This window comes from Paenibacillus sp. FSL k6-2145 (assembly GCF_037976585.1).
Lineage (GTDB): Bacteria > Bacillota > Bacilli > Paenibacillales > Paenibacillaceae > Paenibacillus.
In genome coordinates this window covers 3,171,705-3,229,375 of record NZ_CP150267.1, presented here as the reverse complement: position 1 = coordinate 3,229,375, position 57,671 = coordinate 3,171,705, and the positions used below count along the sequence as shown (strand labels likewise).

Genomic DNA, 57,671 nt, shown 5'->3' with positions numbered 1-57,671 from the left:
TATCCACAAGCTCTGCTCGGAATGCCTCACAAGACAACACACGCTGCACACCCTCTTCGATGCTGCTCAGTCCTAGTTTCTCAGGCGCAGCCCGATGGAAGGTGTAATAGAACATAATCAACATGCGCTGTTCATCGGCGGTAGTCGGTTCTTGGCCTTTTTCAATAAAGTCGATCAGGAACATCAGCCAGCTTCGGGAGTTAATCGTCAGCACAGACGGTAGTCGGCGGATATACTCCTCGTGTTCATCTTCGATGGGTGCTGTTAATCCGGCTTCGGCCAACATACCGCGGAAATACCTTTTGCCCGTACGTCCACCATACAATTCATATAGTGTCATCCCGTGATGCTCTACAAAATGAGCCAGTGTCAGCGGCAGTCCGGTGTCTTGCTGGAACGTTTGCAGCTTCTGGATCAACGCTCTGCGATTACGACTCATCTGCTTGAGGTTGCGCATAATGTATTCCTTCGCTTGCTTTTCCAATTGAATGAACGTGCCGCGTGGCAGGTTCGAAAAGCCGTTCTCCACGTAGTATGAGATGGAATGTTTGGTGGCGCCGATCAGGGCGCGGAATTTATCTTGGAACCTGTACTCCTGATGCGCTTGTCCGATGAAATCCAGCACGGTCAGGCACTCTTTGCCCTCCGCAATCCGTAGTCCACGGCCAAGCTGTTGCAGGAATACGGTCAGACTTTCAGTAGGACGTAGGAACAGGATGGTGTTCACCTCAGGGATATCCACGCCCTCATTGTACAGATCAACGACAAAGATCATGCGCAGTTCCCCGTTCACCAGCTGTCCTTTCGCAGAATGACGTTCCTGTTCGCTCGACCCGCCATGTAGGGCCATGGATGGAATGCCAGCTTCGTTAAATATTTTTGCCATATACATCGCATGATCCACCCCTACGCAGAAACCAAGCCCCTTCACATCATCCAGATCGGTTACGTATTTGTTCAGACTTTGAATGATCTGGTTGGCACGGATTTTGTTATGGGTATAGAGCTTCTCCAGTTCGTTCAAATCGTAGCCTTTACGCGACCACTTCACCTGAGATAGATCGACAGTATCGGTGACGCCAAAATATTGAAACGGACTCAGTAGTTTCCGGTCAATGGCATCGGTTAGACGGATCTCGGCGGCAATCGTATGATCGAAGTAGGCGGTAATGTCTTTGCCATCCATCCGTTCCGGTGTTGCAGTAAGTCCTAGCAAAATCTTAGGTTCGTAGTGGGACAACAGCTTCTGGTACGAAGGGGCAGCGGCATGGTGGAATTCATCCACAATGATGTAATCGTAATAATCAGGGCTAGTGATCTCCGTCAGCTTAATGGAGTTAAGACTCTGAATACTAACAAACAGGTGATCCAGCGCCTCCGCTCGGTGATTCCCGACATGCAGCTCACCAAAGTTCATATCCTTCAGGATATACCGGAACGTGTCACGGCTTTGCTTCAAAATTTCTTCCCGATGTGCGACAAAAAGAAGCTTGGCTCCCGCATGGCTTGCCCGAAATCGCTTGTAGTCGAAGGCAGAAATGACCGTTTTGCCAACGCCAGTGGCGGCAACGATCAGATTGCGGGTTCGTCCATACAGCGTACGCTCGGCGTGAAGCTGTTCCAGCACTTCCTTTTGATAATCATAAGGCTGGATGTCGAGGTAAAAGTGGTTAGTCTGATCTTTTTTGCGATTCAGAGCCGCCTTCAACTGTGCCTCATGCCCTTCATCCTCAGCTACATATCGCGTAAATTCACGGTCATTCCAGTAGCTCTCAAAGGTCGCTTCAATCTTGCGCAACACATCGAGTGAATCTTTCTCTGTCACCTTGAGGTTCCACTCCATACCACTGGTCAGCGCCGGGTTGGACAGGTTAGAGGAGCCGACATAGGCTGTAGTGAAGCCAGTATCACGGTGGAAAATGTACGTTTTGGCGTGCAGCCGAGTCACTTTGGTATCATAGGAAATCTGGATTTCCGTGTTGGGCAGTTTGCTAAGTTCAGTGATGGCCTTAAAGTCGGTTGCTTCCATGTATGTAGTTGTGATGATCCGCAGCTTCCCTCCACTAGCCGTGAACTGTTGAAGCTGTTCCAGCAGCAGGCGAAGCCCGCTAAATTTGATAAATGACACCAACCAGTCGATCCGGTCGGCGGTCACGATCTCCTTTTGCAACTCCAATAACATACTCGGCTCGGACTTTGCACCTGTGAATAAAGAGCTTTGGGAGATGGGCGTATCTGGACGAACGATTTTGGTATCCCGGACCGCACGAATGCTGTTCAGTTTGGAATACACATGAGTCAACACTTCCCCCTGCTCGTCCAGTTGCAATTCGTTGTATTCTTCTTCCCCCAGCGTGCCTTTCAGCGTAGCAATAATCTCATTACACGTTCGGATCTGCGCCAACACTGCTGTCTTATCTTCCGTCTGTTCCCTTACAATCTTGAGCGCTCGCCGGGTCACCGCCGCCAAATACGTGGACAGCAGCTTGCGCGCTTCCTCTGCATCCAACTTCTCGGTCCCAATGTTATACACATCCGGGTCCAGTGCCGAAATCTCCTGTCTGGTGATTGTGTTAATAAGCTGTTCATATATGCCTTGTTTCATGAATGTACCTCGTGTGGGTGTAGGATGGTTGTGGATCGTTCTCTATGTATATGCTTAGCTGAAAATTGCTTCTTCTATATTATCGACCAACCTGTGGAAGATTTCATTAGTTGTTTTGATTTCATAGAAAAAGCACCTCTACTTATGGTCTGGTAGAAGTGCTTAATGATATGACTTTAAATCATGCATAGATATGTGCAACTCATACCATCTTTTCACTGTATCAATTAGAATTATAAGTTAGTATGACAGTCTTCTCTCTTAAATTGAAAATAAGGTTATCATCTTATCTTTAATAGAGATTGATAAGTAATTGCTTGTTTTTTGAGTTTGAATATCAACACACAGGTTAGTTATCTCCTTTTGAAGTACCAAAAGCTCGGCTGGAATAACAAAAATATTCATTTTCTTTATATTCAGACCCTCATCAATTTCAATCTCAATTCTCTTTATATCGTCGTCAGCACGCAAAATATCACCTAGACAATAGACAATCTTGTCTTCTCTAGCCTCCTTAACCACTTTTTCTCCTAATAACCCTAAGAGAACTTGATAATTCGGATCTCCGTCTTTAAATATATTAATTAACTCAATGATTAGGTCATTCAGAGAAATATTTCTTAATTTCTCTTCCATCCTCTCTCTTGAATCATCTAGAAACCACGATTCGAGGTCCACTGGTGTATCGTCTATTATCCCCGGAACATAGGGCTTAGTGTAAAGAAAATCTTTATTCATTGTTTAACCTACCTTTTAGTTCAAGCAACTCTACTTTTCGTCTGGTAGAAATGACTATATAACTTTAATCTTAACTTTGTTTGTTACGTTTCATTTGAATCAAGCTTTGGGTTCTTATAGCACCAATCTGGGTGATACGGTAACGATTTTAATTTCTTCATATCTTCCCAACTGTAGACCCAATCATAATCTGTGACCCAAAAATAATCTTCGGGGTTTAGCTTGAGATATTCGTAAATAAAATTAAAAATAAGTTCTTGAACGCCGTATATTTCCTCAATGCAACCAACTTTGCAAATTTTTCTATTTTGTTCTAATCCAACATCCTCATTATAGTAAAATTCTATACTCGGATTATCTGTTGCATCTACGTAATATATAAATGAACATCCGTTTTCTTTAACCAATTTATGACTAATATTCATTGTAGTAGATAGAAATTGACCATCCATTGAATAATTTTTACTGTTGTAAAAGTTGAGCATTGCATCAGCATTAAATGCTGCAACTATTGAATCAGCCAATAGTTTTTCAGTTGTATATTTTCTGTGATCCATTAAGATATATGCTGAAGTTCCCATTAATTTATTATCCCCTTTAGCTCTTCTAATGAGTTAACAATTGTTACTCCTTGCTTTCTAATGTCTTCTAGCATTTTGGCATTCTCTGGTCTCAAATTTGTCAATGGCTTATCAATGTAAAGGATTACCTTCTTTTGTTCTGGATTAAAAAAGAAATCGTGGTTTTCATTTGTCAATTTATTAAACTGATCTTCTTTTACTGCCTTAATTGATGCTTTGACCTCAATTATTGCATTTTTTGTCACTACATCTAAATCTCCAGCAGCTTCGCCATTTTCCTTTAGAACTTTTTGCCCAAAACCCGTGACCTCCTGCTCTTTTCTTACGAAGTCAGCAACTTTTGCTTCAGTAGCCTTGCCAACATCCAAGCTATCTAAAAAGCTATCAATATCACGATTAATATTCTTGGGATGCTGATCAACCCAAGTTAATTCATTATTTGCCGTATTCGTATATTTTGTTTTATTTCCATCCTTAACTATACTACCGACATTCGAAGCTTGTCCTGCCCCCTCATTTCCTTTCCCAACCTCCGGCTTACCTCCACCAGATCCACCCAGATCACTATGTTTATCATCCATCGAACGAAATGCTTTGCCAAACAAAACATACGCCAAGGCCTGTCCCGTCATCGCTCCACCGTAATACCCTGCTCCACTCTCATCGATCTGCTTCTTCTGCTCTTCTACAAATTGCTCTATATCAGACCTCGCCGTTCCCGTACCCCAAGCGGTATCCCATGCAAACTGAATACCACGCCCAACGTCTACAACTTTGCCCACTGTCATGGCATATGCCACACTGCTTAATGTACTGAATGGGTTCTCGAAGAAAGCTTCTGCCGTCTGCCCCATTCCCGTTATTGTTTCTCCTACTGATTTATCAAGCAGCCCTACAGCGAAATTTCGCTTTAGTTCCTCTGGAATGTACAGCGCAACCTCGCCTGAGCCGTCCGTTGTTTTGAAGTTCCTCGCGATAAACGTAAACTCTTTCTGGATTTCGTCCAACAGCCCGAGTGTAGTCGGGAACACTTCTTTCACCTGCATAAAATCCCAGAAGAAACGCTCTCCTGTCACACCCGACCAATCGGATTGCAACATATAGATCGATTTCTCCAGTTCCCAGACCATTCGCTCCAGTTCCTGTTTCTTCTGCTGGACCAACTGGGCCTTTTCCTCCAATAGATCGGGATGTACCTCGATTCGCTGCATTTCCTTATCACCCGCCAACCTGACCGTAGTTTATGTACCTAAATTTTAACAAGTGAGAAGGAGGATTGGAATCAAACGGAAGGATCATTTCCTCAGAGGTTATCCGGTCGTTGGGCAACATCCCTTAGGCAGCTATTTTGCGCATTAGTGCATGTTCAGCATCGCTTGAATACCACGTCTATGAAGCCGAATTCAACTTCCTCCTTGCAATCCATTTCCCTCATAACGTCAATAACACAAGCACTAATACACCCATAATAAGAGACTGAACTTCATCATATGAACCAATGTATACAAGGTAGAAAAGACAAACGGGAGGATGGGTATGCAACGATTAGCTGTTCCAGCACTCTGCCCGTTAGTTATATGACATTCACTACTCGTGTAGCGAGGAGATGAAGATACAGCAGAAGGCCATTTCTTTTTGTTCTCCTATGAACCCAATCAAAATGAATTTAATAACATAACATAAACTATCACTTATAGGAGGTTGATATTTATGACACTAGTAAAATATTCTACTGGTCCAGTTGAAAATGCTATTAATTTGACGACAGTTCCCGGTGAGTCCAGAACTTTTTTCGCGAAGGCAGTTAATAATGGAAGCAGCAATGCTACGGTACGTGTTCGATTATTCCGTTTGAATGGAGCAAAAGCTCTGGTTAGCACATTTACTTTCACTCTTGCACCAGGCTCTTCTAGCTTCCGGGTTCTGAATGTTGCTAATTTGGTTCAATTTGAAGTTGAGTATACTACAAACAGCAAACATGTCCTTGTGTCAGGATGGGGTAAAAATGCAACTGGCCGACTGGTTGCAGCTCATCGCTTTTCACCTACAGAATTGGCTAAGAAAAGTTTCGGCAAGCACTCTAAGCACTCTAAGCATTATAAACATTATAAACATTATAAAAAGCATTAATCATAATCAGTAGATTGGAGATCCACCTGCTTCTACAGAGGTGGGTCTTTTGGGTTTATGTTTCAGATTTTGTCGACCTTCTATTATTTGTATTAAAGCTCTCTTGTTTTATCGATACATAAATCAAAAAAAGCCGCCATATAGGCGACTTTCTAAGCGATTATGTTCTTGTCATCGGACACTTGAGAGTTTCTTTAGTCACCATAACTTCTTCACATTTCAAGAAGCAGTCAGTTGCCATCTAAACTCCTCCTACTATTTCATACAAACGGACCTCTACTGTAATTTGGTAAGAGTGCTGTTTGTATGAATACAATTACATTAAATATGATCTACAGATTATTGATATCAATCGGATCTTTCTCAACAAATTTTTCATACCAATTGTTTAGTGGGAAATGTGAGACTTTTATAATTTCTAGAGAGAGTGGTTTGATGCTAAAAGAGCCGCCCCGTTCAAAAAGTTTAATTAACGGTTCATATATGTTTAGATATTGACTAATGCCCGAGGTATTCTCCACGTACTTCGCCAACTGTAGATAGTATTTAATTATTCTTTTCACATATGAGTTTTGATTCAAATAAGCAACAGCCTCTGAACTACAATAAGCTGAAATATCTAATTCCTCTTCTTGATCTCCTAGCAGTTTCGCTACATTTGTAAATGCAGGCGGCATAGGCTTCAGCTGCTCCGCTTTATAAAACTGAGCCATTCTTCTGAGAAATTCATAGCCGAGGTTAGTATCCTCCTCAGAGATAACAGAACCTACTGAGCCCCAATTTATACTATTTAATTTGGATACTGCATTTTCCAATAACATTCTGTTTCACCTCAACATTTTATAACATGAACGAATCATGCCCACGATCTTCCAAAACATTAGCTTTTACTTTCGAGAGAGCGGGGCACGGCATAACTCGGCAGAACGTTATAATATACTTTGTTCATATGTATCATCTCGTCCTAAAAAGAGTTAACTCAATTATCAACAATGAATTAACTCCTTTTTATAATATTACTACGCAAACTCTTATTTACAGGGCAAGTTGAAACCTGGAGAAGCAAGAAACATAGTCATTATTACTTAGGGTTGTTGATTTGGTAATTCTCTTTCAATATAAGAGCAATCAAGAAAACGAAGTAAACTTGTAGTTAAATACTTTGTTTGATATTCATCTAAAGAATTATTAACCATCAACTGACCACTTTCCATTCTAAGTAACTGAGCTGAACCATCTTCTAAGAATAATAGATTTCCGTTAATATGTCTTATGAGCTTCCCTATGACTTTAAATAGGTTCTCAATACCTTTATAAAAAGTGCTCCCATACAATCGGACCCTAATACATACATTAACATCTAAGTTATAATGCTTTTTAACAAAAGCGATATCGGAAATATCCTCAATCTCAAGAGTCAATGAGAAAAAATCAGAACCAATTACTATTTCTTCATCGTTATTATTAAATGGAACCGATCCATTAACAAATTCAGTGGTATATCTTTCTAACAGTTCCCCTAAAGAATTAATATCCAAATTAGTTCGTAGAAATAATTCGTAATCCATTTATTTATCTTCCCCAAACCCGACTTTGTAGTCCACGCGAACTTCTGAGTATCACCTAGATTATATCTCCAACCTGATAATTTAATCCTAATCCATGAAAAGGAAATTCAACTGATCCATTTAGCTTTTTATCATCCACAGTTATTACACTATTTTTGCGCAGTAATATTGGTTTATCATTCAACTCTGGTAGACAGTCCCCATCCGGGTCTTATATAGTAAGAAGCACCTCTACGTTTGTATGGTAGAAGTGCCTTTAAGTAGTATCATTATTTCATTTACATGCTGCTTTTTTTAGCTGAATAGCTCCTTTTCAATATAAGGACGGTCAAGTAGAAGAAGAAGGCTTGAAGTTAGATAGGTAGTTTGATATTCATTCAACTGATAATTGACCGTCAACAGACCATTCTCCATTCTAAGTAGTTGAGTAGAACCACCTTGAATTCTAATGCACTAGAATAATCCTCCACCCTCATAACTTATACAATCTTTTCGCTACACCACTTTGGGTTGTACGGCCTTTGACTTAATCTCAAGATATCGTCAGCTGTGTAATACCACTCAGCATCATCAAACCATAAGTAATCTTCCGTGTTATCTTGAAAATACTCTACTACAAACCTATAAATAAATTCATATTCATGATTAATATTTACAACATCCACTGCCCAAAAGTAATCTGTTGATTGGGTGAGCCACGTAAAACTATCATATGAATTTTCGACAACTTTATTCACGTTATAAGTGAAGTACCTAATAGTTTCTTCATCATCAGTATTTGATAGGGTCTCTTCATCCACTTCAGATAGTGTGCCTTCTGCAGATTGAAATTTGTTATCTGTATCATAATCAACTGTTAAATGAAAACAATACATATTCGCTCTCTGTGCTGCATGCTTAAAGTTCTCAAGAGTCTGCTCCGGAGAATAATTTGAGATTTTTTTTAGAATGATTACTGAACTCATTTACTTATAACCTCCTTCAATTCGTCTAATGAGCTAATTAATTTTATATTCTGATCTTTTAACTTTTCAACTAAATCAGACTGAGTTTTATTTTTCACAGTTACATCTTCAATGTAATAAATAACTTCTCGATTGTCATAGTTAAAATAATTTTTATTTGATGGATTGATCAACTTATCCAGTTGCTTTTCATCTAAGGCACTTAAAGACTTCTTGACCTCAATAATATGCGAGTCTGTTAGAATATCGATATCGCCTGCTTTCAACTTATTTTGCAATTTCAATTCTATACCTGTACCTTGTAATCTACCTGTCTCTTTTATTATCTCTGCCACTCGCCCCTCTAAAATATCGCCAGTTTTTAAGCTTCTTAAATTCTTCTCAATAATTGCATCTATATCCTTAGGACCTTGATTTGTCCAAGATATTTCATTCCCGAATAAATTTGTGTATGTGGTTTTAGTGCCTTCCGTTCTTAGCCTTCCATCATGATTCAGACTATTTCCCTCACTCTTCTCCTTCTTACCTTCCACTGCTCCACCCGATTCATGGTGATCCTTCGAGTGCAAGGCTCTGCCAAAGAGAAAATAAGAGAAAGCCTGGCCTACCATGGCACCTTTATAATAACCCGACTTATCCTCATCGAGCTGCTTCTTCTGCTCATCCATAAACTGCTCGATGTCAGACCTTGCCGTTCCCGTGCCCCAGGCCGCATCCCATGCGAATCCAATGCCACGTCCAACGTCAACTACCTTACCCATAGTCATGGCATAGGCCAGACTGGTTAATGTACTAAACGGATTATAAATGAACGCTTCTGCCATCTCACCAAGTCCCGTAACGGTGTCACCAATTGCTTTATCGACCAGTCCGGTGCCGAAGCTTGGCTTCAGTTCTTCTGGAATGTACAGCGCAACCTCGCCTGAGCCGTCCGTTGTTTTGAAGTTCCTCGCGATAAACGTAAACTCTTTCTGGATTTCGTCCAACAGCCCGAGTGTAGTCGGGAACACTTCTTTCACCTGCATAAAATCCCAGAAGAAACGCTCTCCTGTCACACCCGACCAATCGGATTGCAACATATAGATCGATTTCTCCAGTTCCCAGACCATTCGCTCCAGTTCCTGTTTCTTCTGCTGGACCAACCGGGCCTTTTCCTCCAATAGATCGGGATGTACCTCGATTCGCTGCATTTCCTTATCACCCGCCAACCTGACCATAGTTTATGTACCTAAATTTTAACAAGTGAGAAGGAGGATTGGAATCAAACGGAAGGATCATTTCCTCAGAGGTTATACGGTAGTAGAGCAACATCCTTGGGTAACCATTTTTGCATATTAATGCACGAATGAATACCGTTGAGTCGACTGGGTATCTTGTACAAAAAGAACGACTTCTATCACAGATAGAAGTCGCACAAGATAACGATGCAACATGATTAAATCTTCTTTAAGACACTACAAATTGTACGACAATTGGAGTCCCATCATTTAATGCATCTCCACCGGGAATTGTAATTGTAGTAGTCGTAGCCGAGGACGTATCTGCTGTTTGCATAAGGCCATTAATATAAAGATTGTAGTAGTTGTAGGTGCCTGGGAATGCGGTTGCAGCTACACCAGCGTCGTTTGTAAAAGCTGTCGCGGCAATCGCAAACGTTGCTCCAGTGCCAGTTCCATCACCAATGGTTGCAGCAAATCTCAAACTATTCTGAAAGGGTGTCACAAGTGGCATGTTTCTCACCTCCTACCTAACATAGTATATGTGGTAGGTTTGGGAGTAGTGAAGGCAAAGGAACCAGCAACTAAAACCAATTTCAACCATTTATTATATTGGCTGTTATTATAATTATCTCTATAGTAATAGGTGTCCCTGCAAAGATCACACCGTTTTGTGACGAAAAAAACAACCTCTCAGCACTTACATCGTATGAGTTTCCTTGTTGGACGATCCCGTTGATATATAGATTGTTAAAACTGTTAAGTCCAATTCCGGCAAATTCGGTTATACTGCCGCCATCGTCATTTGTGAAAGCTGTGGCAGGAATTGTAACTGAGGCCGACAAATCCAGATCGGTGTCCGGAAAATAGAAGTAGCGGTTTGCCGTAGGAATGATTTCAATTCCGGGTACGGTGCCCGGCGGACCTTGCTCACCTGGGGGACCCGTTGGTCCTTGGACTCCGGGAGTTCCCGGTTGACCTGGCTCACCCTGAGGGCCAGCTGGACCTTGTGCTCCGGGAACTCCCGGTTGACCCGGCTCACCCTGAGAACCAGCGGGGCCTTGCGCTCCGGGAAGCCCCGCCTGACCCGGCTCACCTTGAGGGCCTGCGGGGCCCTGGGCTCCGGGAATTCCCGGTTGTCCCGGCTCACCCTGAGGGCCTGCGGGGCCTTGCGCTCCGGGAAGCCCCGGTTGACCCGGCTCACCTTGAGGGCCAACGGGGCCTTGCACTCCCGGAACTCCCGGTTGACCCTGCTCGCCGTGAGATCCGGCGGGGCCTTGGGCACCTGCAACACCTTGCGTGCCAGGGAGACTCACAGTCTTCAATTCATGTTGTCTCAACGGAGCGAGCATGGGGCCGGGCTCACAACATACCGGGTTGCTGCCCATCCCTCTCGGTAACGCAATGACTTTTTTGTCACGGGCCATTTTCTGTGATCTTAATGGACGCTTCAGGGAGCGGTACTTTCTTCGGCAAACTTTACGAATCTTATAGCATTTCCGTTTTCGAGGAAATTTGTTTTTGTATTTCAATCTAGCACGTCTGGGCCTTAACTTGTTGAGGGTAGCTGTCCTCTTGTTCAGATTCTTCAAAATAGTCACTCTCCTTAGGCCGATGCACACAGTGTGTATGCCCTATGTATATGTCCGTGGCACGTGAGGAGAGTGTGCGAATAACTATGAGGGAAGCCCATTAGCTCAAAAGACATCAGCCCCTGCCATTAGTCCTTTGCCTTGCCCATATACCTTCATTGTCTAATTATGAAGGGAAGCTGAATACCCTTATGAAGCGGAGCTTAACTTCCTTTTTGCCGTCCAATAGCTCCAACCTTGGAATATTACAAATAACGCTACTGCCATGGTCAAACTCATCCCCATCTCCACCACTCGCTGCATATTCCCATTCAGGAAAACACTGTCCCCCTGAGTCACCGCGGAACTGAACTGCTCTGAGGCGAAAAATACATAATAGAGACTAAACATCAGCATATGAACAAAGGTATACATGATGGAAAAGGCAAAAGGAAGAATGGATATATACTTATTTTTACTTATCACGAACATAATGAGTGCCTGTGCACCCAAGAACATAGAGGCGATCAAGGTTAACTCCAATCCACCAGACGTATGGAGCACGCCACTAAAAAATAACTTTTCAAACATATTAAACGTAAGTCCTTCACCCCAATTATGATACATCACCTGAAAATACGCTTGCAGATACCCTAAAGTGAATAACAGGGGCACAGATAACAGGCAAAGGCGATCCACACGTTTGCGCGTAAACACAAGACAGGTACCTAGTGCACATACCGTAATCCAAAAAATAGGCATTAATTCGATATACCGATTATGCACACCATATCGATTCGCGATTAGTCCACCCGCCAGTGTCACAATGAACAGAATCAAACCAGCCAAGGCACTGCCAAAAATCGTTCTCCTATTGAATCCATACGTTTCTTTGGTTACCGTTCTGCGCAGTTCTGAGATAGAGCCAAATTGTTGAATGGAACGTTCGATGGCCTTTGCCTCTCCCAGCCCCTGGCGCTTTAGATGATCCACCGAGGAATAGAGATGCGCAGCCATTTCTTCTCTCCACTCAGACTTTTCCCTCTTCGTTAAAAACGTAAATCGAAGTACTTGATCCAAATAATGTTCAATGACTTCCATGCAGATCCCCTCCCAAGAATATATCGATAATCTTAATGTTCTCCGTCCATGATGTCTTCAATGTGTTGAGCTGAGTTTGGCCATCCGGGGTGATTCGGTAATATCGCCGCCGTGGTCCATTAATTTGCTCTCCCCAATAACCCTCAATGTACCCGTTAGCCTCCATACGTTTCAGTGCAGGATACAGCGTTCCTTCTTTTAGATCAAACTGACCATTGGTCTCGTCATTCACCGTTCTGGATATTTCGTATCCGTATGCATCCTGCTTATTCAGTACAGACAGTACAATTCCATCGATGTATCCTTTAATCATTTCGTTTCTCAGCTTCACACACCACCTACTATGCATTTCTATGTAGTCAAGCATAACAAACAAATATTGTAAAAAGCAATGTCATGGAGCCGATGGTCTCACAATAAATCTCATTCAGCGTTGCAAGCAACGACACGTACCCGGAACCGGTAACTCCGGCAGCACCTTTTAAGGTCAGCATCATTACACCGAGCAGCACCACTTGGGTAATGGTCAACTCCACCCCATATGCCTGAGCCATGAACATCGCGGCTCAGGTAGACCGAACCCATCATTTTACCGATAGAGAACAGTGAGCCTAAGCCGATTGCCAATCGTATATACCATGGCCCGGAAGGCTCATTTACAACTTAGGCATCGAAAAAGGGTTCTCTTCCTGCTCACAACCAGTTAACACGTAAAAAATACTTCCTTGCTCACTCTTCATTGTACCGATCCCTTTGCAGATGTCGGTCTTCACTTCCTGTTTGGAGCCATAGGCATCCCTTGAGTTATCGTAAGTCGATTGAATAGCTGTACCATTATAGATCAATTCCTGGATAATGGGCCCACCTTCAATGGTATACATCGTTACACGAACCTGATCCTGCTGTTTTTTCTCCACATTCTTCATAAATGTGTTCCACTTATCTTCGTTCCGTATGCCTCCATGAAGCACAACCACATCCCCGCTTTTCTCCGCTTGCTCTGGATTATGCGGCTCGATAATTTCTGGAAAAGCTTGCGTAATTCCGGAAGCATCCGTTGTTGGATCATTTGCCTGACAGGCAGTTAACAGCATTAACAGCATTAAAGCTAACGATAGGATAAGCATATTTTTTCTCATTCCATCACCTCATCTATGAAACATTTCAATCTTATCCTTTTTTGCATGATTATGCTTATTTTGTCATTTATCTGTAACTCCCTCGTTGTCCCGAACGTTTAGAATCATAGAAATATAGGTAACAGGAACGGAAATGTATTTTATCATTCAGCAGGAGGTTTATTTAATGACGTTAAAAACAATGCTCGGTGTAGCACTGGCTCTATCTGTACTAATATCCACCCTTTCAGCAAGTACAGCGGCTCTAGCTTCAACAAACGAGAGGCAGTCAACCGGATTAGCCCATGAAATGGAGCGCTCATCCCTAACATCTACACCTGTTCTGCTCATTGCTCCAACTCAACATGAAGGTCGTTCCGCATACAACGGTAGCTTCACAATGGCTGCTTCCAATGGAACAAATGCCAACATATCGATTGAGAACAACAGCAACCACACAGTATATGTGAAGATGTATGTAAATGAAGTAAGTGAACCTATGGAAACATCTATCAGCAGAAATAGTGATAAAACGATCAATCTGCTTGCATTACAAGACACCGATATTAAGTTGTACATCTATAGCAGAATAGGTCATCACTTAGATCTCTCAGTTGAAGCAGAGCAGTTTCATTGATGCTTACTCTCACACCTACATACAAGAAAAACCCTTCACGCAAGCGATTCAGATTCACGTTGCCATGAACCGATGCCTGCTTGAAGGGGTTTTATATTTCCATCACACTTATTTCTCGAATCGGAACCAGCCAAAGTCAAACTGACTGCCTGGCAGGAAGATAAAGCTTACTTTCTGCACACCTGTCACTTGCTCAAGCTCAAACACCCGCTCTTCATACCCACCCGACTGCGTGAACTCAACCAACTGGTTGCTCTGTCCGTCCGCACCTGCGAAGCGAATATGAATGGTATTTTTATCAATCGGTGAATGACCATAAATGACGAGCTTCGATGTGCCTTCTGTCGTAAAATCCATGTTTTCAAACTCCAGCGATACATTGTTTCCGATACCTTCTACTCGATCAGCTTCAATTTCGAACGTATCTCCGTAGAGATGATCACAGGATGCAGCCGCATTCTTTTCAAAGGCCCGACTCTGACGTTCGAAGGAGAACCCTTTAATATGAATCTTCTGCTTCAGTACAAAACAGATCGATGTAATTCCGCTAAGACGTTTGGATAATTGGTATATCTCTTCTTGGTACACATTCCAAATGGACTCTTTGTCATACACCACATCTGCGATCATCGTACTTCCCTCTTCATCCGGCATACCTTCCCAGATCTGAATGAAGTAATCCTCAGTGGACAACGTAAAGATCGGAATGGTAATCGTATCGGAGCCGTACGGTCCGAAGTCAATATTACGGAAGCCTACGTGCGTTTCCCCGTCGCGACTTGTCGCTACCCCACGCTCATTACCGTTACCAACCTCACCTTTGGTGTAATCGTACAGTCCGCCCGTGATGAAGCCGTATGGATCTTTGTAAGCTGTGCCGAGACCGTCCGCCTTGAACTCCAGCTGGGAGATAAGTTTGGTTTTATCCGTACCATTAGTACTGGTTGCGCGAAGTCGGAACTCCCCGTCACCTATAGCCGATACCTTTACCGCATGTTGGTGCTCAACATTATCGCCCGCTTCCGCTTGAACAGCTTCCACTTTGGCAATGTTGGACTCAATCCCCGCATCATTTACAACAGCCCACTCGATGTCGCGATAGGAAGTGTTCTCTGGATACAGCTTGGCGGTTACAATAAACTCCGGGTTGGACGGATCGAGCAACTGTCCTGCTTTACTGATGATCTCGATTTTGCGCAAAGGAATCTCCTGAGCGTTCCCCGTCAGCACCGGACGTTGTTCATTGTTCATGAAGACAGTTTGCACTTGCTTCTCATCAACCAGTTCCGCATCCACAATACGCGATTCAAACTCAGCTAGAGCCCCTTCCAACCCTTCGGAAGAAACTTCAATTCGGACCGTTCCAGGTTCATTTGTTGCTCCGATAATCGCCATCAGTTTGCCGCTGAACAGTCTTCTACTCAATCCTTTGTATGGATCATAGTCGGTGCTGTCCCCGTTATCCAGACCCAGCAATCTTCCTGCACCCGTCACCTGAACTTGTACGCGGTTGTTTGCATTGTGAACTGGATTACCCGTTTCATCTTCAACATCAATTTCTACAAAAATCAGGTCTGTGCCATTCGCTTGTAACTGCTCCCGATCCGCTTGCAGACGAATTTTCTTCGCATCCGTATAGGATCTTTGCACATCGGTTGCAATGATCTCACCGTTCTCATCATAAGCGATCGCTTTCAGCTCGCCCTCTTCGTAAGGCACTTTCCACCAGCCAGACAGCTGTGTTCCATTGGCATGATCGATATCGTACGTGCCAATGGTTTTGTCGTTGAGTTGCAGTTCAATCTTCGGCGCGTTGCTGCACACACGTACATCAATGATCTGACCCGGACTGAAATCCCAATAAGGGAACAGGTGAACCATCGGACTTTTCTTATAATCCGTCCAAGCCGCTTGGTAGATGTAATAAGAGTCTTTCGGGAACGTTGCTGTATCCAGCTGTCCAAAATACGAATTCTTCGTATGATACGGTGTCGGCTCTCCGATATAATCGAATCCGGTCCACAGGAACTGACCCAGCGAATACGGTGTATCCCGCTCTGCCAGAATGCAGTATTCTGCCGACTTCGCGCCCCAACTGGTCGTACTGTTACCCAAAGCCGAGCACTGCTCATCATCATCTGCCAGAATCGGCTGTTCGAATGGGAAATGATATATCCCACGACTCTGCACCACCGAAGACGTCTCACTACCATAGATAATCCAGTCAGGATGCTCTTCATGATGTTTGTCGTAATATTTTTCCGCGTAGTTGTACCCTGCCAGCTTCACGATATCTGCACATTTTTGTGCATTTTCCCAAGGCATGTAGTTCGAACCAATTGTCACGCCAGCATTACCTTTTGGATCAAATTCCAGCACATAATCCATCAGCATCCGAGTTACTTCCTGTCCACGCTCATCCGCATGGGTATCATAGATTTCGTTCCCAATACTCCACATGATCAGACTGGCATGGTTACGGTCGCGTTTCACCCAGCTCTTCACATCCGTATGCACCCACTCTGGGAAAAATCTCGCATAATCGTATGGCGTTTTGGCACGTTCCCACATATCAAAAGCTTCAGACACAATCAGCATACCCATCTCATCCGCAAGTTCCATGAACTCTTTGGCAGGCATATTATGCGCGGTGCGGATGGCGTTAACACCCATTTCTTTGAGCAAAACGAATCTTCTACGCAATGCCGTCAGGTTAAACGCAGCTCCCAGTGCCCCGAGATCATGGTGTTCACACACGCCGTTCAGCTTCATCTTAACTCCGTTCAGGTGGAACCCTTCATTGGCATCCAGCTTGATATCCCGGAATCCAATACGCTGTGATACCGATTCAACTGTCCGTTCTTCCTGATCATCCGAGGTCAATCGCAGCTCCGTCACCAGTTCATACAGATGCGGTGCATCCGGGCTCCACAAGTTTGGACTCTCCACAATGATCTGTTGGCTATCTGCCGATACCACCACATTCTCACCCACCGAAGCCGTAACATTCGCTTGGCTGGATGCCACCATCTGACCTTCATACCGGATCGTATGCACCAGCTCTGCTTGCTGATTCTGTTCCAGGTTCAGCTCCGTATCCACTTCCACCTGCCAGCCATTCGGCTGCTGATTAATGGATACATAGATTCCATCCGTAACAATATGGTTGCGGTCTCTCGCCTTCAGCCAAACATGGCGATAGATTCCGGCCCCGGAATACCATCTGCTGTTCGGGCTCTGATGCACCACTTTGACAACAATCTCATTGTCGCCTTCCACCAGTGCATTCGTGATCTCATGTTCAAAAGCAGAATAGCCATACTTCCACTCCCCAACCAGCTGCCCATTTACATACACGGAAGAATCCATGTATACGCCATCAAAACAAAGTAAAAGCTGCTGCTCATCCTTCGTGTAATGGAACGTCTTACGGTACCATCCAATGCTGTCCTCATACAGTTCAAGCGTATTATATATCAGCCAATCATGGGGAAGCTCCACAGGTTCGAACACCAGACCCGCAGGTTCCGTAACATCCAGCTTACTTTTCGCAAATTGCCATCCATCATTAAAAAGTCTCTTCTGATTCATGGTAGATTCTCACTTTCTTGAAGTAAATTATGATTGCGGTTACAACAGCAGATATCGCTTTTTCCGAAAACCTTTTCGGTAATACTTAAGTATGACTATAACACATAACCCGATTATACCATCAGTCTCTTCCCTGTAACTCCTTTTCACAAGATTTTTTAGCCATAATGATGAACGTTTTATTCCCTCCAAGCATTGTAACTTTCGATGACAACAAACCAAAAAGGCAACCCGTCAAACGGGTCACCTTCTATATCGATCCTTTAGCACGCCACTTCTTCTCTATACACTCCTACACCAACACTACTCCATCTCTATCCCTTGTAAAAAGGGTTCCACCCTAGGCCTTTGCCCGATGGCATCGCGCCAGGCACCCCGTCTGCTTCAAGCAGCGGACGGACAACTAACTTCACGGGCCACTCCTCGCTCTCGAATATCGCATGAGCGAGCGCGTCCCGGTCGGATTCAGGAAGCTGCACATGTTGCAGCGCTTCCTTCCATGCCTGCTCCGTGATCTCCCATAACTTCGTTTCCGGGATGTGATACACCTCGCTAAGTGCCTCCATGATCGCAGCCAGGTTCACCTGCGTCCCCAAAGACTGCACATAGAAGATCAGCTTCTGAATCGTCTCGTTATACAGGCTGTTCGAGTAGCCTGGGCGAATATGATAGGCAGGGTCTGCAATGCCATGCTTGTCCAGATAAGGCTGATGCAAACGCACGGAATCATGATCGCGGAACAAGAGACCTTTTACCTGATTATCCCGTAAAACCAGACAGCAGTTCTGACCATGAATCTCAGGTACAACGCCCACCTTGAACAGACGCATTACGATATCATAAAACGTAGTAGCTATACTCGTATAAAAGTCGAGGACATCTGCGCTACTCAGGTTATCCCCCAGAATCTCGGTTAATAGATGATGCCCTTCCAGATTCACACCCAGTGCGGCCATTGGGATTACTTTGTAGGCTTCATTAAGCAATTCAGCGGGATACACACGAATCTGTGCAGCCAGATGCCGGGGATGATCATCGAACAGTCCCATGGATTCTGGCATAAAGCCCCACCAGTTCTGCTCTTCACACATGTACACCTTGTCCTTCAACGTCTCGTCACAAGCAACGGCCTGTCTTAACATCCGTTCTCCAGCAAGACCATTCAGCAACTTGACTACGGGAAGATAGCGAGCAGCCCCCAGTGACAGCACACTAACCGGTAGCTTGAGCATCCGGGTGGACTCGGTTGATGGAGCCATCGAGCGCAGAGATGATGTGGCCTGTACGTCGCCCACTTCCACATCCAATACCACAATGCTACCTTCTTCGACCTCTCCAGTGAAGCGGGGCAGAATTACATGCTCCAATTGCCACGGGTGGACAGGCATCGGCAAGTATTCGTGCAACGTAATTCCTTTCCGGGCAAACTCGGCTTCCACCTCTCTGCGCTGAACATCGTCTAACACATCCAAAATGGACAATCCATCTTTACACCCTTGCTGCACGGCATCCAGCCGTATAGCCACCCAGCGCAGCGAAATCGCCTTCCCGAATTCTGCTGCATACCGTGTGACATCTTCTGCGTTGAATCCCACTTTGGCTTTGGATGATGGGTGAAATGGACGATCCCGCAATGCAGCAACACGTTCGCCTTTGATAAACCATTCATAAGCAGATGCCGGAACGTTGGCGGACAGATACTGGACTTGTTCCCAGCCCAAAGCAAACTGCTCCACAGCAATATCCAGACTAGTCAGGAATTCCGCCACTCCGGGCTGCGCATAGGCCTCATCCGACAAAGCCCTCTGTAACACTGCACGTCCAACCTCTGCTGGAGAATCGAGGAGAACCCAGCTTCCATCTGTTTTCTCCTCGTAGATCGGTGAACCCTGAACCCACTGAGTCCCCTGTCTGACTCCTGTTTCAACCAGACACAGTACACCTTGAGTGTGCAATCTATAGCGAGAAGCATCAATCTGATTATGCTCTCCGCTGTCATATCCCTTGTACAATCGACGGAACGGTGCAGGTGCTTCGGCAAAATCAATGAATGGGTTATCCTCCAGTGGGAGTAATTGCTCCGACAAAAATGAATTCATCAGATCCGCCATAATCCGGCGTTCAGCGGCTTGCAGACTGGAACGCTTCATCAGTGTTGACATGATTATTGTCCTCCGTTAGATAATGGAATGCCGGGTGCGGATGCCCCAGGAAATCATGATGCGAGATGGTCCAGCAATAAGCCCCAGACTTTTCAAACAAAACAATATCTCCCACGCGCAGCAGTGCTACCTCCGCATCGGAATGCATGCGATCCTTGGGTGTGCATAGCTCACCTACAATATGGACTCGACGATCTCTTACCTCTGGACGGGCAAATGAATGCTTCCAACGGTCCGTCGCCATAATCTGAAACGGATGGTTATGTCCCCATGAAGCAGGCAGTCGATTATGGTGCGTACCTCCCCTTAACACGGCAAAATACTGATCATGAGAGGTTTTGATATCCGTAACCTCTGCTGCGTAGTACCCATGGTCTGCCACCAGTAGTCGACCCGATTCAAAATACAGCTGACCTCCGCGTGAAACAAGGCGCTCTCTGGCTTCACTTTGCTCCAGCAGGGAAGTGAACAAGGGCCAGTCGAATCCGGGGCTGCCATCATACGTAACACCGAACCCACCTCCTGCATTCACCACTTCCACAGGAAGATCATACTGCTGCTGCCACTGTTCCACCTTTTGCAAATACAACTCGATCATCTCGGCGTGCAGCCTTGCATCCATATTGTTGGACAAGGAGTGAAAATGGAACCCGCTTAACCGAACCACACCCGCGCCTTCCACACGAATGAGTTCAATGGCTTCTTCCACCGCCTCTTCATCGATTCCAAATGGACTCGGCCCACCGCCCATGACAATCTTCGTCCGGGGCAACGTACTGCTTCGCAGATTGATTCGGAGCAGAATGCGCACCTCCTGCGCTTGCTTCAGTTGTTGCTTCTGCTCTTGCATCAGTTCCTCGCCGTATGCTTGCGTATATCTCTGCTCCGGGTTCTGCTCCCATTCTTGCTTCTGCCTGCTCTCCTGCATCTGCTCCTGCTCCATCGCTCTCTCTTTCGCAAACGCAATGATGCGCCGAAGTTCCAACAGACTCTCCACATGGATGTAACTCACGCCATTATCGATGGCTAGCCGCAGCTCGTTCTCCTTTTTACCCGGACCTCCGAACAGAATCGGAACCTCTCGGCTTACCGCTCTAACCTTGAGCAACTCTCCAATTGAAGCCACTTCAAAGCCCTTTACCAATGGAAGCAACGCCTCAATGATTCGCGGATCAGGATTTGCCTTAATAGCGTAGAACAACTGTGTGTTGCCGGGCATGCTGCCCAGCATCTGACGTACCTGTTCCTGAATGCCAGCCAGATCGTAGACATACGCACATACTGGGTCTTCCATCCCCCGTTGCAGTTCATCCATCGCCTGCCATACATTAGGTTTCATATCTGCCCACCCGCATTCCTGTAGTCATTCCGTTTTTGGGCATACGCCCGAAATGCCGTATTCCGATCATCACCCAGCACGTAAATATGTACTCCCCGCTCAGCCCAGAGCGACATGTCTTCCACGCCTCTCGTGACCGTTGCATAAGGTACTTCACACTGCTGAGCGGTAGCATGCAATTCATCCAGTGCATGTCTCACATCCGGGTGCTCTGTCTGCCATGGCACGCCGAGGGATTGCGACAGATCCGCTGCCCCTTCCAATACAAAACTCACCTGAGGGTGAGACAGAATCTGTGCACTTTGCCGAACGCCCTCCACACTTTCGATCATGGGAACAACCATCACTTGTTCGTTCGCTTCCTCGATGTATCCCGTGAGCGGATATTTCCCAAATACACCGGGACGACCGCTATTCAGACTCCGCATGCCAACCGGATGATAGTAGGCGTGGCGAACCGCTTCCTCTACCTGCTCCAGTCGCTCGACATGCGGAATAACAATACCTTGTGCGCCGCAGTCCAGCACCTTAAGAATCTCCGCTCTCTCCACTTTCGAGATACGTACCAACGAGGTTAGGCCGACCAGTTCCGCCGCTCGGATCAATTCCTCTACCGACTCCATGGATGTTGCGGCATGTTCCAGATCAATAATGACAAAGTCATATTCCGCATATCCAATCAACTCAATGATGACCGGATGCGGTATGGATACAAAAAGGCCATAAACAGGCTGTTTGCGTGCAATCTTTTCCTTCAGCGTGTTAACTTTCATTCGACGATTCCATTAATTCGGGCGTTCCTTTGGATTCAAGTGCATCCTTCGATACCTTGAGCGGATTACTCGCCTTGCGGAAATATAACTCCCCATCCCCATACAGACGGCGCTTGGTCATCTCTTCGATCAGTGCATCTTCGGCAAAAAGGTCAAATGCTGCGAACCGCTCCGTATACTGCGGGTGCTGCTTCTGATAATCTACAATCACACCTGCGCACAGCTGCCAGAACGCTTCCTCCGACAACCCAAACTTCTCAAGCGCCAACGCAATATCCGTCATGCAGATAAAAAAGAACGCATCATACGTATAGTCACGGACTTCCGACACATCTCCTGCATAGATGAAGGAGTACCGATTGAACTTGCGATGGGTTTCCGGTTCCGGATTCAGCTTCGGTGCCCGTTCCGGGTGCAACAGTTGATCCGGTACATAGCGAACACCATCATGCAGATCCTTGATAAGGATTCGTTTCGGCAGATCGTCTTCCAATACCAAAATAATATTCTGAGCATGAGATTCCAGCGCAATCCCGTGTGCATAGAGCAGATGAATAATCGGAAGAGTTACCGTGCGAACAAGGGCCTCGCTCCACTTTTCCACACCATGTTGTTCTACAGCATCCTGGATAAATGGAACACCATCCGGTTGTACCAACATCAGTGCATTCAGCGGCCACGCCGTCTCACCTTGCTTCAGGTGAACCGATACATTCTCTCGCCAGATCGCACCGAGTGTGCCGTAGGCCCGTCCATATTGAGTTGCAGGTAACTGCTCATAACGGAACGACAGTCCCATGATTTCTTTTAAAATGCCAAACTGCGCCTGCTGCAACAGCTCATCTTCACGAACAAGTTCATTCAGCCAATCGCTGATCAATGGCGCGTTCTGGGTCGTATGCTGTGCCAGAATACGGGTGCTCGACGTATTGGTAATGCTGAGGGCCAGCTTGATGTAAGGGGCTTCCGGGTTCACTCTGTTCGACAGCGAACGGATCGACTGCTGCGCACGATAAGGCGAAGACGATGGACCGAGATATACGATGTCCCCATCCATCAGTTGACGGGCATATACCGATTCCAACTGGTTCTCCCACTGCCATGGATGAACCGGAATGAACACATATCGATCACCTGCGTCAGAACCTATTTCTCCAACCTTGCCTATTTCACTTCCAGGGCCGCAGACTGCTTCGCTGTCCTTTCCATGAGCTGTTTCATGATTGGTCTTCCCAACACTTCCACGAATGGTCCCACGAACTTCTGTATCGATTGGATACCCGTCTGCACCCGCCTGTGATTTCTCATTCATATCCCCTCGACCTTGTTGTTGCAGGATCTGATGAAATCGCTGTGCGTCCTCTACGGTCAGATGTTGCCCCACCAGTTCTTCAGAGCTATATCCCGCGGATACAGCGGTCTGAGCAAATTCTTTTTTCACAGCAACCCAGACTAAAGCAACTTCCGTGTTAAACTCAGGGCCATAAGCGAGATTGTCTTTCAAAGAAAATCCTAGTCTCGACTTGTAGCTCGGGTGGTACAGATGACCGTCGGTCATGTGACTTTCAAGCGCATCATAATGCCGATCTTCACTCGGAATGTTCAAGGGCAATATAGCCCGGCACTGGCTGTCCTTTGCCATCGTTTCGAGCAGTTCCTGGATAAAAGCCGTCACATTTGCACCCTTCAATGCGTTCAGCACGATTTCCTCCAAAAACAGATCCAGATCGGTGCATGAGACGCCCTCTCTTTGAATCGAACCCTTCTTCACCTTCACCCGGCCAAATGAAAACTTCCGCTCGGCTTCACACGTGTACGCCACAGAATCGTTGGAAGATGTAAGGCCGCTGGTTCGCCATGAGCTTCCACTCACATGACCGTCCAGAATGCCTTCGAACCACATTGCCTCCAACGTCTGCCGCATGATCCGTTCCTGTACACCCACGTAGACTGCTTCTGTCTTGCCGCCTGCTTCAGCCCTGTATCCCACGACTCCCACGAACTTCACTCCCTATTCGTTTCATTACATTGCTCACCGGCACGTAGGCCGGGGTCTGGCTGATCCCCCTTAGACAACTCACCAAATTTTGTTTGGCCAGAAATGCATCCGTTGTCAGCAGATGTTGCACATATGCATTGCCCGTTCGTTCCAGTTCCTCCACAAGTACCTCACTTACCTGCTTCCAGAAATGCTCCTCCGGGACGTTCACATCTCGCGCCAGGACATGAATCAGAGACCCCAGATGATTGACGATAAAATAGTACGATGTCCGCGCCCAGGCTTTCTCTCGCGAATAAAATAATAAATCGGACGCAGCACGATCCTGCTCACTTATAAGTTCCTCATCTACACTGACCCCTTCCAGATCGCGGACGATAAACTCCACAGGCATCCCATCCTTTAAGGTCACAAGGGTATTCTGCAAATGGGCTTCAAAGTGAATGCCTTTCTCTCCCGCCGCTCGTACAATCGGCAGCAGAGAACATTGCAGATATCGATCCAGCCAGCGCTCAGCTATGTCACGTCCACCACCCAGCATCGTCATCAGTCTCGACCGCATCCCGGGAAGTGGTGACTCAACCAGACTGGATATGACATACGTATTCTCAACATCAAACTCAATGGGCCGATAAGCTATCGTAAACAGACTGGTTAACTCTTCATCTTCAAAAGCACAAGTGGCTACACCTGTCTCAAACGCAATATGCGTGTTCGGTTCAGCACCGAAGCAGTCATGCTGCCTGACGTACTTGGAGGCATCCAGTGTTCTGCGCATCTGCTCAGCACTGTTGGTGCGAATCATGTTGGTAATCTGCATGTTCAGTGACAGCTTGATATTGCAGTTCCATGCCGGAACATAGACCGTACGTACCGAAGAAGTTGGATAGACGGTTGGCCCCGCACTGCCAAGCAGAATTAATTTTTCATCTCGAATATAGTGCTGTATCTCGGTCAACTGTGATATGTACGCGTATTGCCATGGATGGACAGGCAGAAGCCCATACATTCCTTTCTTTTCTTTTAAAATAGGCTCCATATGACTCCGCAGGAGGTCATGCAAATCCATTGCCGCCTCGTCATCCACCCATTCCTGCATATAGACATCCTGTCTCACAGCGATATAACAGAGTTGAAATGATGTCCGTAACTCCGGACTGTACTTCTGTACATCCTGCTTGCTGAAGCCTTTGGAGTTCTTCGGAAACGGATGGAAAGGGTGACCATACAACAGTGACTGTTCCGATGTGCGATAGTCGTGGATGTCGAGACCGGCCGCTTGTTCGATATACAATGTAAGGTTACCGACACTGTTATCTACCTTTTGTGCAAAATCTCTGGCATACGCCGCCTCTACGCGATTCGTATTCTCATCCCATGGATGTACATTCTCCAGCTCAAGTGAACTCTTCATCTCCATCACACTTTTCTTCATTCCATGTTGATCCGAACTCGCCCCCTGTTCCCCATTCCCGCTTAGCTCAGATGTGATCCAACGAACCAGGTCGCCATAATGAACTATTTCCCCGCCAGATTCCATGCTGAGGTATTCATGCTCCCCCATGGCAGAGTAATAAGACAAGCGTCCTGTCACCTTCACCCTACTAGCTTGAAAAGCAACAGTGTACGTCAGCGTATTTGGATTGATCCAAATATCGCTTTTCTTCTCTAGCGCAAGTTCACGGATGTAACAGTTCAGCAGCAGTTTGCACGAATGTTCATGGGCCTGCTGCTCAGCTTCAGACCGGAGCTTGTTTTCCATCTCGAACAATGATGCCAACCTTCTTTCGGGTTATAAGTAAGACCAGGGGAAGTGTAAGCAGTATCGCGCAGCCAAGTCCGATACAGATCTCTTTGAGTGCTCCCCATTTTGCCATCTCCATGGACGTTTCTGCCCCGGCAAGCCATTGCCAACGCATATCGTAATACAGGGTCAAGCCCATCACCGCAAACGAAGAAGCCAGCCGCTCAATCGTGGTTGATAACACCGACCCTTCGTGCATGTCTTCGTCCGGTAAAGCTTGCAGACCAATCGCAGAGATACTCATGCCTGACAGGCCAACGCCTATTCCCCGGCACGCCATGAGCATACCGATGATCCAGATCGATGCTCCCATCGGCAGAACCGCAAACGACAAGATCGATATCGATACCAGCAACGTGCCCCATGCGATAAAATGCATGGACCGACCACGATCCAGCAAGCTGCCGCCAATCCACATGAACAGACTTGTGCAGATCGACAAGGGAATGAACAGTGCACCGGACAGGGCCGGTGACAGGTGGAAGACGTCCTGGAACAATAACGGCAATGCAAAGATCACGCCAAACATGACACAATCCTGAATCGTCGAGATCAGTACAGTCAGCGGAAAGACGGCATTACGCCGCAGCAACTGGTACCGGATCAGTGGTTCCTTCCGACCGTTCTCTGTCTGGACAAAACAAATGAGCAACACCACACCGAGCGCAATCAGCATCCAAGGTACCCATACTGCCACGACAGGACTTGCGTACAACTGTACCCCCAGACTAAGGGCACCTACAGCGCAGATCAGCAGCATGACACTGGATGGATGCCATTTTTTCCTGCGGGCAGGGACATAAGTTTGAATGACTCGACCGCACCCGATCAACGAGAATATAGCCAGTGGCACATTAAGCCAGAACAGCATTTCAAGCCGTCCATACTGAATGATGAAACCACCCAGCGTTGGTCCGGCAGCCGGAGCCAGCATAAGCAGCAAGCCCCATGCTCCGGTAATTCGCCCTCTTACCTCCGGTCCGTACACATCAAACAGCAACACAAGCGATAACGGAATCATCAGCCCTGCGGCAACGCCATGCATGAAACGAACCAGTAACAGTACTTCGATGGAGTGATAAAACAACGCACCTGCCACCGAGAACACTCCATAGATACTGATGCCCAGCATATACGTCTGCTTACGCCCCAGTCGGTCCACGATCAGGGAAGCCAGCGGCATCGTTAACGTCATAGCCAGCATGTACAGCGCGATGATCCATCCGCCTGCTGTGGTAGAGATCTGATAATATTGCACAAAATAAGGCAACAGCAGGTTAAATGCACTGTTGGTCAGTACCAGCGAAAAGGCACCGATCAGAATCGCGAGTAATACTGCATGCCTTTTCATCAGGGATAGCTTCAACATGCAGCCGTTGCTAAGGCAATCGCTTCAGCTACCGATTTCTCAAAGATCGCAAGGATTGCATTCGTTTCTTGCTCCGTAATATTCAGAGGCGGCAGAAAACGAACAACCGCTGAATGACGCCCGCCCAGTTCCACAATTAATCCATTCTTGAAACATTCACGCTGAATAGACTCAGCCAGCGCACCATTAGGCAGATAATGTCCCAGACGATCCTTGCGTCCCACTGGATCAACCACCTCAACGCCAATCATCAGTCCTCTGCCTCGCACATCTCCAATCTCTGCATACTGCTCTTTCAATGCATTCAGTTGATTCATGAACTGCTCACTGCGCAGATGAACGTTGTGTAGAACATCCTGTTCCCGAATATAACGAAGTGTCGCAAGTCCCGCTGCCATGGCCAGCTGATTGCCACGGAACGTACCTGTGTGTGCACCAGGTTGCCATTGGTCCAGCTCTTCCCGGTAGATGACAACAGACATCGGCAGACTTCCGCCAACGGCTTTGGAGCAGATGATTACATCAGGTACAATTCCGGCATGTTCAAATGAAAACATCCGCCCTGTCCGTCCAATGCCTGTCTGCACTTCGTCGATGATGAGCGGAATGTTTCGCTCTGCTGTGATTCGGCGCAGCTCCCTCAGCCATTCAATGTCTGCCGGAATCGCCCCGCCTTCGCCCTGAACCGTTTCCACAATGACCCCACACGGTGCGGCAATACCGCTCTCGCAATCATCGAGCAGGTTCTCGATATACTGTGCGCTCAACCGGGCCGTCATGCCTTCACCAACACCAAATGGGCAGCGGTATTCATAAGGAAACGGCAGGAAATGAACATCCGGCAGCAGGCTTTGCAAGTGCTGTTTCTTGCTCAGGTTGCCACTCATCGACATCGTCGCTTGTGTTGAACCGTGATAACCTCCTTGAAAGGCAAGAATGGACTTGCCACCTGTTGCATGTTTGACCAGCTTAATGGCTGCTTCTACTGCATCCGCTCCGGTTGGACCACAGAACTGGATTTTGGCTTGGTCTCGCATCTCTGCCGGAAGAATGGAGAACAGTTCTTGCATATATGAAAGTTTCAGCGGTGTTGCTAAATCCAGTGTATGAAGCGGAATCTGCTGATCCAGGACATCGCGAATGGCGTTGATCACCGTGTCATGGTTGTGCCCCAGCGCCAATGTTCCTGCACCAGCCAGGCAGTCGTAGAATACACGGCCTTCCGTATCGGTAATCTTCACTCCATGGGCCTTGTTAATGACAAGCGGGAAATGTCTGGGGTACGATCTTGCATTGGATTCCTTCTCATTTTGCATCTTCAGATATTCCGTCTGCACCTCTACTGACATAGCCCTCTAACGCTCCTTATAATCGATTCAGGCTGAACCTGCTGCCTGTGTTTCTTGTTCTGCATTTTGCATATGACATGGTATTGGTTCAAAATCATGTAAGGTCCGAATTATACATGATGGTATCCGTCATCTGTTATCCGTTATCCGTTATACATTGTCATCTATACGTTGTTATAAGCTATACATTTTATATTCAAGTTGCTCCTGACACAGGTATTCCAGGTATAACCGAACCACATCACGAGTTGTTCCACCATGGGGAAAGACGTGGTGCGTCAGATCTGGCAAGGCGTTCACTTCCAGAATGCCCCCTTGTTCTCTGGAGATTGGAGTGCGGATATCACAACAACGAACATCGACTCCTGCTACATCAATCTGAAGAGTTTTGGCCGCTTGAATGATCATTCGGGCATTTTCAGGATGAATGATTTCGGTACAATCCTTGTAGAATTCACTGATTTTTCCGGCGGCAGAATTGCGGAGATCATATAACTCGATTTCTTTTCCAGCGGCAGGAACTTCATCCAGAGTTGTCCCTTGTGCATGTAATACCTCCAGCACTCGTTCCGTTTCTACATCAACCTGAGGAAAAGCTTCATACTCGCCAATGGGTGTCATCTCGATTCGTTCCTGATTCAACTGCTCAATTAACGCCCGAACGGTTGAAGTCCCGTCTCCCTCGACATAGACAGGTCGATACTCATTCACAGCCGCTACTTCACCGTTAATAACCAGCACTCTGTAATCGATTCCGGTCACATATTGCTGCAACATAATACTGCTGCCGTGGACACTCGCAAGATGAATGGCTGCCTCCAGTTCATCTGGAGTACGCACATCCAGCGTCACGCCCATGCTGCTGCTCGCATCCAGCGGTTTCACTACAATGGAGCCATGCCTTTTCAGAAAATCTGCTGCATCGCTTCCCATCTCTGGGATTACGATAAATGATGGCACAGGCATTCCCTGTTCATGCAACAACATATTACATGCCTGCTTGTTCTTCGCGAGCAGTCCAGCGATTAACGGCAAACGATGGGATCTGGTTTTGTTAATGATGATCTGTTTGTCCCCTACAGACAGCTTCAGAAAATCTTCGCATCCCTCAAGAAGTAGCTCACAGGTGATGCCCATTTCTCTCGCTTTGCTTATAATGAGTCGGTTTTGCAGATTATGAATCCCTCTCGGAAACACTGAAAATCCTCCTCGATCGAATGAAGGTACTCGCTCCTATATAAGTTGAATAGAGTTTTTACACGAAATCACTGCGCGGTCAGAACCATCTTCCGATCGCTGTTATCCCCAGATTTTTTTGAACCCCTTTACAAAGGGGAAATCCGGTGATAAAGGCGCACGCTACGCTTCTTCAGATCTGTTCTGCCCCCTCCGTTAACGTGTGAAATTTGAATTAAACTTATATAGCTTATACTTCATCAATTTTTTTGTAATCACATATTGATAATGATTATCAATATCATATAAAATCTATTTTATGGCAATTCAAGTTATATTGTCAATAATAAACTTTTAAGGAAAAATAAGAATGAATTTAGTGTGGGTTTGAGTCGGTACAGGTATGCTTTTATCGAATAATAGGCACAACAAACCAGGCAAGCCTGGGACATGGTTTTACCAACGGCTTGCCTAATTTGTCATCTGTATGATCATACAATGGAGTTGATGTGGAGTTTTGAATCATTATTGAAGTAATCAAAAGCGGACTTTTTGATCCTCAAGCCAGTTGTGTATAACCTGTTCTCCATTCAGCTTCCTTCCTCGTCCATGCGGGATACAGGTTGGTGTGCCGAACAGTGGATCGATTGCAATCTCACACTCCATCTGGAAGACTTTACGGACCATGTCCTGTGTAACAATATCTTCCGGTTTACCTTCTGCGTAGATGGACTTGTTGTGAACAGCCACAATGTGATGCGCATAACGACATGCCAGATTCAGATCATGAAGTACCATGACAATCGTGCGTCCTTCCCGTTCGTTCAACTCAAACAACAGATCGAGGATATCAATCTGATGTGTCATATCCAGATAGGTTGTAGGTTCATCCAATAACAGCGTTTCAGTCCCCTGCGCAAGTGTCATTGCAATCCAGGCACGCTGACGCTGTCCACCGGACAATGCATCCACAGGTCGATCCGCGAGTTCTGCCAGATGTGTGGATTCAAGTGCCAGCTTGACCATACGCTCATCCTCTCGTGACCATTGCTTCAGCCACGTTTGATGTGGATAACGTCCTTGCTTAACCAGTTGGTTCACCGTCAAGCCTTCCGGAGCAGTCGGACCCTGTGGCAGGATGGACATGCGTCTTGAAATTTCCTTAGTCGGCAGCTTCGCAATCTCTTCGCCATCCAGCAGCACGGAACCTGAGCTGGATTTCAGCAAACGGGCCATCGTACGCAGCAGCGTAGATTTGCCACAGCCGTTGCTGCCAATCAGGACAGTAATCTGTCCCTTGGGAATGATCAGGTTCAAATTTTCAATAATGGGATCTGCTCCATAGGAGATCGTAAGCTCCTTGGCTTCCAGAATACTCACAGCTCTCTCCTCCTCAAAACTGATTTCGATTCTTGAACAACAAATACAGGAAAAATGGTGCGCCTACGCCTGCGGTGAATACCCCTGCGGGAACATCAAGTGGTAGAAAGGCTGTGCGGGCAATCAGATCTGCCGCAAATACAAGCAGAGCACCAACCAGTCCAGATACAATCAGCATACTGCCAAACATCCGGCCGACCAGCTTCCGGGCAATATGTGGAGCGATCAGACCAACAAAACCAATGGTTCCGGCTACCGCAACGGCGATTCCCGCCAGCAGTACACTGCATAACAACAACGCTGAACGATGCCGCTGGACCGTTACCCCTAGGCCTGTGGCCAGATCATCCCCGAACTCCTGTGCATTCAGGCTACGGGCGAACCAGATCGCCAGAGGAACAACAATAATGATAACCGGGAGAATGGTTCGAACATCGGTCCATGATGCTCCGTACACACTTCCAGTCAGCCAGATATAGGCTTGACCTGCCGTGTAGAACGGACTCAGTATCAACATAAAGGTTGTTCCAGCTCCGGTAATGGCTGACACTCCAATTCCGATCAGCACCAGACGGATCGGACTGACTCCTTTTTTCCAAGCAAGCACGTAGATGATTAATGCCGTCACAATTGCGCCAGCGATGGCGAACAGTGGTAACAACTTGATGCTCACCGCTCCGCCCAGCAATGTAACAAAACCTACAGCCGCAACAGCTGCACCACCAGTAATTCCGATGACATCCGGTGAGGCCAGCGGATTACGGATAATACCTTGCAGAAGTGCGCCAGACATACCGAGGGCTGCTCCTACAAGCAGAGATAATAACACCCGTGGCAGTCTTAAGGTCAGCACGACGAAGTCATGCTCCCCTTCATTCAGACCAAATATCGTTCGAAGCACATCCAGCGGAGATATAAAGTCACTGCCCACACTGGTACCGACAACCCCTGCCACGAGAAACAGGAGAATACATATACCGATGACAGCCAGTGATTTTCGTTCCATTTGCACCGAGACGGTGTCTTTTTTGTTGCGGAAAGTCAACATTTTCCTCATATCTTCGTCACCCCCTTGCGGGCAATGTACACGAAGAAGGGTCCGCCAATCAGTGCAGTCATGACACCGAGTGGAACTTCCTGCGGCATGATCACCAACCTTGCAACCACATCCGCGGACAGCAGCAGAATCGCTCCCCCTACAATAGAGTAAGGAACGAGCCAGCGGTAATCATTGCCCACCAGTGCACGCATGATATGCGGGACAACCAGACCGACGAGACCGATTGAACCGGCTACGGCAACTGAACCACCCGCCAGCAAAACCGTAACCACTCCCATGAGCACCTTGACCAGAAGTACATTCTGTCCCATCCCTTTGGCGATATCATCACCCGTCAAGAGCAGATTGATGGCTCTGCCCATGAACAGAGCGACAATAGCTGCGGCTGTCATGTATGGCAGAACAGGATATAACATTTCCAACGTCCGACCACTTACTGAACCGGCAAGCCAGAACAGTACATCCTGCAATCCGGTTCCATCCAGCACCAAAATGGCCTGTGTGAACGAGGCAAATAACGCGGAGATTGCCGTACCTGCCAATACAATTTTGATTGGTGTCAGACCATCACGACCGAGGGAACCCAGTGCATAGACAATCGCCGCGGCAACCGCAGCTCCGGCAAAACCAAACCACATCATGGTGGTGAGCGAAGATACGGACAATACCACAATGGCAATGACAATAAAAAAGATCGCACCTGCATTGATCCCGAACACACTTGGTGATGCCAGCGGGTTACGTGTCAATGCCTGCATCAGTCCACCTGCCACGGCCAAACTTGCTCCTACAACAGCAGCAATAACTGTACGTGGCAACCGTTCCGTCAGCAGAACCACATGTTCCACAGAACTCTCGTCATAGAATTGCAGTGCTTCCCATGCCATCTGAAACGTGATATGCGTACGTCCCAGAATCATACTGGCCAGGCAAGCAAGTAGAAGTAATATGAATAAACCAACCAGTCCATAGATCTTGGCGCTTGCCTTTGTAAAAAGGGGAAACATACTCTCACTCTTTCATCTGTAAAATGACAAAAGACCTGCCTGCCCATACACTTCGTTAACGAATGTCCTGGTGCATGGCAGGTCCTGCTCCTGTTAGTTAGTTCAGGTTGAACTGCTTATATAGATCGTCCAGCATCATGTTGGCCGATGTGTATCCACCTGCCATGTTCCAGGCCACTTCATCGACCTGAACCAGTTGGTTGTTCTTAACAGCATCAAGGTTTTTCCACAGTGGACTGCTGGTCCAATCATCATAATTTTTCTGAATGGCATCTGTTTCTGTGCCTGAATTGAAGTTGAAGATCATGTCTGCATTCATATCCGGAATGTTCTCTTTGGAAGTCAATTCAACTCCCCATGTGTCTGCGTCATGTCCGGCAGGTCTGGTGAACCCAAGTTCATTCAGAATCTTACCTGCATATCCCATGTAGAAAATACGAACTTGATCGGCTCTAAAGTTCGTGATGGTTGCTTCAATTGGTAGACGATTCCCCATTTTCTCTTTGAAATCAGCTACACGGCCATCCCAATCAGACAACAGTTTATCCGATTGCTCAACCATATTCATCGCTTCTCCAACAGTTTTCACTGTTTCTTTCCAGTCAAACAGCGTCTCCGTCACTACCGTTGGTGCGATCTGGGACAATTGCTCATAGATCTCTTCATGTCTGATCTTCGTAGCAATAATCAAGTCGGGTTTCAACTTGTTGATCTCTTCCAGATTGGGCTGCGATTCCTGTCCTACTTGTGGAACTCCGCCCAGATCTGCTCTTAGATATTCATATATCGGCTGTTGAACCCATGATTCCACCACGCCTGTCGGTTTCACGCCAAGTGCAACAACGACATCATTCGCACCCTGGAACAGTGTCACGATCTTTTGCGGGGTTCCCTTGATTGTGGTTTCACCCATGGCATGTTTGATCACTCGGGTCTGATCTTCAGTCGAACTGGCACTTGTATCACTTTCATTATTGCTCTCATTGCTGCTTGCAGCTTGGCTGGATGTATTCGTTGTCTCAGCACTTCCACCCGAAGCACAGCCAGCAAGTAGTGAAATCATCAGAATAAGTGCTGCATAAATGTATAGCTTTTTCTTTACTTTATACATGAAATCCGTCTCCCCTTTTTTATCTAAATGATATTGAATCTCATTATCAATTGTATTGTAATGGAGATGAAATCATTATACAAGCATTTTATTTGGAAAAACTTCTCACTCCCTATCGAACTCTGTAACTTCATAAAACAACATTAAATAAAGATATATTAACTAAACCAATACAATATATATCGATACAATACGCCTCCACATAAACCATATATGTAATTTTTTTCTTACCTGCTAAATATACAAATCTCTCTTCTTACTTTTAGCTTCATCTAATACATGTCCTTTTTGCTGGTGGATCATTATTCATTCATATGCGTTTGACTGCTGAATTTACTGTAAAACAATTCCTGTAATTTCTTGTCGTACTATGTTAGATTATCCATTGGAATATAATCACATCTATAGATAGGGGATATTAACACGTGAAGAAATCATGGGTACTATCAATCATTATGAGTTTTGTCTTGCTTGGCGGGGTATTTGCACCTGCAGGGTCCTACGTCTCTGCTGCGGATGACTCAACCACTACATATTCGGAAGACGAATACTATGAAGAAGTTGACACGTCAGAACAAGAACCGATCCCTACAGTCGAAGAAGAAGATTTCCTCAACTACCTTGATCAGTTGGATATGGCATCGGTATATGAGGAGAAAGCCTTCAATGCTTTGGGAGGTGGATTTTACATTACATCATCCAATCGCAAGTCCGTTTTCCTGAAACTGACCAACACAGCGATTCCTAACTACACCAAATATGTTTCCAAGCTGAAGCTGATTAAACCGCAAAATACAGAATTGCAAAAAATCCATGCTAACCTGATTAAAGGTAGCTATACACAGCTGGAAGGATTCCAACTCGCTAAAAAAGCGGTCTCCAAAACAACGGTAAACAGTGCTGTCCTGAAACAAGCCAATGCCAAAATTGATGCCGGGAAGAAAAATATCGAGAAGTTTCACAAAGATTTCTCTGCATATGCCAATAAACTTGGATTTGATTTATAAAAAACAGTAATTGCAGATATGCGTCCTACATTTCGAATAAAACAATTTGAAATTTAAGGAAAAAAAGTGTTTTCTTTTGCTGAGTTAGTTCGTATAATAGCACTATAATCAAAAGGCTATGCTGCCGAAAGGTACAACCTCGTGAACAATTGAGGTTGTGCCTTTTTTGCGTTTAATGGCCACTTTTATCTGAATTTCATCATCTGACGAGGAGTGATTTACATGATTCTTGAAGCCGTTTACCATCGCCCCAAACTCAATTGGTCCTATGCTTATGACCGCTCGACCATGCACCTCCGACTTCGGTCCAAACGTGGGGACCTGGATGCGGTGATTGCCATTACCGGAGACAAATATGCCTGGGATCGGACGATCACGCACATCCCCATGCACATCTTTGCCCGGGATGAAATGTTCGATTATTGGGAAGCCGAGACTTCACCTCCCTATCGCAGATTACGGTATGGTTTCCAATTGATTCAGGGAGAGGAATCGGTCTGGATGACGGAGCGTGGGTTCGAGCAGGCGCTGCCTGATCATCCACTTGAATTCTTTGATTTTCCATTTATGAACCCGGTCGACATTTTTGAGCCGCCTGCCTGGGTTAAGGATGCTGTGTTTTATCAGATTTTCCCTGAACGTTATGCCAATGGCGATCCATCCATCAGTCCCAAAAATGCTGAACCCTGGGGAGGGGAACCTACACCGGTGAACTTCTTCGGTGGGGATCTCCAAGGTGTGCTTGATCATCTGGATCATATAAGTCAGCTTGGTATCAATGCCATTTACTTTTGTCCGCTGTTCGAGGCCACTACGAATCACAAATACAATACAGGCGATTACATGAAGGTTGATCCTCACTTTGGAACCAATGAACAGTTCAAAGCGTTTGTGGATGCCTGTCATCAGCGCGGCATACGCGTTGTTCTGGATGCGGTATTCAATCATTCCGGCAGAGAGTTTCCTCCTTTTGTCGATGTCATGAAGAATGGAGCCTCTTCCCCCTACGCAGACTGGTTCTATATCAAGGACTGGCCGCCGCGTGTGGAGGATGGCATACCGACTTATGACACCTTTGCCTTTGAACCGCTTATGCCAAAGCTAAATACGGAACACCCTGAGGTGAAGGCATATCTGTTGGAGGTAGGACGTTTCTGGATAGAGGAGATGGACATTGACGGCTGGAGGCTCGATGTAGCCAACGAGGTGGATCATCAGTTCTGGCGCGAATTCCGTCAGACGGTAAAAGCCATCAAACCTGACGCCTATTTGCTTGGTGAGATCTGGCATGATTCGCTCATGTGGCTTCAGGGAGACCAGTTCGATGCCGTGATGAATTATCCGTTTACCAACTCGGTATTGGACTATACGGTGCACGGCAAGCTCGACGGCCTAGCATTTGCCAATGAGATCGGCAAACTGCTCGCAGCCTATTCACAGCCTGTAACAGAAGCGGCCTTCAATCTGCTTGGAAGTCATGATACACCCAGACTGCTGACTTTATGTGATGGAGACGAGCGCAAGATGAAACTTGCCGTTACGTTGTTGCTTACGTATCCAGGTGTGCCATGTATCTATTATGGAGACGAAGTGGGACTTGATGGAGGATATGATCCGGGTTGCCGCAAGTGTATGGAGTGGGATGAGACCAAGCAGAATCGCGAGCTTCTGGAATTCTTCACCCGTACGATTGCCCTTCGCAAACAGCACCCTGCCCTACGCAGCACAGAACTGAAGATCGTATATGCAAAAGCCGGAGACCCTTGTCTTGCCATCGAACGATTAGATTCGCATACGGGTGAGCGTATGCTTCTTGTTCTTAATGCTGGTGATGAGCCGTGTACCCTCGAACTCCCCTTTGGAGATCGTAACATCTGGCGAAATCTGTTCACATCAAACACCGTGGAAGCTCAGCAAAATAAACTGACCCTCGATCTGGAAGCATACGGATTCTCCTTACTGCAAATGGAGATCAAACAACCAGCGAAAGCCTGATATGAATACGGCTAACAAGGGAAAATAACTTCAAAGAGGCTGTCCTCCAGGTCATATTGACGACCAAGGACAGCCTCTTCTGTATCTTATACGTCTTGTGCATCTCATACGTCATACCCTAACGAACCCAGCACACGTTATTTGCTTTATTATACGCGGGCTAAATGTCTAACGAATCAGAGAGACCTTATTTCGTCCAATAAGTCCATTTTCGAGAGTAGAAGCCGTGTTTTCGACGCAATAACGTTGCTGAGATTCGTTAGGTTTTACTTTTCTTGATTATCCTCTCAATAGGATGTTTGAGGTTCGTTAGCTATAGCCATTCAAGCGAGGTGAAACTCTTCGAGGCAGCGACCTATTTCCCAGCTGAGGCGAAGGATATTGAAGTCATCGGTTTTCGTATTTTCTTCATTCTTGAACTTACGAGAGCTTCCTGTGTAATTACGATTTTCTGCGGAATCTTGTATGAAGGCAGCTTGTCCTGACAATATTCCCAGATGGACCGCCGCAGATCGGTGAGAGTACACTCCGCAGCCAGCCGGATAGTCACCTTCACCCTCTGACCGGTGATACCACTCTGTTCTCCCGAAACTACGGCCGCTTCAATACATTCCATCTCTTCCAGAACACCCTCGACCTCGGCAGGATACACTTTTCGTCCACCTACATTAATGATCTCGGAACGACGTCCCAGAATACGAATGTACCCCTGCTCCAGCACGGCTTCATCCCCTGTACGAAGCCACCCGTCCTCTGTAAAAGGTGATGGTGCATTCAAATATCCGATCATCGCTGTTGCTGTATGAATCTGCAATTCTCCTTCCACCACCCGATACTTGACCTCTTCATCTTGAATGGAGAACAGCAGAGAACCTGGCTCTTTGGAGCGGGTTGGCAGAATGCCAAGTTCAGACATGCCATAGGCTTGTATCGTCCTTAGTTGTGGAAATCTCCGGTTCCAGGCTGCCAGTACGGATTCAGGCATCACTTCCGATCCGTATGACACAACTTCGAGACTCGACAGATCATACCCCTCATCATTTCTGCCCAGCAGCAACAGATTCATGAATGTTGGAGAGACCGGAAGAGCCTGCACACGAAACTTCTCAATCGTTCGGCACACTTCTTCGGGAGATCGATCCGCAATGATACAAAGACAGCCCCCACTGGACAGGGATTGCAGCATTGTATTCACACCGCCGATATGATCAAACATCATAAATGGAATCGTTCGCAAGGGCCGAACCTGCCGCCGAAAACGATGTAACAGCCGATCTGCACGATGCACAGTCGCTTTACTCACTCCGGTTGATCCGGATGAAAAGAGTACTACGCCCCCTACGCCCTCCTGTGCCAGCGAGGATAACAACACGGGAACCTCTCCAGATAATTCACATGTTTGCCGAATGCACAACTTGCCTTCTTCAACGCCCAAACGCCATTTCACCTGTGCCAGTTCGATGTATTCCTGTCGTTTGGCTTCGACCAGGTACCGATCCATGGGAAGCACGATACACCCTTGTCCGAGCAAAGCAACCAATGCTGCCGCCGCATATGGGGAATAGTCTTCCTCCAGCGTTACAAGTTGCCCAGTCAGCCCTTCTGCTGTAATCCACTCACTCATGATGTCAACCTGTTCCAGCAGCCAACTGTAGCTGTACTCCCGATCCTTCCAGATCAGTGCAGGTTGCTGTCCCTGTTCCGCGAATCGTTCAAGCAAGAATTGGTTCAACATCTTGCATCCTCCTCACCGGCAGGCGCCCATTGCTGTGCGAGATAATCAACAAGTGAACCCACGGTCTGATACGGGCTTTCCGGCATAGAAGCAGCAGCCATCTCCGCCAGTGCGGCTCCCATCCCCGTCCCCCATCGATCTTCGATTCCCTGCTCTACCACTGCAAGCAAGGACACGAGTTCCAGCGAATCCAGTTGCCCATTTCGTCCATATAGCGGAGCGTTACCACCCTCACCAAGCGGAATCGATGTATTATGGTATGCATTTAACTCCCGGCAACTATCCAGCACGATACGAAGCAAAGCCTCCCTGTGTCGTTGTCCAATCCTTGGCACGGTCTGACGTTGAAAGCAATCTGCCCGAGGTATGGACTGTCGAAGTGATTCATACCAGTGCCATTCATCCGTGACCAACATTTTAATGACACCTGTTAGCTGTACTTTCCAGTGCTCACGGTTCTTCATCCGGCTTACCTGCAACATATTGTATGCCTTCTCCCACCGTGCAATGATGTCGCTGAATTCTCTTGCATATTGATCAAGTGGAGAACCGAGCCATAAGGCAGACTCCTGAAGAAGATCTCGAAGAAAATACCGACTCCATCGCATATCAAACAGCAGGCCAGATATCAACATTTCATTGGCTTGATCCTCATCATTCGCCCCATGCAATGCATCTAAGAGCCGCAGAGACACCGCATGTCCAAAATGAAAATTCCGCTCTCCTTGTGTAATCGTCCGGCCTGTCAGAAACTCTTCAATCTGCGTTGTTAACGCCTGGATCAACATCTCTCGGTACCCGGCAGAGTCAAGCTTTACAGTCGCCCGAATGTCCATGGTTCCATACGTTCGGAGTTCTTCTTTGCGCTTGGCCTGAGCAAGCTCGGGTATGCTTTGGTTCCCTTTCCAGAAGTCATGAAAGGCCCTTTGAGCAACCTTCCCCTTATACTTGGAGGGCACGGGATCGTAGACGTGAACATGCTCTTCTTCCAAACCATATACGGCAATCCAATGGTCTACCAGATGCAGTCGGGAGCCTTGCTTCACGTGTTTGCGAATGTACTCGGGATTCTGATAATCCTCACAATAAGGCAGATGATAACTGGTTCCTGTAGCCAAAAAAAGCCCACCTTCGCCGATATGCTGCCTGATCTGCGCCTTGCCCTCCTCGAAGCTGTCTAGCTGCCGCTGACCATACATCTCCCAGATCGGCTCTACATAATCCAGTTTGTGAAAATAAGGCTTCACCAGTCCGTTATCCCCGCACGAAGGAAGGCTGTACAACCGACTTGCCGCCAGCAGTGCAAGACTTGTGATAGATCCTTGTCGATGGAGCACTTCATGAATCAGAGGGAAATTGCAGGGATAATAATAGGGAATGTCCAGCACTGGAGCGAATGAAGGAATGATCATTTTGGGCCTCCTGTTCCCGTTTTGGCTGACGTACTGCCCCAGGATTGGATTAGGTAATGCACAGACATATCATCTGTCGCTCGAAATACCCGATTGGCAATAGGCTTGCCATCCACATCGGTCTCGAAACGACGGAAACCGCGAGTAAATCGGAAGGAGAACCCACTATCACGCGGGACTTGGTAACAACCCTGATATCGACCTTTACCGGAACGGACAAGCTTCATGCCCATCCCACCATATATCGTTTCCTCCGGCTCTTCCTCTGAGGTTACCTCCGCATGAATGCAGACCTCCACATGAGTGGACAATTCAGGAACAACCGTGTAGATGCGTGTAGTAGACAGTTCCCCCAAAGTTAGCGTGATGGATGCACTCCCAATACCAACAGGCACCAGCTCTCCACTCGAACGAACCTGGATGACACCCGGGTCACTTGAAGTATAATTGCCATGCAGCAGACTCTGAACCAATCCGCTCTCGTAGTGTATTTGCGCATTGATACACACGGTCATTCCACCCTGTAGTCCGATGGCATCCCTTCCAAGCAGTTTGAGCGAAGAGGGCTTACCCACGTGGCCGAACATGTATAGTAACGGGAGATGAACGCGTGCTCCCCAGTCACCTTCCTGATGACAGGCATCCTGCTGTTCCAGAAATGCCAATTCCTCATCCGATCCTACTCCGCGTTCAAGTAATTGATGAGCTACCCTTCTGACCTGGGAAGGCAGAAACAGACCTTCCGTATCTCCAATATCCATCCATATTCGAACGTCGGGTACCTCTTCTGGCAAGCGATACATGTTCTCTTCCAACAGTCCACTTTCCGATGTGTCGTCCAGCTGCACATCCACATAGAATGGCGACATCATGATCAGTTTTCCGAAAACATCCGGATTTCGCATCCCCATGTGCAATGTACAAAGCGCTGCGGCAGATGAACCCAACAGCCCGGTATTCGACTTGTCCGGCAGCGTCCGATAACGATGATCAATGATCGGCTTGAGTTCATGAATGATGAAATGCTCATAGGCGATGCCTGAGCAACCCACACTCACGGCCTCTCTCTCCGGAGCGATGAAGTGATAGAATTCGTTGTGTGTGACTGGACGGACATGCGTAATTCCGACAATAATCAGGGATTCAATCTGCCCGGAGGAAATAAGACCGTCTGCTGCCTGGTCCATATTCCATGTTTCATTGCCTGGCCCGGATGGACCAAAAGCCCGCTGCCCTGCATGAACGTACAGAACCGGGTATTGCCGGGCTGTCTGCTCATGATAACCAGGCGGGAGGTACACATAAATGTTGCGGATATTGCCCAGCCGTGACGCCTGAATGCCTTCCAAACATTCAATGGCAGAATGGGTACTCAACGATCATCAACCGCCTCTCTTCTCCCGATTTGACTGCATAATACAAACAAATAACCCCGCCTCAGAAGAGACGGGGTTGTCCCAGAACACACGTAATTGTCCGGGGATACATAGCCCTTATATTGTGAATCTGCGAATAGTTTAAATCCCCGGACGTGCTTTTGTAAATATAAAAATAGAAAATAAATGCTCCCAAAAAAGTTATTGACATAAGATCCAATATTTCTTACGATAACGTTGTGATCATAACTCGAGGGCCATGCTTTTAAACCTGAGCGGTTTAGGACAACCCCGGTAACTCCCGAAGGAGATGCCGGGGTTGTTAGCGTGTCAAAAGGAGGGAAGTCTTCAATCCACTGCGTAACACTCCGTTGTATTGAAAGCGCTATTATTCAAGAGCCAGGTTGGTTGTTTATCTAAACTACTACATTCACGAGAAGGGTGGATTACTATGTTTCAAATGGCCAAACGCTTACTCCTCAGCACAACACTGACACTCAGTTTACTTGCAGGGGGCGCACTTCCCTATCTGCCTGCTTCAGCGATCTATGCCGATGCGGATACCGCGGTTACCAACAAGCAGAACTTTAGTACAGACGTCATCTATCAGATCTTTACAGATCGCTTCCTGGACGGCAATCCTTCCAACAATCCTACCGGAGCTGCCTACGATGCCACTTGTAGTAACCTGAAGTTGTATTGCGGAGGCGACTGGCAGGGTCTGATCAACAAAATCAACGATAACTATTTTAGCGATCTGGGCGTTACGGCACTGTGGATCTCCCAACCAGTCGAAAATATCTTCGCCACAATCAACTACGGCGGCGTGATCAACACAGCGTATCATGGCTACTGGGCACGTGATTTCAAGAAGACCAATCCGTATTTCGGAACGATGGCTGATTTTCAAAATCTGATTACAACCGCTCATGCCAAAGGCATCAAGATCGTGATTGACTTTGCCCCAAATCACACGTCTCCTGCCATGGAAACCGATACGTCTTTTGCTGAGAATGGCAAGTTGTACGATAATGGTAATCTTGTTGGCGGATACACGAATGATACAAATGGATATTTCCATCACAACGGCGGCTCCGATTTTTCCTCCCTGGAGAATGGTATCTACAAAAACCTCTATGACCTCGCTGACCTGAATCACAATAACAGTACCATTGATCAATATTTCAAAGATGCAATCAAGCTATGGCTTGATATGGGCGTGGATGGTATTCGCGTTGATGCGGTGAAACATATGCCTCTCGGCTGGCAAAAGAGCTGGATGTCCTCCATCTATGCACATAAACCTGTATTCACCTTTGGTGAATGGTTCTTGGGATCTGCTGCATCCGATGCGGATAACACGGAATTTGCCAACGAATCCGGGATGAGCCTGCTTGATTTCCGCTTTAACTCTGCTGTGCGCGATGTCTTCCGGGATAACACATCCAACATGTATGCTCTGGATTCGATGATTACAGGCACAGCGGCAGATTACAATCAGGTGAATGACCAAGTCACGTTCATCGACAACCATGATATGGATCGATTCAAAACAAGTGCCGTCAACAATCGTCGTCTGGAACAGGCGCTGGCCTTCACGCTGACTTCACGCGGCGTACCTGCTATCTATTATGGTACCGAGCAGTATCTGACTGGAAACGGAGACCCTGATAATCGGGCCAAAATGCCTTCCTTCTCCAAAACAACCACTGCTTTTAACGTGATCAGCAAGCTGGCACCTCTGCGCAAATCCAATCCGGCAATCGCCTATGGCTCCACTCAGCAACGCTGGATCAATAATGATGTGTATATCTATGAACGCAAATTCGGCAAAAGTGTAGCTGTTGTTGCGGTGAACCGTAATCTCTCCACACCAGCAAGCATTGCAAATCTAAGCACTTCACTGCCAACAGGCAACTACACCGATGTACTGGGCGGTGCACTGAACGGTAATAACATCACTTCCACCAATGGCAACGTCTCTTCATTCACACTGGCAGCCGGAGCAACCGCGGTATGGCAATATACAACAAGCGAGACAACACCAACGATCGGACATGTAGGTCCCGTGATGGGCAAACCGGGTAATGTCGTTACCATTAGTGGACGTGGATTTGGCTCCACCAAAGGTACCGTATACTTCGGTACAACTGCCGTTACCGGTGCTGCGATCACATCCTGGGAAGATACACAGATCAAAGTGACGATCCCAGCGGTTGCAGCAGGCAATTACGCTGTAAAAGTAGCTGCGAATGGAGTCAACAGCAATGCGTATAACAACTTCACCATACTTACGGGTGATCAGGTCACTGTACGATTTGTCATTAACAATGCTTCCACCACACTGGGTCAGAACATCTATCTGACGGGTAACGTAGCAGAACTGGGCAACTGGAGTACGGGCACAACAGCTATTGGACCTGCATTCAATCAGGTCATCCACGCCTACCCAACTTGGTACTATGATGTGAGCGTGCCAGCCGGGAAACAACTGGAGTTCAAATTCTTCAAGAAAAATGGTGCAACCATTACGTGGGAAGGTGGTTCCAACCACACGTTCACCACACCAACCAGCGGTACTGCGACTGTAAATGTAAACTGGCAATAAAATTTTCAGTCCACAAGCTAACCCGGAGTTACGCTAACGCAGCGTATGCTCCGGGTTTTGCTGTACCTAGCCAGGTTGCTTAGATTGCTTCTATCCTCTCTCTGTTGAATGTGTACGTGTGGGTTCAATTCATATCATTTTGATGTATCATAAAATGTCATTGATAGGTTCGGATCGACTTCAGTGTTGTAGCGGCCAGAATACCTGTTGCCAGCAGTAATATGCCCACGCCTTGCAGCACAGAAGCTGCCCCCCATTGATCTGCCAATACGGAGACAACCGTCAATCCCAGAATAGGCGCTGTACTGGTGATTGTTCCAACCACACCATAGACCCTTCCTTGCAGCTCGTCCGGAACGGCTGTCCTCAGCATAATCTGAGTGAGCATTGTACAGCAGGCAAACATCGTACCTCCACCCACGATGAACGGCAACGCCATGATTGGCGAGGATACATTCGCCAAAAAAATATAGAGTGGTCCTAATACAATCAGACCGATAAATACCCATCTCCCTCTTCGCTTCAATCGTTTCCCCGAAGCAATCAGCATTGCAGAGCCAATCATATATCCAAGTGGAATACAGGTTTCAATTAATCCAAACTGTACCGGATTCGCCTCCCATACCTTGACCGCCATCACTTGGACCAGCATCATGGCTGACATGAAAAACAAAATCAGCACCGGATTGAGCAATACGATGGATCGAATCAGACGATTCCGATAGATGTAGCTAAACGAACTGCGCCATTCCTGAGCAAACGTGGTCTGCTGACTAGCGGATCGCTGTACCTCAGGAAAGCGACCCGCCATCAGCACACAGACTGCCGACAACAGAAAGGTTGCCCCCGTAATTAATATGGCGACAAATCCTCCAAATGCAGCAACAGCTACTCCCGCCGCGGCTAGTCCGCTGATTCGGGCTAGATTATCCACCATATGAATGGTTCCGGTTGCTTGTTGAATATGCTCCCTGCCTACCATACTTGCTACAGAGGCGTGGAATGCAGGTGCCTGAAACAAACTTGAAAACATGGACAGTGAGAGCAACAACAGCACCACCGGGAACGGCGCATGCCAACCGAATAAGCTAATCGCAATCAGCACAGCCATCACACCGCGAAATACATCAGACGCCAACATCAGCTTCCTGCGATCCAATCGATCTGCGACCGTACCTGCCACCGATCCAAATAAAAAACTGACGGCCATATTGCAGATCTGTACGGCCGCCATGCTCTTTGCACTGCCTGTGGTCTGTAACACCCACAGACTGATCGCAATCCCATTGAAGCAATCCCCGAAGACCGAGATGCCGTAGCCGTACAAAATCCTTCGAAAGGTAACATTACGCCAAAGTGTTGGCGGAGCTTTAGTATTATACAATGCAGCTTGTCCATCTTGGTACCCCATAATCTCGGGCTCACTGGACGGGTTCATGCCCATACATCACGTTCCTCCCTAATCATGATTCGAGCCCATACAGAATCAGGCACTTCCGTAGCAGTGCCAGTCGACAAAGACATGACATCACGGAAGTGCCTGGTTAGCGTGCCGCAGGGATCGCGGCTGACTATGCTGTTATGGCACAGGATTACCCTTTGGAAGCTCCTGCTGTCAGACCCTGAACAAGGAATCGCTGCAGGAAAACAAACAGCAGTGTAATTGGAATGGCGATCAGTACCGCCCCCGCAGCAAACATCGTAAAGTTACTGTCCTGATAACGGTTGACCAGATCCCACATGCCCACCGCAAGCGTCCAGTTCTCTTTCGTCCGTAGCACCAGCCGGGCGAAGATAAAATCCATCCACGCACCGGTGAAACTGGTTAGTGCCACATAAGTCAGCATCGGCTTGGATAACGGCAGGATGATGCTGGTGAATACCCGCAGGTGACTCGCACCATCCATACGGGCCGCTTCATCCAGACTGCGGGGAATCGTATCAAAGAAACCTTTGACGATAAATCCGCCCAGTACCGCTCCTGATGAATAGACCAGGATAAGCGCAGCGTGGGTGTCGAGCAATTTAATTTGCAGCAAAATGATATAGATTGCAATCATGCTCATAAAGCTTGGGAACATGCCGAGGATCAGCATGGTGGAGAGAATCGTTTTACGTCCACGGAAGCGGAAGCGGGACAAGGCATACATCCCAAGTGTCACCATCAACGTGGAGAAGATCATCGTGAAAAAGGCAATTTTCAGCGTATTCATATACCATCTGCCGTACATAAAGGACGGGTTATTAAACAGCTCACCGTAATGGGTTAGCGTGAAAGCTTCGGGCCACAACCGTTCACTGAACAATGCCGCGCCGGGTCTCAAGGAAGAGAGAAAGATCCAGAGTACCGGGTAGATGGAGACAACGGCGATGATCAGCAATAGCACATAACTCAGGGCCAAACGCAGCGGATTATTACGTGTCTTCATTGAATCATGTCCTCCTCCTTGAATGATTTGGAGCGGCGGAAGTTCCAGATAGAGAATGAAGCGATTATAAGGAAGATGATGATCCCTACCGCTGAAGCCATGTTGAACTTATTATTGTCGAGTGTGAGCTTGTAGAGCCAGGTCACCAGCAGGTCCGTTGCCCCTGCGTACTGGTAGTCTCCCCGCAGTGGATTTCCGTTGGTCAGCAGGAAGATGACATTGAAGTTGTTGAAGTTTCCGGCGAACTGCATGATGAGTACCGGAGTTGTGGCAAAAAGAATGAACGGCATCGTAATGATCCTGAACTTCTGAAACGCAGATGCTCCGTCCACTTCGGCAGCCTCATAGAGGTCACGAGGGATGGCTGTTAATACACCCAGAATCAGCACCATACTGACCGGAATACCGATCCACATGTTGACAACAATGACGGTAACCTTGGCCCAGAACGGATCTGTCAGCCAGGGTAATCCCTCCAGCCCAAATGCTCTCATGTACGTATTGATCGGACCAAACTGACCATTAAACAGATTACGCATGAGCAGCAAGGAGATGATCTGCGGGATGGCATAAGGCAGAATAAAAATCGTCCGCCACAGCTTCTTGAAGCGTATGCCCCGCTGTTCAATCAACAGTGCCACAAGCACGCCGCCAAAATAGGTGGTGACTGTCGCCAGGATGGCCCAGATGACCGTCCAGGTGAGCACGCCGTAGAATGTCTGGCTCCAGGATTTCAGCTGAATCAGATCACTGAACGTCTTGAAGCCCACCCAGTCCACGAGTTTGGCTGGCGGAATATGATCCGGGGCCGAATAGTTGGTAAATGCAATCGTGATCGTAAACAGAATGGGCATAACGGTGAAGAAAAGAATGCCTAGTGCCGGGATGGACAGAAACAGATACGGAAAGTTTTTGTCCATCATGTTCCGAAGCGATGCCGCTGCGCCCAGGGTCTGCTTGCCTTCCTCCCTCGCGAGTCCCGTGACGTACGCATCCCGAATATTCAGGATGTAGATCAGAATAAACACAAAAAACACCAGCAATACGATAATGCCATCAAGCAGCAAAAAGATGGAATGGTCTCCCCTTTGAAGTACGGTAGACCCATTCACTTTGACAAAACGCTGTGTATTTTCCCCCAGTGTCCATATGCCCCATACGGCCTGTGACAGGCGAGGAAGCAGGTACGCAAGCCCTGCTCCCTCCAGTAACAGTAGACAAATTCCCTTAATCCACTGTCGATTGTACAGCTGTCCAAGACCTTGCAGTATGATGGAACATATAGCCGCTGTCATCCGGTGCTGCCTTTCCCTGTTCGGTCCAACGGGCACCGGGACATGCTGCTGTTGCATTCGCTCTCTCCTCCCCGCCTATTGCTAACCTGGTCGTTCGTCCTTATTGGACGGTAGCAAGGCTTTCCTGGATCTGTTTCACGGCATTGTCCAGTGATGCCTTCACGTCCTTATCGGTATCCCATATATCCGTAATGGCCGAAGTGATCGGTCCCCATACGCTGTCCATGGCAGGAAGCGAAGGCATTGGCGTGGAGTTGTTGAACTGTTCCAGGAACGCCTTATTGATCGGGTCCTCCTGCACCTTCGAATCAGCAGCTACGTTTTTGTTCGCAGGAAGTGTACCGTTCAGTTCAAAGTTCTCCATCTGAGCTTCTTCATTGGAAAGGAACGCTGCCAAGAGCTTCGACGCATTCGGGTATTGTGTAAATGCATTCACATAATAGGCTTTAACACCTGAGAAGGAGGTCATCGGGTTGCCATCGATTGCCGGAAGCGGAGCAACGCCAAAATCAATACCTGCATTGCGATAATCGGCAATGGTCCATGGACCGTTAATGTCCATAGCCAGCTTACCGCTGGAGAATAATCCTTTTTTGATATCATAGTTCACGTCACCCATCTTAAGCGGCAGTACTTCCGACTTCAGCGTCTGCAAGAACTGTCCACCCTTCTGGGCTCCTTCGTTATTCAGACCGAGATCCGTGCTATCCATCCCGTTGTCCCCGAAAATATAACCGCCCTGTGAAGCCAGGAATGCATAGTTATAGTAAAATTGCTGCAATTCCCACATCAGCGCATACTGATTGGACTTCACATTATTGAACGTCTTGGCGAAACTGATAATCTCATCGAAGTTTTTCGGAGCTTCTGGATACAATGTTTTGTTGTAAAAAAGAGCGTAGGTCTCCACGCTGTACGGATAGCCGTACAGGATATCCTTGAACGTCACTGCCTTCAGCGCGTTGTCGCTGGTGTTCTCTACGGTCTCTGCTTCGAATATGTCATTGGGCAGAATAAGTCCCGCTTCTGAAGCGCTACCAATCTTATCATGCGGGAAAACAACCACATCTGCCGCCAGACCCGCTGGGCCATCCGTCGTCAGCTTGGTTACCTGATCGGTTGGAGGTAATTCCTCCATTTTGACCGTTACCCCATATTTTTCTTCGAATTTTTTGACCCTTTGCTCAATAAAGCTGCTTTGATTTTTATCCTCCCAGATCACCAGGGTCGCCCCTTCTTCCGGTTGAAGGTTCTCGGATGTCAGCTCTACAACTTCCTCCGGATTCTCACCTGCCGTAGTTGGAGATGGACTTCCGCCTCCAGCCCCGCACGCAGCCAGTGTAAAAGCCATCATGACGGACAATGTTGCCCCTTGCCATTTTCTCATGTAAAATGTCCCCTTCCCTCTGCTTGGTCCAACAAAGTTCGCGCTTTTCACCCTTTTGTCTGCGTATGTTGTCAGGTTTTGCATCCCATATTCCCATTTGTACAAACGTTTGCTCAAATGGAAGACAAGATGACCTCTCCGTTCAATATTTAGGGGTAAAAAAGTCAAGAAGTATGTAAATCCAACGATGTAAGCGCTACAATAACAATCACATCATACAATAATGTACTTTCTTTGCACAAACGTTTGCACAAGCCATATTCGCTCAATTTTAACCATTTCCTCTCATCTACCTACAGTAATTTCCTGTTTCCTTGTTCTGACTCTTTCTTCCTTAAATTTACTTCACGTGTATCCCTTACTCGACAGTCAGCAATTGATTTCTCGTATCCTTTGGATTACCATAGGAGAATATTTATACGATTGTTCAGAAGGGATTTTTTACATGATTACGATCAAGGATATTGCCAAATTGGCGGGTGTTTCCCCTTCTACAGTGTCACGGGTGATTTCCAACCATCCCAGAATCAGCACCAAGACATCTCTCAAAGTGAAGCAAATCATGAAAGAATTGAACTACCATCCCAACATCATCGCGAAGAGCCTGGTTTCCAAAACAACACATACCCTTGGGATTATGCTTCCGCGTCCTGCAGAAGAGTTGTTTCAGAATTACTTTTTCGGGGAACTGCTGCGAGGTATTATTACACATGCCACCCGTATGAATTATGAATTGCTGCTAACAACTGAAACATCATCAGACAATGAACTGCATGCGATATCCCGCCTTGTGCATGGCCGTAGAGTTGATGGTATTTTGCTGCTTGGGTCCAAGCGAGACGATCCCATCATTTCATTTTTGGAAGCGGAAAAGTTTCCTTTTGTGTTAATCGGTCGCAGTGAAGCTCATCCAGATGCCCCCATGGTGGATAACGATAATGTGCAGACCGCTTATGATGCTACTCATCACCTAATCGCTCAGGGACATACGCGAATCGGATTTGTCAGCGGTCCTCCGGACATTACGTTATCGCATGATCGTATGTTAGGATACCAAAAAGCGCTTGCCCAAGCCGGGCTGGATGCGGATAGTGATTGGATTGTGGAAGGCGAATTTCTGCAGGAAAGTGGATTCAGAGCGATGTCGCTGTTCATGTCCTTGCCGGACAGACCCACCGCAATTGTTGTCATCGATGACAATGTGGCCTTTGGGGTATTGAGAGCTCTTGCCGAGCTTCATTATCTGGTACCTGAAGATATCAGTGTGGTCAGTTTTAACAATATTGCATTATCGGAACTGGCTTCTCCACCCCTAAGCTCTATCGACATCGGGACTTATCAGCTTGGTTATACAGCCGTTCAGGTATTGTTAAAAATTCTTAGTGGGGAACCACAGCTTCATAATCCGGTCATTATCCCCCATCGTCTAATCGTGCGTGAATCCTCACTCTTTTCCAAGCCAAAGCCACCCTCAGATTGATTCATTCGGGTATCCGTGTAGTAATGCAAACGTTTGTCCTATACGGAATATGATGCTGATATCCACCGTACGTAAGGTGCATAGGTGCAAAAAAAGAAGCCGCATATACTTATGCGGCTTCCTTAATTCACACACTATTTCCGTACTCCATGCTCGACTGCACATGAGTGGATTAGTAAGAGCTCCAGCCAGCATCTGCTGTAACGACAGTTCCGTTCACGAAGCTGGACTCGTCAGATCCAAGGAACAGGGCCACTTTGGCGATCTCTTCGCTCGTCCCGATGCGTGGGTTGATTGCCATGCCCAGCTGTTGCCGCCCTGCACCGAAATGGCTAATACCTGTCATGGAGGAGCTGATATTGGTTGCCACAGCGCCTGGAGCGATCGCGTTACAGCGAATGCCTTGCTCAGCATACATATACCCTGTATTTTTGGTGAAGCCCACGACCGCATGTTTGGACGCCGTATAGGCTGCTCCTGCACGTCCGCCGTGTAGGCCCCCTGCCGAAGCAATGTTCACGATAACACCTTTTTGTTTTTCCAGGAAGATCGGCAATACTTTACGCGTTGTCCGCATCACACTGGTTGTGTTCACAGCGAACAATCTCTCCCACTTCTCATCCGTTATATCTGCTGCCGGCTCCATGCCATCCATAATTCCCGCATTGTTAATCAGAATATCTACTGTACCATATGTGCTCACCGTTGTATCGATCAGATTTTGCACATCATCTTCCTTGGCTACATTGGCCAGAACGACAATCGCTTCTCCACCCTGTGCCTTAATATCATTCACTACCGCTTGTGCGGATTCTTCGTTAATATCCGATACCACGACTTTCGCGCCTTCTTGGGCGTACAACGTGGCAATTGCTTTCCCCATACCTGAACCAGCACCTGTAACAACTGCAACTTTATCTTGAAGTTTCATTCTTTGTATCCTCCTTCATGTATTCGTTTACACTAAGTTAACAAACAAATGTTCATTAACTCCTATCCTTAGTATAATAAGTCATAGCGTTTCACTTCAATCAGTAAAAGCTTGTCCAGTTGTACGTTAAACAACACTTATAAGCCCGAATGTACTTTAACTAATAAAGTGAACTGGCGAGGAGGATAATAGATGTCTGAAACTATGAATTCGATGGACCGAAGGATTAAAAAATCAAAAGCTGCACTGAAGGATGCACTCATCCATTTGATGCAAAAACATTCCTTTAAAGAAATATCGATTACGGATATTGTGCAGCGAGCCGACCTGAATCGGGGAACTTTCTACAGGCATTATCAGTACAAAGAAGATCTGTTCAACGAAATCATCGATGATGTGATTCAGGATCTGGTAACTTCTTTTCGTAAACCTTATCAAGATGAGGAAAAGTTCGAAGTCAATCTGATGCCCTCTTCGGCGATCACTATATTTGAGCATGTACACCAGCACGCACAATTCTACACACTGGTTGTGAAATCTGAGGCTTCATCCAACTTCCAGCGCATGATCTGTGATGTTCTTCGGGATCTGGCCTTACAGGATCTGAACCACATCTTCCCTCCGCACATCAACCATGAAATCTTGGCAAGCTACCAATCTCATGCGATATTTGGCATGATCATGGAGTGGATCAGACAAGATTTCAAGCACAGCCCCACCTACATGGCCGAGGAATTGTTCAAGATCATTCATTACAAGCCTGACAATGTCGTGTTAAAAGACTGAAAATCCAGATCGCCACATTTCTCTATAAAATGGTCATTGAGAGGGATTTCAAGACAGGTTTATCACCATATTTATGTAAATGTATTCCTGTAATTTCTGGTAATGATATGTTAGGTTATCCAATGGAATACAAACCAAAGGAGGATGACATTACATTTGAAGAATTCGTGGATGATATCATTGATTACCAGTTTTGTTTTGCTTGGCGGGGTGCTTCTCTCTCCAACCACTTCTGCCAATGCAGCCAAAGAAGCAACCTCTACATATTCAGATCAGAGTTATAGTGAAGAAGAGAGTGAGTTTAGTGAAGATTTTGCGGACGACTTAGAATTAGATGATGCAGAACAGGAGCTCACTAAAGATCAAAAGGATTTCAAAAAATACCTTGAACAAATATCTCGTCTGGTACCTTATGAGAGTAAAGCAGTCGACACGTTGGGTAGTGTGGGAGGTGAGGTGAATTCAACCAATCGCAAGTCCATGTACCTCAAACTTACGAATACGGTGATCCCTAATTATACAAAAACGGTATCCATGTTAAAACAAATCAAGCCTTCCAATCCTGAACTTAAGAAAATACATGCCTATTATGTCAAGGGAAGCTACCTTCAGCTGGAAGGATACTTGTTGTACAAACAAGCCGTTTCTAAAAACAAAGTGAATTCTAAGATACTGCAACAAGGTCGTGCCAAAGTACGTGCGGCTGGCGTTCTACTTGACCAATACGAGCAGCAGATATACCCTTATGCACGGAATATCGGGTATCTACATTAGTATCTATCTTCATAAAAAGCCAAAAAAGCGACCATTCCCCATTCTTAATGAGGAATGGTCGCTTTTCTAATTCTAAAAAAGATAACAATTTAACACGTGAAAATTTTATTTCTCTCTCTTCTGATTACAGCCCCAGCTTCTGCCCTTTTTCCAACCGCTGAATCTGCTGCTCTCCGGTATCGGCAAGTTCACGGAACTGCGAGATAGTCTCCCTCATTCTTGGTAAGGCTTCCTGCTTATAAAGACTGATTGAATCGAGCGCAGACAACACATCGGTGAACGCCTGTTTCATCGTATCCACGGAGATGCTGGCTTCATACGCCTGCTTCTGGATGGCAATCCCCTGATCTTTAAGCATCTTAGATGTTCCGGCAATCAGATCATTGGTTGTCTGGTTCAGCAATTCAATTTTCTGCAATACAATCTTCTGGTTATACAAAGCACTCGCTACAGTAACGGCAATTTTCAATGCCGAGATCGTTACATTCTTCGCACGGTCTACGCCTCGGATCAGTTCCTTGTTGTTGCGAATCACCACTTCAATCGCCATGACGCCCTGCTGATTCACCACTAACATCTGCTGTAGATCCATCACCCGTTGACGAAGCGGGAATAATACTTCTTCCGTAATAAAGCGGACTTTCTCGGGGTCCTCATTGCGAACCTTGGCCGCTTCAATCTGCGCGTCGATAGACTCATCCATGAGCACGCCAAGCTGAATTTCCTTTTGCAGTCGTTTGGTAAGTTCCCGCAGGTTCTGCTGTTCAATCTCCAGCGTTGTATTATCGTTACGCAGGGTGGACCTGCCTTTATCCAAAGAGGTTACGATGTCAGCAATGACTGCGTCAGCCTTCTGATATTTCAGGAAATAAGCGCGCAGCGGATTGAACAATTTCCCGAGGAAACCGGTCTTGGCAAAGTCGACCACGCTCGGGTCGAGATCCTTCAGTTGCATATGCAGCTCGGTCAAACCTTTGGCGACCTGACCGCCCTCGTCTCCCGTCTTGGACAGATGTCCAACGGAGACTTGAAGCAAAGCGTTTTTCTCAGAAGAGGATCTCATCGTGTTCATGCCAAAGCCGTCAATGGATTGCAAAATCTCTTTGCGTTTCTCCAGGGATTCGAGATCCAGTGTCATGATCATCTCTACGTTGGCATTTGCCACTTGTTGAAGCTCCGCGACCTCGGCGGGCACGGGTTTCACCTCTTCTTCGATCACCTTCTGAATTTCCTTCTGGCTCGGTATCTCCATTGAAAATGACATCTACAGTTCCCCCTTTAGATTACATCTGTACGTTAAACAGGTTTCCGATCTTGTACACGACATCGTCGGTATCGGCATTGATGCTTGCTGCTTCGTTAATGCTGGAGATGCTCTCCAAAGCCTTGATGTCCGCGTTGTATCCAATCGTATAGATTGGCACTTTGTACGTCTCGACCAGATCCCGGATATCCTTGAGGGTATGACCTTCGTTGGTCTCGCCATCACTCAAGACAAAAATCAACGGCTTCACGTTCGGATTAGCAGCCATATAATCTTCCAGCATCTTCATTGCCACTACGATCCCGTCAAAGGTCGCCGTACCGCCACCAGCTTGCAGACTATCAACTGTTCCGACAAACATGGACTGCTGGTTCGTATCATACTTGGCAATCGGCAGATTCACGGTTACGCCACTGGAGTAAGAAACCAGGCCAATACTGTTGTCTGTGCCCAAGTACTTCTGACCTTTGCGCAGGGACTCCTTCAGTCGGTTAAGCGGTTCGCCGTCCATGCTTCCGGATACATCCGTCACGAACACAGCGGCAATCGGTTTGCTGCCATTCTTCTTCTCTTTCCAGACTTTCTGCGCGGACAGCAACGTGCCGCCATCCACAGTGGCCAGTTCGGATTTGTAATCCTGCAACCCGTTGAAACCAAACTCCTCCGCCGATTGTTGATACTTCGCCTGGGTTACGAATTCCGCAAACTTCTGGATAATCTCCTTTTTATTCTGCGGCAATTGTCCCAATGCATACAGCGGGCTATCATGTCTCACACCAAATGGTGTAAATACGTATCCACTCTTCAGATCAGCGGTATTCACATACGTCTGGTATTCGAGTACAAAGGCATCCAGTCTGCCGGACTTCGCAGCCTCCCTCATCTGAATCGTTGTTGACGCTGTAAACGGTACATTCGTCTGGAATTTTTCGAACCCTTCAATAGCCTTCTCGCCAAGCGGGTTGGCGCTGTCATACGTATTCAGTGCGGTCACCAGGAAATTCAGTCCTGTGGAGCTGGCAAATGGATCGGTATATCCCATCGCGAGTTCATTGTTGGCAATGGCTTCGGTTACGGTTTTCACATTAACGGAGCCGTACGTATCAACCAGTGCATCATATTTGGCTTTGGAGATAACAATACCCGGAACATTCCCGACCAATCGCTCGGATACCATCTCTGTTTTCACCCCACTGGCCTCAACCATCTCGCCCCACAGTTCATTGGAAGGTGTGAATGCATCCGGCATATACTTGCCCGACTTGATATAATCGGCAGCCGTTCCGGAGGCAATGTTGCGGATTTTGACCGATACTTGTTTCCCACCAACGGTGATATTTGCTTTGTTGAACTCCTCGCCCACTTCGGTTAACCAGCCGTCTACCCCGCTGCCTGACTTCTCTGTGGAAGAGAAGATTTCGACGTAATCATTCGTTGTATTCTCTACGGCAATCGCAAATTTGGAGATATCCGGCAGTGATTCTGCCACATCGACCGGGTCGAGATCAATCTGTCCTTTGACCGGTTCCGCCGTCGCTGGCGCAATGTCCGCGTACAGTTTCCCCAGTTCCTTACCTGCATTCTCTGTGCTCACCTGTGTGGTTGACTTGCCAAAATTCGACGTCAGTGTAATCCCTGCATAGACCAGACCAAATACGAGTACCAGCATTACAATCGATATGAAAAAAAACTTACCTTTCTTCGCCATACGAGCAACCCCTCACTGTCTGTATAATTTGGTGTGCTTGATTAACTGATCAATCTCCTGCATACAAGGCATCTGTTCAATATCTCCCGCCTCAAAGCTGTCGAGGCGTGAAATCTCCAGTAACAACTGATCCAGCTTGAGCAAAATCTCCTCATTGGTGTGGAGTGCATTCTTCACATAAGACAGATAATCGTTGTATACCTTGGTTTTTTCCTGAAAAAGCTTCTGGGGAATGCTTTCGGATTTGGATTTCATCATGTTGGCATAGTCAGCTTCATCAAATACATTCAACCGGTTCAGCACACTGCGGATGTTCAGGTACAACAGCTTCTCCACTTCCATTGTGACCGAAGCAAATTTCTTGTAGCTCAGTTCCCCGGGATCAAATCGTTGATGGAGTACATTCAGAAGTGTTTCTTTCTTCTTTTTCATCCGGCTAAGTTGGGACAGCCCCAGCGTAATATCTTCTTCGAGGACTTTGATGCGTCTATAAAAAGATAAGGCCTCCACATAATCTTCATGTGTTTCAATATGCTTCACGGGCAGGACTACCGGCTGTCTGAACAGCAAGGTGTAACTCCCATACAAGAGTGCCATTGCACTGCCGAACAACAGGGTAACGGATAACGCAGTTGTGAATGCACCCTCCCCGAAATTCAGTCCGATAAAGCCGGGTGAGAATGCCAGAACATTCACAGCCACAATACTGAGGATTAATCCCAACAATTTTATGTACTTGATCATGTTCAATCATCCGACCTCCTTTCATGTTATATATTGGTGCTTCATGTCGTAATTTTCCTGTTCAACTTATTCTTATTGTACATGATGTTAACGCTCTCAGGTGGATATGATTGGATATTTGGATACTCATAATATACGTGGTTTGGGCTTATCCCATTTCATATTTTCAGGGACAACGTGGAACTTGGCAGGAAATTTTGTGGTCAATCCATAAAAAGTGAGTTTTACTAGACAGCAGATTGTGGAGAAGAAATGTTATCAGGTAATACGTGGAAAATAGCTATGCGTGTCATTTTTTATATAAGACTTGTCTGAAAAAGCAGCAAAGCAAAAAGGACAAATCGGAGATCATCCGGTTTCGTCCCTTATGCGTTGGTTCATTATTTTTC

General features: G+C 46.8%; 45 protein-coding genes and 1 pseudogene (1 of these 46 only partly in view). 8 read left to right on the top strand and 38 right to left on the bottom strand.

All coding sequences use genetic code 11. From position 1 onward, the window contains the following. From NZ043_RS14255 to NZ043_RS14240, 4 genes are all read right to left on the bottom strand, one after another. Nucleotides 1–2,605, bottom strand: partial view of a DEAD/DEAH box helicase gene (locus NZ043_RS14255; RefSeq protein WP_133386537.1) — the 5' portion only. 533 nt of this gene lie to the left of the window's left edge; 2,605 of the gene's 3,138 nt are visible here — the first part of the coding sequence; it begins with the start codon at nt 2,603–2,605; its stop codon lies off the left edge, out of view. Nucleotides 2,606–2,866: 261 nt separating this feature from the next. Further along, nucleotides 2,867–3,343, bottom strand: coding sequence for a hypothetical protein (locus tag NZ043_RS14250; RefSeq protein WP_133386536.1), 477 nt, complete (start codon nt 3,341–3,343; stop codon nt 2,867–2,869). Between the two features lie 83 nt (nt 3,344–3,426). After that, on the bottom strand, nt 3,427–3,924 hold the full coding sequence (locus tag NZ043_RS14245) for a hypothetical protein (RefSeq protein ID WP_133386535.1): 498 nt from the start codon (nt 3,922–3,924) through the stop codon (nt 3,427–3,429). Continuing rightward, on the bottom strand, nt 3,924–5,135 hold the full coding sequence (locus NZ043_RS14240; RefSeq protein WP_133386534.1) for a WXG100 family type VII secretion target: 1,212 nt from the start codon (nt 5,133–5,135) through the stop codon (nt 3,924–3,926). Before NZ043_RS14240 ends, NZ043_RS14245 begins: the two co-directional genes overlap by 1 nt. A gap of 499 nt (nt 5,136–5,634) precedes the next feature. On the opposite strand from NZ043_RS14240, the gene NZ043_RS14235 reads away from it, so the two are divergent. After that, nucleotides 5,635–6,054, top strand: a complete 420-nt coding sequence (locus NZ043_RS14235; protein ID WP_339312343.1) for a hypothetical protein — start codon at nt 5,635–5,637, stop codon at nt 6,052–6,054. A gap of 332 nt (nt 6,055–6,386) precedes the next feature. Here the strand turns inward: NZ043_RS14235 and NZ043_RS14230 are convergent, their stop codons facing one another. The 10 genes and pseudogenes from NZ043_RS14230 to NZ043_RS14185 form a co-directional block, all read right to left on the bottom strand. Then, nucleotides 6,387–6,875, bottom strand: a complete 489-nt coding sequence (locus tag NZ043_RS14230; RefSeq protein WP_133386532.1) for a hypothetical protein — start codon at nt 6,873–6,875, stop codon at nt 6,387–6,389. A gap of 264 nt (nt 6,876–7,139) precedes the next feature. Further along, nucleotides 7,140–7,622, bottom strand: coding sequence for a hypothetical protein (locus NZ043_RS14225; RefSeq protein ID WP_133386531.1), 483 nt, complete (start codon nt 7,620–7,622; stop codon nt 7,140–7,142). 479 nt (nt 7,623–8,101) lie between these two features. Beyond that, the gene (locus NZ043_RS14220) at nt 8,102–8,587 is read right to left on the bottom strand and encodes a hypothetical protein (RefSeq protein WP_133386530.1); all 486 of its coding nucleotides are present in this window, start codon (nt 8,585–8,587) and stop codon (nt 8,102–8,104) included. Further along, on the bottom strand, nt 8,584–9,777 hold the full coding sequence (locus NZ043_RS14215; protein ID WP_165980345.1) for a WXG100 family type VII secretion target: 1,194 nt from the start codon (nt 9,775–9,777) through the stop codon (nt 8,584–8,586). Before NZ043_RS14215 ends, NZ043_RS14220 begins: the two co-directional genes overlap by 4 nt. Before the next feature lie 256 nt (nt 9,778–10,033). Further along, on the bottom strand, nt 10,034–10,318 hold the full coding sequence (locus NZ043_RS14210; RefSeq protein ID WP_091034485.1) for a DUF4183 domain-containing protein: 285 nt from the start codon (nt 10,316–10,318) through the stop codon (nt 10,034–10,036). Nucleotides 10,319–10,400: 82 nt separating this feature from the next. Beyond that, a complete protein-coding gene (locus NZ043_RS14205) occupies nt 10,401–11,231 on the bottom strand; it encodes a DUF4183 domain-containing protein (RefSeq protein WP_133386528.1) in 831 nt (276 codons plus the stop codon). Between the two features lie 354 nt (nt 11,232–11,585). Beyond that, nucleotides 11,586–12,476: a permease prefix domain 1-containing protein gene (locus NZ043_RS14200; RefSeq protein ID WP_133386527.1), complete on the bottom strand. Its 891-nt coding sequence runs from the start codon at nt 12,474–12,476 to the stop codon at nt 11,586–11,588. Beyond that, nucleotides 12,463–12,807 carry a PadR family transcriptional regulator gene (locus tag NZ043_RS14195; RefSeq protein ID WP_339312339.1) on the bottom strand — a complete coding sequence of 115 codons (345 nt, stop codon included), beginning with the start codon at nt 12,805–12,807 and terminating at the stop codon, nt 12,463–12,465. The genes NZ043_RS14200 and NZ043_RS14195 overlap by 14 nt, the downstream gene beginning before the upstream one ends. A 97-nt stretch (nt 12,808–12,904) precedes the next feature. Then, a pseudogene (locus NZ043_RS14190) lies at nt 12,905–13,042 on the bottom strand (cation:dicarboxylase symporter family transporter); the annotation flags it as partial. Nucleotides 13,043–13,132: 90 nt separating this feature from the next. Then, nucleotides 13,133–13,615: a DUF4362 domain-containing protein gene (locus NZ043_RS14185; protein ID WP_133386525.1), complete on the bottom strand. Its 483-nt coding sequence runs from the start codon at nt 13,613–13,615 to the stop codon at nt 13,133–13,135. A 166-nt stretch (nt 13,616–13,781) separates the two neighbouring features. On the opposite strand from NZ043_RS14185, the gene NZ043_RS14180 reads away from it, so the two are divergent. Beyond that, complete coding sequence (locus NZ043_RS14180) at nt 13,782–14,231, top strand: hypothetical protein (RefSeq protein WP_133386524.1); 450 nt, start codon at nt 13,782–13,784, stop codon at nt 14,229–14,231. A gap of 108 nt (nt 14,232–14,339) precedes the next feature. On the opposite strand, the gene NZ043_RS14175 is transcribed toward NZ043_RS14180, so the two are convergent. The 13 genes from NZ043_RS14175 to NZ043_RS14115 form a co-directional block, all read right to left on the bottom strand. Beyond that, complete coding sequence (locus NZ043_RS14175) at nt 14,340–17,822, bottom strand: glycoside hydrolase family 2 TIM barrel-domain containing protein (RefSeq protein ID WP_339312335.1); 3,483 nt, start codon at nt 17,820–17,822, stop codon at nt 14,340–14,342. 314 nt (nt 17,823–18,136) lie between these two features. Further along, nucleotides 18,137–19,984, bottom strand: coding sequence for an IucA/IucC family protein (locus NZ043_RS14170; protein WP_339312333.1), 1,848 nt, complete (start codon nt 19,982–19,984; stop codon nt 18,137–18,139). After that, entirely contained in the window at nt 19,944–21,323 is a 1,380-nt protein-coding gene (locus tag NZ043_RS14165; RefSeq protein WP_339312331.1) for a type III PLP-dependent enzyme, read from the bottom strand. Before NZ043_RS14165 ends, NZ043_RS14170 begins: the two co-directional genes overlap by 41 nt. Beyond that, a complete protein-coding gene (locus tag NZ043_RS14160; RefSeq protein ID WP_339312329.1) occupies nt 21,320–22,096 on the bottom strand; it encodes an aldolase/citrate lyase family protein in 777 nt (258 codons plus the stop codon). The genes NZ043_RS14165 and NZ043_RS14160 overlap by 4 nt, the downstream gene beginning before the upstream one ends. Beyond that, on the bottom strand, nt 22,086–24,095 hold the full coding sequence (locus tag NZ043_RS14155; RefSeq protein ID WP_339312327.1) for an IucA/IucC family protein: 2,010 nt from the start codon (nt 24,093–24,095) through the stop codon (nt 22,086–22,088). Before NZ043_RS14155 ends, NZ043_RS14160 begins: the two co-directional genes overlap by 11 nt. Continuing rightward, nucleotides 24,070–25,857: an IucA/IucC family protein gene (locus tag NZ043_RS14150; RefSeq protein ID WP_339312752.1), complete on the bottom strand. Its 1,788-nt coding sequence runs from the start codon at nt 25,855–25,857 to the stop codon at nt 24,070–24,072. Before NZ043_RS14150 ends, NZ043_RS14155 begins: the two co-directional genes overlap by 26 nt. Beyond that, nucleotides 25,835–27,250 (bottom strand): MFS transporter, encoded by a 1,416-nt coding sequence (locus NZ043_RS14145; RefSeq protein ID WP_339312325.1) that lies wholly within the window; start codon nt 27,248–27,250, stop codon nt 25,835–25,837. The genes NZ043_RS14150 and NZ043_RS14145 overlap by 23 nt, the downstream gene beginning before the upstream one ends. An 11-nt stretch (nt 27,251–27,261) precedes the next feature. Beyond that, nucleotides 27,262–28,617 (bottom strand): diaminobutyrate--2-oxoglutarate transaminase, encoded by a 1,356-nt coding sequence (locus NZ043_RS14140; RefSeq protein ID WP_339312323.1) that lies wholly within the window; start codon nt 28,615–28,617, stop codon nt 27,262–27,264. Nucleotides 28,618–28,791: 174 nt separating this feature from the next. Further along, nucleotides 28,792–29,814 (bottom strand): hypothetical protein, encoded by a 1,023-nt coding sequence (locus NZ043_RS14135; RefSeq protein WP_339312321.1) that lies wholly within the window; start codon nt 29,812–29,814, stop codon nt 28,792–28,794. A 516-nt stretch (nt 29,815–30,330) separates the two neighbouring features. Next, the gene (locus tag NZ043_RS14130; RefSeq protein WP_339312319.1) at nt 30,331–31,173 is read right to left on the bottom strand and encodes an ABC transporter ATP-binding protein; all 843 of its coding nucleotides are present in this window, start codon (nt 31,171–31,173) and stop codon (nt 30,331–30,333) included. Nucleotides 31,174–31,186: 13 nt separating this feature from the next. Then, nucleotides 31,187–32,230: an iron ABC transporter permease gene (locus NZ043_RS14125; RefSeq protein WP_339312317.1), complete on the bottom strand. Its 1,044-nt coding sequence runs from the start codon at nt 32,228–32,230 to the stop codon at nt 31,187–31,189. After that, complete coding sequence (locus NZ043_RS14120) at nt 32,227–33,240, bottom strand: iron ABC transporter permease (RefSeq protein WP_339312315.1); 1,014 nt, start codon at nt 33,238–33,240, stop codon at nt 32,227–32,229. The genes NZ043_RS14125 and NZ043_RS14120 overlap by 4 nt, the downstream gene beginning before the upstream one ends. Nucleotides 33,241–33,337: 97 nt before the next feature. Beyond that, nucleotides 33,338–34,351 carry an iron-siderophore ABC transporter substrate-binding protein gene (locus tag NZ043_RS14115; RefSeq protein WP_339312313.1) on the bottom strand — a complete coding sequence of 338 codons (1,014 nt, stop codon included), beginning with the start codon at nt 34,349–34,351 and terminating at the stop codon, nt 33,338–33,340. 425 nt (nt 34,352–34,776) lie between these two features. Here NZ043_RS14115 and NZ043_RS14110 point away from each other — a divergent pair, with 425 nt between their 5' ends. Both NZ043_RS14110 and NZ043_RS14105 read left to right on the top strand, forming a co-directional pair. Next, the gene (locus tag NZ043_RS14110) at nt 34,777–35,358 is read left to right on the top strand and encodes a hypothetical protein (protein WP_339312311.1); all 582 of its coding nucleotides are present in this window, start codon (nt 34,777–34,779) and stop codon (nt 35,356–35,358) included. 222 nt (nt 35,359–35,580) lie between these two features. Further along, nucleotides 35,581–37,353 (top strand): alpha-glycosidase, encoded by a 1,773-nt coding sequence (locus tag NZ043_RS14105; protein WP_339312309.1) that lies wholly within the window; start codon nt 35,581–35,583, stop codon nt 37,351–37,353. A 355-nt stretch (nt 37,354–37,708) separates the two neighbouring features. Here the strand turns inward: NZ043_RS14105 and NZ043_RS14100 are convergent, their stop codons facing one another. From NZ043_RS14100 to NZ043_RS14090, 3 genes are read right to left on the bottom strand one after another with little or no spacing between them, the layout of a single operon-like run. After that, complete coding sequence (locus NZ043_RS14100) at nt 37,709–39,088, bottom strand: fatty acid--CoA ligase family protein (protein ID WP_339312307.1); 1,380 nt, start codon at nt 39,086–39,088, stop codon at nt 37,709–37,711. Next, nucleotides 39,082–40,500, bottom strand: a complete 1,419-nt coding sequence (locus NZ043_RS14095) for a hypothetical protein (protein WP_339312305.1) — start codon at nt 40,498–40,500, stop codon at nt 39,082–39,084. The genes NZ043_RS14100 and NZ043_RS14095 overlap by 7 nt, the downstream gene beginning before the upstream one ends. After that, nucleotides 40,497–41,876, bottom strand: a complete 1,380-nt coding sequence (locus NZ043_RS14090) for an alpha/beta hydrolase-fold protein (protein ID WP_339312303.1) — start codon at nt 41,874–41,876, stop codon at nt 40,497–40,499. The genes NZ043_RS14095 and NZ043_RS14090 overlap by 4 nt, the downstream gene beginning before the upstream one ends. Before the next feature lie 451 nt (nt 41,877–42,327). Here NZ043_RS14090 and NZ043_RS14085 point away from each other — a divergent pair, with 451 nt between their 5' ends. Continuing rightward, entirely contained in the window at nt 42,328–44,484 is a 2,157-nt protein-coding gene (locus NZ043_RS14085; RefSeq protein WP_339312301.1) for an alpha-amylase family glycosyl hydrolase, read from the top strand. A 157-nt stretch (nt 44,485–44,641) separates the two neighbouring features. Here the strand turns inward: NZ043_RS14085 and NZ043_RS14080 are convergent, their stop codons facing one another. From NZ043_RS14080 to NZ043_RS14065, 4 genes are all read right to left on the bottom strand, one after another. Beyond that, complete coding sequence (locus tag NZ043_RS14080) at nt 44,642–45,928, bottom strand: MFS transporter (protein ID WP_091034551.1); 1,287 nt, start codon at nt 45,926–45,928, stop codon at nt 44,642–44,644. Between the two features lie 148 nt (nt 45,929–46,076). Further along, nucleotides 46,077–46,913: a sugar ABC transporter permease gene (locus NZ043_RS14075; RefSeq protein ID WP_017690474.1), complete on the bottom strand. Its 837-nt coding sequence runs from the start codon at nt 46,911–46,913 to the stop codon at nt 46,077–46,079. Beyond that, nucleotides 46,910–48,265 (bottom strand): sugar ABC transporter permease, encoded by a 1,356-nt coding sequence (locus NZ043_RS14070; protein ID WP_047841752.1) that lies wholly within the window; start codon nt 48,263–48,265, stop codon nt 46,910–46,912. Before NZ043_RS14070 ends, NZ043_RS14075 begins: the two co-directional genes overlap by 4 nt. A gap of 43 nt (nt 48,266–48,308) precedes the next feature. Next, on the bottom strand, nt 48,309–49,595 hold the full coding sequence (locus NZ043_RS14065) for a maltose ABC transporter substrate-binding protein (protein ID WP_133386503.1): 1,287 nt from the start codon (nt 49,593–49,595) through the stop codon (nt 48,309–48,311). A 445-nt stretch (nt 49,596–50,040) separates the two neighbouring features. Here NZ043_RS14065 and NZ043_RS14060 point away from each other — a divergent pair, with 445 nt between their 5' ends. Further along, nucleotides 50,041–51,075, top strand: a complete 1,035-nt coding sequence (locus NZ043_RS14060; protein ID WP_133386502.1) for a LacI family DNA-binding transcriptional regulator — start codon at nt 50,041–50,043, stop codon at nt 51,073–51,075. A 172-nt stretch (nt 51,076–51,247) separates the two neighbouring features. On the opposite strand, the gene NZ043_RS14055 is transcribed toward NZ043_RS14060, so the two are convergent. Further along, on the bottom strand, nt 51,248–52,006 hold the full coding sequence (locus NZ043_RS14055) for an SDR family oxidoreductase (RefSeq protein WP_133386501.1): 759 nt from the start codon (nt 52,004–52,006) through the stop codon (nt 51,248–51,250). A 192-nt stretch (nt 52,007–52,198) separates the two neighbouring features. Here NZ043_RS14055 and NZ043_RS14050 point away from each other — a divergent pair, with 192 nt between their 5' ends. Both NZ043_RS14050 and NZ043_RS14045 read left to right on the top strand, forming a co-directional pair. After that, nucleotides 52,199–52,792 (top strand): TetR/AcrR family transcriptional regulator, encoded by a 594-nt coding sequence (locus NZ043_RS14050; protein WP_339312295.1) that lies wholly within the window; start codon nt 52,199–52,201, stop codon nt 52,790–52,792. A 156-nt stretch (nt 52,793–52,948) separates the two neighbouring features. Then, the gene (locus NZ043_RS14045; RefSeq protein ID WP_339312293.1) at nt 52,949–53,566 is read left to right on the top strand and encodes a hypothetical protein; all 618 of its coding nucleotides are present in this window, start codon (nt 52,949–52,951) and stop codon (nt 53,564–53,566) included. Between the two features lie 124 nt (nt 53,567–53,690). Here the strand turns inward: NZ043_RS14045 and NZ043_RS14040 are convergent, their stop codons facing one another. Genes NZ043_RS14040 through NZ043_RS14030 form a run of 3 tightly spaced genes read right to left on the bottom strand, consistent with a single transcriptional unit; the run spans nt 53,691 to nt 57,282 of the window. After that, complete coding sequence (locus tag NZ043_RS14040; protein WP_339312291.1) at nt 53,691–54,830, bottom strand: toxic anion resistance protein; 1,140 nt, start codon at nt 54,828–54,830, stop codon at nt 53,691–53,693. Between the two features lie 19 nt (nt 54,831–54,849). After that, nucleotides 54,850–56,538: a VWA domain-containing protein gene (locus tag NZ043_RS14035; protein ID WP_339312289.1), complete on the bottom strand. Its 1,689-nt coding sequence runs from the start codon at nt 56,536–56,538 to the stop codon at nt 54,850–54,852. A gap of 12 nt (nt 56,539–56,550) precedes the next feature. Continuing rightward, nucleotides 56,551–57,282 carry a hypothetical protein gene (locus tag NZ043_RS14030; protein WP_339312750.1) on the bottom strand — a complete coding sequence of 244 codons (732 nt, stop codon included), beginning with the start codon at nt 57,280–57,282 and terminating at the stop codon, nt 56,551–56,553. Between the last annotated feature and the right edge of the window lie 389 nt (nt 57,283–57,671).

Excerpts from the sequence above, each read along its gene's own strand:
- NZ043_RS14250 (WP_133386536.1), bottom strand. The coding sequence starts at position 3,343 with ATGAATAAAGATTTTCTTTACACTAAGCCCTATGTTCCGGGGATAATA.
- NZ043_RS14245 (WP_133386535.1), bottom strand. The coding sequence starts at position 3,924 with ATGGGAACTTCAGCATATATCTTAATGGATCACAGAAAATATACAACT.
- NZ043_RS14240 (WP_133386534.1), bottom strand. The coding sequence starts at position 5,135 with ATGCAGCGAATCGAGGTACATCCCGATCTATTGGAGGAAAAGGCCCAG.
- NZ043_RS14235 (WP_339312343.1), top strand. The coding sequence starts at position 5,635 with ATGACACTAGTAAAATATTCTACTGGTCCAGTTGAAAATGCTATTAAT.
- NZ043_RS14230 (WP_133386532.1), bottom strand. The coding sequence starts at position 6,875 with ATGTTATTGGAAAATGCAGTATCCAAATTAAATAGTATAAATTGGGGC.
- NZ043_RS14225 (WP_133386531.1), bottom strand. The coding sequence starts at position 7,622 with ATGGATTACGAATTATTTCTACGAACTAATTTGGATATTAATTCTTTA.
- NZ043_RS14220 (WP_133386530.1), bottom strand. The coding sequence starts at position 8,587 with ATGAGTTCAGTAATCATTCTAAAAAAAATCTCAAATTATTCTCCGGAG.
- NZ043_RS14215 (WP_165980345.1), bottom strand. The coding sequence starts at position 9,777 with ATGCAGCGAATCGAGGTACATCCCGATCTATTGGAGGAAAAGGCCCGG.
- NZ043_RS14210 (WP_091034485.1), bottom strand. The coding sequence starts at position 10,318 with ATGCCACTTGTGACACCCTTTCAGAATAGTTTGAGATTTGCTGCAACC.
- NZ043_RS14205 (WP_133386528.1), bottom strand. The coding sequence starts at position 11,231 with ATGGCCCGTGACAAAAAAGTCATTGCGTTACCGAGAGGGATGGGCAGC.
- NZ043_RS14200 (WP_133386527.1), bottom strand. The coding sequence starts at position 12,476 with ATGGAAGTCATTGAACATTATTTGGATCAAGTACTTCGATTTACGTTT.
- NZ043_RS14185 (WP_133386525.1), bottom strand. The coding sequence starts at position 13,615 with ATGAGAAAAAATATGCTTATCCTATCGTTAGCTTTAATGCTGTTAATG.
- NZ043_RS14180 (WP_133386524.1), top strand. The coding sequence starts at position 13,782 with ATGACGTTAAAAACAATGCTCGGTGTAGCACTGGCTCTATCTGTACTA.
- NZ043_RS14175 (WP_339312335.1), bottom strand. The coding sequence starts at position 17,822 with ATGAATCAGAAGAGACTTTTTAATGATGGATGGCAATTTGCGAAAAGT.
- NZ043_RS14170 (WP_339312333.1), bottom strand. The coding sequence starts at position 19,984 with ATGTCAACACTGATGAAGCGTTCCAGTCTGCAAGCCGCTGAACGCCGG.
- NZ043_RS14165 (WP_339312331.1), bottom strand. The coding sequence starts at position 21,323 with ATGAAACCTAATGTATGGCAGGCGATGGATGAACTGCAACGGGGGATG.
- NZ043_RS14160 (WP_339312329.1), bottom strand. The coding sequence starts at position 22,096 with ATGAAAGTTAACACGCTGAAGGAAAAGATTGCACGCAAACAGCCTGTT.
- NZ043_RS14150 (WP_339312752.1), bottom strand. The coding sequence starts at position 25,857 with ATGGAAAACAAGCTCCGGTCTGAAGCTGAGCAGCAGGCCCATGAACAT.
- NZ043_RS14145 (WP_339312325.1), bottom strand. The coding sequence starts at position 27,250 with ATGAAAAGGCATGCAGTATTACTCGCGATTCTGATCGGTGCCTTTTCG.
- NZ043_RS14140 (WP_339312323.1), bottom strand. The coding sequence starts at position 28,617 with ATGTCAGTAGAGGTGCAGACGGAATATCTGAAGATGCAAAATGAGAAG.
- NZ043_RS14125 (WP_339312317.1), bottom strand. The coding sequence starts at position 32,230 with ATGAGGAAAATGTTGACTTTCCGCAACAAAAAAGACACCGTCTCGGTG.
- NZ043_RS14120 (WP_339312315.1), bottom strand. The coding sequence starts at position 33,240 with ATGTTTCCCCTTTTTACAAAGGCAAGCGCCAAGATCTATGGACTGGTT.
- NZ043_RS14115 (WP_339312313.1), bottom strand. The coding sequence starts at position 34,351 with ATGTATAAAGTAAAGAAAAAGCTATACATTTATGCAGCACTTATTCTG.
- NZ043_RS14105 (WP_339312309.1), top strand. The coding sequence starts at position 35,581 with ATGATTCTTGAAGCCGTTTACCATCGCCCCAAACTCAATTGGTCCTAT.
- NZ043_RS14100 (WP_339312307.1), bottom strand. The coding sequence starts at position 39,088 with ATGTTGAACCAATTCTTGCTTGAACGATTCGCGGAACAGGGACAGCAA.
- NZ043_RS14095 (WP_339312305.1), bottom strand. The coding sequence starts at position 40,500 with ATGATCATTCCTTCATTCGCTCCAGTGCTGGACATTCCCTATTATTAT.
- NZ043_RS14085 (WP_339312301.1), top strand. The coding sequence starts at position 42,328 with ATGTTTCAAATGGCCAAACGCTTACTCCTCAGCACAACACTGACACTC.
- NZ043_RS14080 (WP_091034551.1), bottom strand. The coding sequence starts at position 45,928 with ATGGGCATGAACCCGTCCAGTGAGCCCGAGATTATGGGGTACCAAGAT.
- NZ043_RS14075 (WP_017690474.1), bottom strand. The coding sequence starts at position 46,913 with ATGAAGACACGTAATAATCCGCTGCGTTTGGCCCTGAGTTATGTGCTA.
- NZ043_RS14070 (WP_047841752.1), bottom strand. The coding sequence starts at position 48,265 with ATGCAACAGCAGCATGTCCCGGTGCCCGTTGGACCGAACAGGGAAAGG.
- NZ043_RS14065 (WP_133386503.1), bottom strand. The coding sequence starts at position 49,595 with ATGAGAAAATGGCAAGGGGCAACATTGTCCGTCATGATGGCTTTTACA.
- NZ043_RS14060 (WP_133386502.1), top strand. The coding sequence starts at position 50,041 with ATGATTACGATCAAGGATATTGCCAAATTGGCGGGTGTTTCCCCTTCT.
- NZ043_RS14055 (WP_133386501.1), bottom strand. The coding sequence starts at position 52,006 with ATGAAACTTCAAGATAAAGTTGCAGTTGTTACAGGTGCTGGTTCAGGT.
- NZ043_RS14050 (WP_339312295.1), top strand. The coding sequence starts at position 52,199 with ATGTCTGAAACTATGAATTCGATGGACCGAAGGATTAAAAAATCAAAA.
- NZ043_RS14040 (WP_339312291.1), bottom strand. The coding sequence starts at position 54,830 with ATGTCATTTTCAATGGAGATACCGAGCCAGAAGGAAATTCAGAAGGTG.
- NZ043_RS14035 (WP_339312289.1), bottom strand. The coding sequence starts at position 56,538 with ATGGCGAAGAAAGGTAAGTTTTTTTTCATATCGATTGTAATGCTGGTA.
- NZ043_RS14030 (WP_339312750.1), bottom strand. The coding sequence starts at position 57,282 with ATGATCAAGTACATAAAATTGTTGGGATTAATCCTCAGTATTGTGGCT.